Source organism: Streptomyces sp. NPDC002309 (genome assembly GCF_053593375.1).
Genome location: NZ_JBSFCI010000003.1, coordinates 1 through 57671 on the forward strand (window position 1 = coordinate 1; position 57671 = coordinate 57671).

A 57671-nucleotide genomic window follows, 5' to 3' on the forward strand; every position below is an offset into this window, starting at 1 on the left:
ACATATCTGGCGTTGACTTTTGGCACGCTGTTGAGTTCTCAAGGAACGGACGCTTCCTTTGTACTCACCCGAGAATCTCTCTCGCGGCTTTCCTCCGGGCGCTTCCCTTCGGTCTTGCGTTTCCGACTCTATCAGATCTTTTCTCGACCCGATTTCCTCGGTGCTTTCCAGGTCTACGCTTCCGCGTTTCCCTTTCCGGCGGTTCCGACTTTATCAGATCTTTTTCGGCCTGATCCCCAGTCAGCGGGGTTTGTCTTCCGGGCCGTTGGGCCCTTCCGACGTCTCAAACCTTAGCGGACTCTCTCGGTGATTCCCAATCGAGCCGATCGGGGGCCGCCGAGTCCCTTTCGGAATTGAATTCGGGCATACCGAAGTCGTTCCCGTGGGGAGGTCGTGCTGATGGTTTGTTCGCCGCTCGCGCGGCGGGAGATGTTGCTGGAGAACCGTTACGGCTCAGTGGCAACCCGGAGAACTTTACGGATCGGGGCAGGGGCTTGTCAAGCACCGCCCGTCCATCTCTTCGCAAGGAGCGGGGAGCCCCGGTCAGTCGAGGTCGCTGAGCCGGCCGCCCGCGTCCGGCTGGGCGTGCTCCACCCGGCGAAGGAGTCTGGTGAGGACCTCTCCGAGGGCGGTTCGCTCCTCCGGCGACAGGTCCTGGAGGAGGTCCTCCTCGAAGACCGTCGCGAGGCGCATCGCCTCCAGCCACTTCTCACGGCCCTCGGACGTCAGCTCCACGATCACCCGTACGCGGTTGTTCTCGTCGCGCTCGCGGGTGGCGAGACCCTCGGCGACCATGCGGTCGATCCGGTGGGTCATCGCGGCCGGGGTGAGGCCGAGCCGCTTCGCGAGCTCGCTGGGGCCGAGCCGGTAGGGGGCGCCGGAGAGCACGAGAGCCTTGAGGACCTCCCACTCGGCGTTGCTGATGCCGAGCGCGGCGGTCTGGCGGCCGTAGGCGACGTTCATACGGCGGTTCAGCCGCGACAGCGCCGAGACGATCTTCTCGACCTGCGGATCGAGGTCCTGGAACTCGCGCTGGTAGGCCGCGATCTGTTCCTCGAGTGTCGGCTCCGTGTCACGGGGGGTGTCGCCCATGGCCCGAAGTATGGCACGGGGCCGCTGGCGTCTAAGTCCTTCTGTATGTACTCTTTACATTCGAAGTTTAGCTTCGAAGTCTTCAGGGCTAATCTCTGGAGACTTCACCAATCTGAGAGGGGTGAACGTGACCAGGGCGATGGGCGCCGCGATGCGCCGGATCCACGTGGGTAACGCACTCAGCGCCTTCGGACTCGGCTTCACCGTCCCCTACCTGTACGTCTATGTGGCGCAGGTGCGGGGGCTGGGGGCCGTGACAGCGGGGCTCGTCCTCGCCGTCTTCGCCGTGGCCGCGCTGATCGTGCTGCCGTTCGCCGGGCGGGCCATCGTCCGGCGGGGCCCGCTGCCGGTTCTGATCGCCGCCCTGGTCACCGCCGCCGCGGGGGCGGTGAGCCTGGGGCTCGCCGGCAACGCGACCGCCGTCCTGCTGTCCGCCGCGGGTCTCGGCGCCGGGCAGGCCGTGATGCAGCCGGCGCTGGCGACGATGATCGTGGACTGCTCGTCGGCGGACACGCGGTCGCGGGCGTTCGCCACGCAGTTCTTCCTGCAGAATCTCGGACTCGGCGTGGGCGGCCTCATCGGCGGGCACCTCGTCGACGCGACGCGGGTGTCGTCGTTCACCCTGCTGTTCTCGATCGAGGCGGCGATGTTCCTGCTGCTGGTCGCGGTGATGCTGACCGTGCGGATTCCGCGCTCGCCGCGGATCGAGGGCGCTCCCGCGGCGGCCGGGTCGGCCAAGGGCAGCTGGCGGCAGATGCTCCGGAACCGGGCGATGGTGCAGCTGTGCGTGCTCGGGTTCGTGTTGTTCTTCGCCTGCTACGGGCAGTTCGAGTCGGGGCTGAGCGCGTACGGGGTCGAGGCCGCCGGTATCTCCACGTCCGCGCTGGGGACCGCGCTGGCCGCCAACACCGCGATGATCGTCGTGGCGCAGTTCCTGGTGCTGAGGTTCGTCGAGCGGCGCCGCCGGTCGCGGATGATCGCCGTCGTCGGACTGATCTGGGCGGTGGCCTGGATCGCGGCGGGTTACGCCGGTCTCGGGCACGGCAGTCAGGAGATGGCGACGGCCGCCTTCGTCTCGACGTACGCGCTGTTCGGGCTCGGTGAGGCGATGCTGTCGCCGACGGTGGCCCCGCTTGTCGCCGATCTCGCTCCGCGTGGCATGGCGGGACAGTACAACTCGGCCTTCGCCCTGGTGAAGCAGCTGGCGCTGGCCGTCGGGCCTGCGGTGGGCGGTCCCATGGGGGCGTCGCTGCACGCGCCGTACATCGTGACGTTCCTGCTGTTCTCGCTGGGGATCAGCGTCCTCGCGCTGCGGCTGGGGCGGCAGCTGACCGAGGCGCAGGACCAGCCGTGGCGGGCGCGCAGCCGTGTCGTGACGCGGGGCGGGGTCGCGGAGCCGGTGACGGCCGAGGCGTAGCCCCGGAGCGGCTGCCACGCCGCCGGTCCGGCATGGCAGCCCGTCCGCCCGTCGGTCCGGCCTGTCGTCATGCCGAACAGGTCGTCATGCCGAGCAGGTCGTCACGACGGCTTGCCGGGCAGCGTGAACTCGCACCACACCGCCTTCCCGCCGCCGGGGGTTCTGCGGCTGCCCCAGGACGAGGCGATCGTCGCCACGATCGCGATGCCGCGCCCCGACTCGTCGCCCGGTTCGGCACGGCGGCGGCGGGGCAGGTGGTCGTCGCCGTCGGTGACCTCGACGATCAGGCGGCGGTCGGTGCGGCGCAGACGCAGACGCATCGGTGGGGAGCCGTGCTGGAGGGAGTTGGCGACCAGCTCGCTGGCGGCCAGGACGCCCAGGTCGTGCAGTTCGGGCGGGAAGCGCCAGCTGCTGAGGACGCCGGAGGCGAAGGCACGCGCGCGTGGGGCCGCTTCGACGCCTCCGAGGAGTTCCAGGGCTGCGTTGCGGAAGAGGTCTCCGTCGGCTCCGGTGCGGGCCGGGTGCTGGAGGACGAGGACGGCCACGTCGTCGTCGTGGTCGGCGGTGACGCCGGCCGAGCGGAGCAGGCGGTCGCAGATCACCTGGGGCGTGCCCCGGGCGCCGGCCAGCGCGCGCTGGAGAGCCTCGATGCCCTCGTCGAGGTCGGCGTCCCGGCGTTCGACCAGGCCGTCGGTGTAGAGGACGGCCGTGGAGCCGGGGGCGAGCGGCACCGAGCCCGAGGCGTGCATCCAGCCGCCGGTGCCGAGGGGCGGGCCGTTGGGCTCGTCGGCGCGCAGGACCGTGCCGTTCTCGTCGCGGACGAGAATGGGGAGGTGGCCGGCGGAGGCGTACACCAGCCGGCCCTCGTTGGGGTCGTGGACCGCGTACACGCAGGTGGCGATCTGGTTCGGGTCGATCTCCGTGGCGAGGCCGTCGAGGAGCTGGAGCACCTCGTGCGGGGGGAGATCGAGGCGGGCGTAGGCCCGGACGGCCGTGCGGAGCTGGCCCATGACCGCGGCGGCGCGCACGCCTCTGCCCATGACGTCGCCGATCACGAGGGCCGTGCGGCCGCCGCCGAGGGTGATGACGTCGTACCAGTCGCCGCCGACCGCGGCCTCCGTGCCGCCCGGCTGGTAGGCGACGGCGATGCGCAGGTCGTCCGGCTGTTCGAGTTCCTGGGGGAGCAGTGACCTCTGGAGGGTCACCGCCGTCTCACGCTGGCGGCGTTCGCTGGCTCTGACGCGCTCGGCCGCCTCGGCGTGGTCGGTGACGTCGGTGGCGAAGATCAGGACGCCCGCTCCGTCGCGGTCGGCCACCGGGGTGCAGGTGAAGGTGTAGGAACGGCCGTCGGGGGCCTTGCGGGACTTGACCGTGCGGGGCTTGCCGCTGCGCAGGACCTGGTCGAGGAGGGGCAGCAGGCCGAGTTCGCGGAGTTCGGGGAGGGCCTCGCCGGCCGGTTCGCCCAACGGGCGGCCGCCGAAGGCCGTGGCGTAGGCGTCGTTGACGTAGGCGAGGCGGTGTTCGGGGCCGTGGACGAGGGCGACGAGTGCGGGGACGCGCTCCAGGACCTCGCGTACGGGCAGTTCGTCGACGGCCGGCGTCGGCAGTGGGTCGTCGGTCAGCTGTTCGGCGCGGGCCGCCGGGACGGAACCGTCCGCGCGGCGGTCCGGGGTGACGGCCTGGTCGGTCCGCGCTGCGGCGCGGCGCTGCGTTCCGGGGAGCCGGGCGCTCCAGCGCGTGAAGTTCACGAATCCTTGCCTCGTGTAGTCGTCGTCGACCGGCTCCGGACCTGGCCCGGTCCCCCGGGGGCGGCGTGGCGGTGGCCATGCTCTGTCACGACCCCTGGGAAGTGCAGCACTTGGGAAAAGCCTCGTGGGTTCGGTGGCCGGGGTGGGCGGCGGCCCGTCCCGGCGTGGGGACCAGTCTGGCAGTGTGGCCGATCGGGCCGACATCCGTCAGACGCTGTGGTTGCCGTAGGAGTTCCTCGGGAGGGTCAGGTCGACCCCTTCGGGTCGTATGGAGGCTTTCCACCGGCCGCGAGTTCGAACTCCGCTCGGGGGTGTTCGAGTGAACCGAGGGAGACGATCTCCCGTTTGAAGAGTCCGGCGAGGACCCACTCGGCGAGCACGCGTGCCTTGCGGTTGACGGTCGGCACCCTGCTCAGGTGGTAGGCCCGGTGCATGAACCAAGCGGGGTAGCCCTTCACCTTGCGCCCGTAGACGTGGGCGACGCCCTTGTGCAGTCCGAGGGAGGCGACGGAGCCGGCGTGCTTGTGGGCGTACGTCTGGAGGGGCTCGCCGCGCAGGGAGTGGACGACGTTGTCGCCGAGAACCCTCGCCTGGCGGAGCGCGTGCTGGGCGTTGGGGGCGCACTCCGCGCCGGGCGCGCCGGCGGTGACGTCGGGGACGGCGGCGGCGTCACCCGCGGCCCACGCGTGCGCGTGCCCCTCGACCGCCAGTTCCGGGGTGCAGCGGAGTCGGCCCCGGCCGTTGCGCGGCAGGTCGGTGGCGGCGAGCAGGGGGTGGGGTTTGACGCCGGCAGTCCAGACGACCGTACGGGTGGGGAAGCGCTGTCCGTCGCTGAGGACCGCCACCCGGTCGGCGCAGGACTCCAGGCGGGTCTCCAGGAGGACCTGGATGTTGCGGCGGCGCAGTTCGCTGATCGTGTACCGGCCGAGTTCCTCGCCCACCTCGGGAAGGATGCGGCCGGTCGCCTCGACGAGGATCCACTTCAAATCCTCGGGGCGGACGTTGTGGTAGTAGCGCGTGGCGTAGCGGGCCATGTCCTCCAGCTCACCGAGCGCCTCCACGCCGGCGTAGCCGCCGCCGACGAAGACGAAGGTGAGTGCCGCGTCGCGGATGCCGGGGTCGCGGGTGGAGGAGGCGATGTCCATCTGCTCGATGACGTGGTTGCGCAGGCCGATGGCCTCCTCGACGGTCTTGAAGCCGATGCCGTGGTCGGCGAGTCCGGGGAGGGGCAGGGCCCGCGAGACCGAGCCGGGGGCGAGGACCAGTTCGTCGTACGGCAGCGGTTCGAGTCCGGCGCCCTCCTCCTCGGTGGCGAGGGTCGCGAGGGTCGCGAGGCGTTTGGCGTGCTGGACCGAGCGGACCTCTCCGACTATCACCCGGCAGTCGGGCAGGACACGGCGCAGCGGTACGACGACATGGCGGGGGGAGATGGAGCCGGCCGCGGCCTCGGGCAGGAAGGGCTGATAGGTCATATAGGGGTCGGGGGTGACGACCGTGATCTCGACCTCCCCGCGACCGAGCTCGCGCCTCAGCTTCCGCTGCAGGCGCAGGGCCGTGTACATCCCGACGTAGCCGCCGCCGACAACGAGAATGCGCGCACGTTCCTTCACCGTCCCATGACGCACCGGGCGCTTGCGTTTGTCCACAGCCTTGGCAATTTGTGTGACCGGGCCGGGAGCGGACCCATGGTTGGCCGAAACGACCGGTCGTACGGGAGCTGTGCAGGTCAGGGGGTGTGAGCCGGGTGGAGTAAGGGGGCGCAACCGGGACGTATACGACCCGTACTCCGATCGGGGGGCGCTCCGTGCGGAACCTGCCCCTTCTGAATTGACTCTCTCTCAACTATGTTCGTGTGTCGACGGGGTGTAGGGGGATGCGCTCGTCGGTTCTCGGGTCCGCGACGGGCGGTCCGGCGACCCGGCGGGCAGGCTCGCGGTAGGGGCCGGTTCCCGGCGCTCCGGCTGCCGAACGCGGGGAGTGTCTCCGGGGGGAGACATCATTACCGGGGGATTTCATATGCATATTCACGACTCTCGTTGGTCATCCGTGACTGCCGTCGCACCTGGTGGCGCGGTCGCGGCGGCGGGCAACGGACGCGGGGACGGCCCGCGGACCGCGCCGCTGCGGGTGGACGCACAGCGCAACCTCGAACACGTGCTGCGGGCCGCGCGCGAGGTCTTCGGCGAACTGGGCTACGGCGCGCCGATGGAGGACGTGGCACGCCGCGCCCGCGTGGGCGTCGGCACGGTGTACCGCCGCTTCCCGAGCAAGGACGTCCTGGTGCGCCGGATAGCCGAGGAGGAGACCTCGCGGCTGACCGACCAGGCACGGGCCGCGCTCGGCCAGGAGGACGAGCCGTGGTCGGCCCTGTCGCGCTTCCTGCGCACCTCGGTGGCGTCCGGAGCCGGGCGGCTGCTGCCGCCGCACGTGCTGCGGGTCGGCGTCCCGGAGGAGGACGGGCGCGACGGCACGCGCGTGCCGTCGCAGCGGACCCAGTCGGGCGGTGGTGAGCTGCGGCTGGTGCCGGAGCCGCCGACGGCCGGCGACGACGCCGGTGCGGCGGCACTGCTCGACGTGGTGGGCCAGTTGGTGGAGCGGGCGCGTACGGCGGGCGAGCTGCGGCCGGACGTGTCGGTCTCCGACGTCCTGCTGGTGATCGCCACGGCGGCGCCCGCCCTGCCGGACGCGGCCCAGCAGGCGGCGGCCTCGGCACGGCTGCTGGACATCCTCCTGGACGGTCTGCGGTCGCGGCCGGCGTGACGGTGGGCGCGGGCGGGATCGCGCCCACGCCTCGCCCGCGCCCCCTGCCCGACGCCCACCCGCCGTGCCTCGTTGCCGTGCCTCGTTGCCGTGCCTCGTTGCCGTGCCTCGAACGGCTGATTTCTAGCACTGGCTCACGACAGGCCGCCACGGACGGGTGGATGGTTCGCACGACCACCTCCTGAACAAAAGCCAATATGGCAACCTGGCCACTGTTCGGGACGGGTTGGGCAGGCGGCGGGGGCTTTCCGCGATGAGCTTCGACGGGCGGGACGGGTCACTCGGTGACGGGGGCGGTGAGGCCGGCGGCCTGCCCACTCCCCAGGTACCGGCGCAGCGCGACCGGCGGGAGGACGGCGTCCTGCCGCCCGCCGTCGAGCTGCCGCCGTCCGACGCCGAGTTGATCGGCGGGATGCGGGCGGGCGACGACAGCGCCTACGAGGAGCTGTACCGGCGCCACGCCGAGGCCGTACGCCGGTACGCGCGCACATGCTGCCGTGACCCGCACACCGCCGACGACCTCACCGCCGAGGTCTTCGCCCGCGTGCTCCAGGCGGTGCGCGGCGGGCAGGGCCCCGAGCACGCCGTACGCGCGTATCTGCTCACCACCGTGCGGCGTGTCGCCGCGAGCTGGACGAACTCTGCCAGGCGCGAGCAACTCGTCGACGACTTCGCGGCGTTCGCCGCACAGGCCGGGCGTGCCTCCGAGGTGTCCGACACCGACACCCTGGACCTGGGCGCGGACGTGCGGGCCATGCACGCCGCCGAACAGTCCCTGGCCATGCGGGCGTTCCGCTCGCTGCCGGAGCGCTGGCAGGCGGTGCTGTGGCACACCGAGGTCGAGGAGGAGTCGCCGAGCGAGGTCGCCACGCTCTTCGGGCTCGACGCCAACGGCACCCGCGTCCTCGCCAGCCGCGCCCGTGAGGGCCTCAAGCAGGCCTACCTCCAGGCGCACGTCAGCGCCACGCTCACCAGCGACGAGGAATGCGCCCGCTACGCCGACCAGCTCGGCACGTACGCCCGCCGCCGGCTGCGCACCCGTGCCGAGCGGGGGCTGCGCAAGCACCTGGAGGAGTGCGCCAAGTGCCGGCTGGCCGCGAGTCAGATCGAGGACCTGGCGAGCAGCATCCCCGCGGTGGTGCCGATCGCGGTCGTCGGCTGGTTCGGGGCTGCCGGGTACGCCAAGGTGGCCGGGATCGTGGCCGGCGGAGCCGGTGCGGCGGGCGCGGCGGGCGCGGCGGGCGCCGTTTCCGCGGCGGGCGGGGCGGTCGGCACGGGCGGCGCGGGAGCCGGAAGCACGGGCGGCGCGGGAGCCGGAGGCGCGGGCGGGGCGGCGGGTGGCTCGTCCGGCGGGGCGAGCGGCGGCGGGGCGGCGGCGGCCTCGGAGGGGCTGGGAGCGCCCGTCAAGGCCGGGATCGCGGCGGGCGTCGTCGCCACGGCGATCGCGGTCGTGGCCATCGCCCTGGCCGGCGACGACCAGCCGGCCGACGGCAGGCCGACGGCCAAGCCCCCCGCGTCGGCCCCGGCCGCCCAGCCGGAGCCGCCCGCGCCCGCCCCGTCGCCGCCGGCTCCGCAACCGCCTCCGGCGCGTCCCGCTCCCCCGGTCGTCCCGGCAGCCGACGCGCCCCGAAAGCCCACGCCGTCACCGGCCCCGAAGCCGAGCCCCACCCCCACGCCGAGCCCGACGCCCACACCCGCGCCGACGCCGAGCCCCACCCCCACGCCGAGCCCGACGCCGCCCCCCGCACCCGCTCCACCCCCGCCGTCGGTCTCCTACCACCTGGGCGCGCTCTCCTACGACGTCACCGGCGACGGCACGAAGCCCGAACTGCGGCTGAGCGGGAGCAGTTGGGTCTGGCAGCGCCACGGCCTGTGGATCGGCGGGACGCGCTACGCGCGCGGGGTGACCGTCCACGCCCGGTCGTCCGTCACCGTCGACCTCAATCGCGCGTGCACCTCGTACGAGGCCATGGTCGGCGTCGACGACTCGACGCTGGGCCTGGGCAAGGTCTACTTCTCCGTCTACGCCGACGGCACCCGGCTCTGGAAGTCCGGCCTGATCAGGGGCGGGGACACGGCGACCCCGGTGCGGGTGAACCTCACGGGGCACAGCACCGTGCGCCTGGTCGTGGAGCCGCACGGCGCCTTCGACGGGCTGGCCGTGGCGGACTGGGCCGAGTCGAAGTTCCGGTGCGCCTGAGGCTCAGCCGCCGGAGGCCAGCGCTCCCCGGCGTGGTGTGATCCCGGCGGGCACCGCACGCGCGCGTGCGGGTGTCCCGGTCCAGCAGGTGCCCCGCCGGGCCAGCAGCCGTCGTAGCCACAGTTCCAGGGACACGAGATCCGCCAGGCCGTCCAGGGGCAGGGGCTCGCCCTGGGTGGCGGCGCGCAGTGCCTTGCGGACGACGCGGGCCTCGACCAGGCCGGCCTCCGCCAGCAAAGGTGTGTCGAACAGTGTCATCAGGGAGTCGACCGAGACCCGGAGCCCCGACCGGGCGGCAGCCGCCGCGGGTGCGTGGGAGGGGGCGCCCCAGCCGGGCGGGAGGTCGGTGATGCCGGCGCCTTGCAGGACCCTGCGCAGGATCGCGGCGCGCGCCCCGGGCTGGACCCGCAGGGCTTCGGGCAGCGCGCGGCAGGCCCGGACGACCTGGTTGTCGAGGAACGGGGCGTGCAGTCGCTGGAAGCGGATCTCGGCGGCCTGTTCCAGTACCCGGATGTCGGCCGCCGTGCGGGCGAGGGCCGCCCGCGCGCGGAAGTCGCCCGGCCGCTGACCGGGTCCGAGCCCGGCGCCGGAGCGATGGGTGGCCCCCTGCAAGCGAATCGATACTTCAGCCAGTGCCTCGCCCGTCAGCCAGCGGGCCGCCGGCCCCGGTCTGGCCCAGGTCAGCGCGGCGAGTGAGGCGCCGACCGCGCCGTCGGGCTCCTCGAAGCGCTTCTGCAGCAGCCGTTCGGCGAGACTCTCCAGGCCCGCCCCGTAGGGCGTGCGGGCGAGCCGGCGGGCCGCCGCGTACACGCGCGCGGGGACCAGCACCGACCCGTCGGCCTTGGCGAGGGCGGCGACCGGCCGGACCAGGTGACGTCGTCGCCGGTCCATCAGCAGGTCGGCGAGACGGGCCGGATGGGCGTCCAGCACCTGGCGGGCGCCGTAGCCGGTGAGGTGGTCCGCGCTGCCGGAGGCGAGCCGTACGCGATGCCGGCCGGCCGTCACCAGACTGGCGCCCGGTTCGTCGGTCAGGGCGCCTTCCAGCGTGGCGTAGGGCAGGGTCTCCTCGCCGCCCGCCACCACCACATGGTGGAAGCGCGGGTTGGCGGCCAGCGCCCCCGCCCGTTCCAGCTCGGCCTCCCGGCCGCCCACCGTCAGGTCGTTGAAGGTGACCGCCAGCAGCCGCTCACCGGCGCCTGTGCCGTGTCCGAGCACGGTGCCCGGCATCCCTGGCAGCCCGGCCGCCAGCAGCGCCAGCGTCCCCGAGGCGGACCCGCCCGACAGATCCGCCCCGATGCCGGGTACCGGCATCCCGCGCGCGGCACGTCGTTCGGCGGGGCCCATCCCCGGGACGGGCCCGGGGTCGATGTCGGCGCCGGGCACGTGCCGCGGGGCGGCGAGCCGGGCGCGGACGGCCTCGACCAGGGCGTCGCGGACGGCGTCGACCGCGCGGTCGGGATCGGCGGGCGGGGCGGCGACGGCCAGCGAGGTGACCTGCTCGTACCCGGCGACCTCGCGGGCCCCGGCACGCAGGATGAGGGCGTGTCCCGGGGGAATGCGGCGCACGCCGTCGTACGGGGTGGAGTCGTGCAGCGCGGCGGGCACGTCGGGCGCGGCCAGCAGGGCGGCGAGATGGGTGAAGTCGAGGTTGGCCTCGATGAGGTCGGCCAGCGGCAGGGCGGCGGTCGCATAGGCCGTGCCGCCCGCCCAGGGTGTGTGGAAGACGGGTCTCGCGCCCGCCAGATCACCGCAGACCGTGATGCGCCGGCCGGCCTGGACGACCGCCGTGTAGCTGCCCGGCCAGGCCGTCAGATGGCGCAGTGCCCCTCCGCGCGCGGTGAACAGTCCGAGCCGCAGCTCCTCGTCGGAGGCACCGCAGGTGCCGAGGACGGCGATGCGGGTCTGGGCGTCGGCCGAGACCAGCCGGACCTCGTCCGGGCGCCAGTCGCCGACCGCCCACAGCGGATCGGGGTCACCCCAGAGGAGTTGGGAGCCGACCGGGTGCAGGGTCTCACCGTCGAAGCCGGTCGCGCCCGCCGAACCGAGCCGGGCGCCTCCCGCGGCGGTGCTGCTCCACCCCACCAACCACCGCATCGACGCCTCCACAGGCTGTGGACAACCAGTGCACCGTACGAACCGGTTCACCATGCTGCCACGAAGAACGCGCCGCAGAGCGGCGGCGGTGCCGCGCGAGATCCCCCGAATGCGCCCCGCGCACCGCCTCGCGCGACCCCGGAACACCCCGGGGATACCCGGGAATCGACTCACTGACGCATCACGGCGGCCCCAACAGGGGCTTGCCACAGGGAAACTACGACGCGAATGCGCCCCCGACACGCCCCCCGAAAACCCCCAACGCGCCCTCAAACTCCGTGGTGGGCGCGGATATCGCCAGCGGAGAGCGGGGTCGTTTTTCGGCCAAATCGACGCCGCGCACATGCACGTGCATTCGCTTCGCGCACGCTCCGTACAGGCCCTGCGCACCGGTTGGTTCGCGCACGATCCGGGAGGCGGAGTTCGCCTCCCGGACCGGTCCGCCGCCCGCGGGGATTGAGGCGGCGGTATCCCCCAGCCCACTGGTCCAGTACAGCGGGCCGACCCACGCACAGCCATGGAACCGCTCCCCCGATGGCCGGAGAAGAGCGCACGGACGGGCGCACGGCCACACAGCGGGAGCACACCACAACTGTGCGTATCGGGACCGTACTTCCGTACGGACCACAATCCCGCCATCCGGAACAATGCCCCTTAACGCTTGGGATGCGGCGAACTACGCTGGGTTTACGAATGCCGCGTGGTTATGCCAGCGCGGCAGCCGTCTGTGTCGAGGGGTGGCGCATGTCCAGGGAGCAACGCGGGCCGAACGAAAAGCTCGGCGCCGTTCTCGCCCTCGCGGGAATCAGCAACGCGGGACTCGCACGACGCGTCAACGACCTCGGCGCGCAACGCGGGTTGACGCTGCGCTACGACAAGACGTCGGTCGCGCGCTGGGTGTCGAAGGGCATGGTGCCGCAGGGCGCCGCCCCGCACCTCATCGCGGCCGCGATCGGGCAGAAGCTGGGCCGTCCGGTGCCGCTCCACGAGATCGGCCTGGCGGACGCGGACCCCGCTCCGGAGGTGGGCCTCGCCTTCCCCCGGGACGTGGGCCAGGCCGTGCGGTCGGCGACGGACCTGTACCGCCTCGATCTCGCCGGGCGCAGGGCCGGCTCGGGCGGCATCTGGCAGTCGCTGGCCGGGTCGTTCGCGGTGAGCGCCTACGCGACGCCCGCCTCACGGTGGCTGATCACCCCGGCCGACAGCTCGGTGGCACGCGAGGCGAACCCGGCGGAGGGGGCCTCGGCACCGGCCAAGGTCGGCCACAGCGATGTGCAGAAGCTGCGGGAGGCCGCGGAGGACGCCAGGCGCTGGGACTCCAAGTACGGGGGCGGCGACTGGCGTTCGTCGATGGTCCCGGAGTGCCTGCGGGTGGAGGCGGCGCCGCTGCTGCTCGGCTGCTACTCGGACGAAGTGGGGCGGGCGCTGTTCGGGGCGAGCGCCGAACTGACCCGGCTCGCCGGGTGGATGGCCTTCGACACCGGTCAGCAGGAGGCCGCGCAGCGGTACTACATCCAGGCCCTGCGGCTGGCCCGGGCCGCGGCGGACGTGCCGCTCGGGGGCTACGTCCTGGCCTCGATGTCGTTGCAGGCGACCTACCGGGGGTTCGGCGACGAGGGGGTGGACCTCGCCCAGGCCGCGCTGGAACGCAACCGGGGGCTGGCCACCTCCCGCACGATGAGCTTCTTCCGCCTGGTCGAGGCACGCGCCCACGCGCGGGCCGGTGACGCGCAGGCGGCGGGGGCGGCCCTGAAGTCAGCCGAGGGCTGGCTGGAACGCTCCCGTGACGGGGACAACGACCCGTCCTGGCTGGGTTTCTACTCCTACGACCGTTTCGCGGCGGACGCCGCGGAGTGCTACCGCGACCTGAAGGCGCCGCGTCAGGTGCGGCGGTTCACCGAACAGGCGCTGTCGAAGCCGACGGAGGAGTTCGTCCGCTCGCACGGGCTGCGGCTCGTCGTGTCCGCGGTCGCCGAACTGGAGTCCGGGAACCTCGACGCGGCGTGCGAGCAGGGCGTTCGCGCGGTGGAGGTCGCGGGGCGGATATCGTCCGCGCGTACCACGGAGTACGTGAAGGACCTTCTGCATCGGCTGGAGCCGTACGGTGACGAGCCGAGGGTGGTGGAGCTGCGGGAGCGTGCCCGGCCTCTGCTGATGACGACGGCGTAGGGCGGGCGTCCCCTCCCGCGTCCGGCGTCGTCCCGGTCCGTCGCCGCGGGAGGGTTTGAGCGCGTTGTCAGTGGCGCAGTGCACTATCGAGAGCGGGAGGTGGTGCGGGTGCGGGCTGTCACGTACGACTGTGACGTGCTGGTGATCGGCGGCGGGATCGTGGGCCTGTCGGCGGCGTACGCCCTCACGCGCGCCGCGCCGGGGACACGGGTGACGGTTCTGGAGAAGGAGCCCGGACCGGCCCGGCACCAGACGGGGCACAACAGCGGCGTCATCCACAGCGGCATCTACTACCGTCCCGGCTCGCTCAAGGCGCGGTACGCGGTGCGGGGCGCGGCGGAGATGGTGAAGTTCTGCGCGGAGTACGACATCGCGCACGCGGTCACCGGCAAGCTGATCGTCGCGACCGAGCGCGACGAGCTCCCCCGGCTGCACGGCCTCGTGCAGCGCGGCCGTGAGAACGGCATTCCGGTGCGGGAACTGGTGGCCGGGCAGATCACGGAGTACGAACCGGGCGTACGGGGCCTGGCGGCCATACACGTCGGGACGACCGGCGTGTGCGACTACGTCGCGGTCGCGCGGCGGCTGGCCGAGGCATCGGGCGCCGAGATCCGCTACGGCGCTCAGGTCCTGCGCATCGACCGGCGCCCGGAGCTGGGTGTCGCCGTGCAAACGGCGGACGGGGCCGTGGTGCGCGGGCGGGTGCTGGTGAACTGTGCCGGGCTCCATTGCGACGAGGTCGCACGGATGACGGGCGACGACCCCGGTATGCGGATCATCCCGTTCCGGGGGGAGTACTACGAACTGGCGCGGCCCGAGATGGTGCACGGTCTGGTCTATCCGGTCCCCGACCCGGCGTTCCCGTTCCTCGGCGTGCACCTCACACGCGGCATCGACGGCGGCGTCCACGTCGGCCCCAACGCCGTCCCCGCGCTCGCCCGCGAGGGCTACGAGCGGGGTGTGGTCAGGCCCCGTGAGCTGGCCCGGACGCTGGCCTGGCCCGGCGCCTGGCGGATAGCGGGCCGGCACTGGCGCTACGGGGGCGGGGAGCTGTGGCGGTCGCTGTCCAAGGCCGCGTTCACCCGGGCGGTGCGGCGACTGCTGCCCGCGGTGACGGAGGAGGACCTGGTCCCCTCGGAGGCAGGGGTACGGGCCCAGGCGGTGCTCCGGGACGGCACGCTGGTGGACGACTTCCTCATCCGCGAGGGCGCCCGCGCGGTCCACGTCCTGAACGCCCCGTCCCCCGCGGCGACGGCGTCCCTGCCGATCGGCAGGGAGGTGGCCCGCCGCGCACTGGACGCGCTGGGCCGCACGTGACCGCCGCGCCCATCCCCGGCGCCCCCGTCCCCGTCCCCGGCGAGCCCGGCCGGCCCCCGGCGGCTCCCCGCACACCCACACGCCCGTGCCGCGCCCCGCCCCGGGCTCCTGCCGCGCTCAACACCGCCGAGCCCCGTCCCGACCGGCACCCCAGCCACGCACACGCCACCGCGCCCCGCCCTGTCCCTCACCCACGCCCACACGCCACCCCGCCCCGCCCCGCGCCGGGCTCCTGCCGCGCTCGCGTCGCCGCGCCCCGACCCGCGCCCCAGCCACGCACACGCCACCGCGTAGCGCCTCGTCCCACACCCACACCCCAGCCACACCCACACGCCGCCCCGCCCCACACCCCAACCACGCTCACACCGCCGCGCCGCGTCACCCATGGCGCCCCAGCCACGCTCGCACCACAAGCGCAAGGGGTGTCACGCGCGTCACGAGCGTCATGAGCATCACGAACCCACCCACCCCGGACCCCGTAAAATCGACCCCACTGTGTCTGACTCGCCGAACACCCCCGAAGCCCTTCACCCCGCACCCGCCGCCCTCGCCCCGCGGGTGCGGGTCCAGGGTGAGCCGCGTTTTCCCGACGGCCCCCAGGCGGACCCCGCCGGCTCGCACTTCGAGCGGCGGATCCGAAGTTTCCAGCCGCGCCGGAGCCGGGTGACCTCGGGGCAGGCGGACGCGCTGCAGCGGCTGTGGCACCAGTGGGGGCTGGACATCGACGGCTCGAGGGTCCTCCACCTCGCCGACCTGTTCGGCAACGACAACCCCGTCGTGCTGGAGATCGGCTTCGGCATGGGCGAGGCCACCGCCCGGATGGCCGCCGCCGACCCGGACACCAACATCCTCGCCGTGGACGTCCACACCCCCGGCCAGGGCAATCTGCTCAACCTCGCCGACCAGAGCGGCATCGGCAACGTCCGGGTGGCCAACGGCGACGCGATCATCCTGCTGCGCGAGATGATCGCCCCGGACTCCCTCGACGGGCTGCGCGTCTTCTTCCCGGACCCCTGGCCGAAGAAGCGGCACCACAAGCGGCGTCTGATCCAGCCGGACTTCCTCACTCTCGCCGCGACCCGCCTGAAGCCGGGCGCGCTCGTGCACTGCGCGACGGACTGGGAGCCGTACGCCGAGGTGATGCTGGAGGTGCTCACCGCGCACTCCGGCTTCGCGAACACCCGGCCCGGCGGCGGTTTCGCGCCACGCCCCGACTTCCGCCCCCGTACCCGTTTCGAGGGGCAGGGGCTGGAGAAGGGTCATGTCGTGAACGACCTGCTCTTCCGCCGCGCGGCACCCACAGGTCAGCGGTAAATCCCTCCCTCGTTCGCCTCTCCGCTCGTTAGGGTCGATGCCGTGGCGATCAGTTCCCCGTACCCGACGAACCCCGGCATCCCCGCCGGCGGCACCCTGCGGCACGCGCACTGGTGGCACAAGCGGTGGGTGCGGTACGGCGCGCTGATCACCCTGCTCGCCCTGTCGGGCCTGGTGATCCTCGCTCTGGTCCGCGAACAGACCGGCACCCAGGGCTTCCTGGTCGGTCTCGGCCTCGCGGTCCTGCCCGTGCCGCTGCTGATAGCCGCCTTCCGCTGGCTGGACCGGGTCGAGCCCGGCCCCTGGCGGAACCTGCTGTTCGCCTTCTCATGGGGCGCCTGCGCGGCCGCGCTGATAGCCATCATCGCGAACAGCTTCGCGACCCGGTGGATAGCGACCGCCACCGCCGATCCGACCAGCGCGGACACCTGGGGCGCCACGCTCGTGGCCCCGGTCGTCGAGGAGTCCGCGAAGGCGGCCGCGATCCTGCTGCTCTTCCTGTTCCGGCGCAGGCACTTCACCGGAATCCTCGACGGCGTCGTCATAGCCGGCGTCACCGCCACCGGCTTCGCCTTCACCGAGAACATCCTCTACCTGGGCACCGCCTTCGGCACCGACCAGCTGGCCGGCGACAGCGGGATCTCCTCCGTGACGGCCGCGACCTTCTTCGTGCGGGTCATCATGTCCCCGTTCGCACACCCCCTGTTCACCGTGCTCACCGGCATCGGCTTCGGCATCGCCGCGCTCGCCGGGGAGCGCCAGCGGCTGCGCCGCGTCCTGCTGCCCCCGGCCGGGCTGCTGCTCGCGATGGGCATGCACGCCTTCTGGAACGGCTCGGCGACCTTCGGCGACTACGGATTCTTCGCGGTGTACGGCGGCTTCATGGTCCCCGCGTTCGGTTTGCTGACCTGGCTGGTGATCTGGACGCGGCAGCGCGAACTGCGGACCGTGCGCGAGGAACTCCCGGCCTATGTCGTGGCCGGCTGGCTCTCACCGCCGCAGCCGTTCGCCCTCGGCTCGATGCGGGCGCGCCGACTGGCCCGCCAGTACGCCGGGCACCATCTCGGCAAGCCTGCGGCCCGCGCGGTCGCGCGGTACGAGGCCTACGCCACGTCCCTGGCCTTCCTCCGGCGCCGGGGCCGTCTGGGCCGGGCCCGCGCGGACTTCGTCGTACGGGAACGCGAGTTGCTCCAGGAGCTGTGGAACCGCCGGGAGATCGCCGGCCCGGCCCTGGAGTACGCGGCGCGGGCGACCGCGCCGCCGATGCCCGTGCCGATGCCGCCGGTCCACGGCTGGGCGCCGGTGTACGGGCCCGCGGCGCCCTACCCGGCGTACAACCCGTACCGGTCGTAGCACGAGCAGGGCGCGAAACGGGTCCGGACAAGCGAAAACCGGCAGTCCTGACGTCGGGGGGTTGCCGTCAGGACCGCCGGGGTTCGCGAGAGACCCGTGCCGGGATTCTCAGGGGTTGAGGCCCTTGCTCTGCAGCCAGGCCAGCGGGTCGATGCCACCGCCCCCGGTGTGCACCTCCATGTGCAGGTGCGCGCCGGTCACGTTGCCCGTGGCGCCCACGCGGCCGATCACATCGCCGGTGGCGACCTTCTGGCCGACGCTGACGCCGATCGACGACTGGTGGGCGTACCAGATCTCGGTGCCGTCGTCGAGGGTCAGCACGGTCTTGTAGCCGTACGAGCCGTTCCAGCCGGCCTCGGTGATGGTGCCGCTGTGGACGGCCTTGAGCGGGGTGCCGGTCGGCGCGGCGAAGTCGAGTCCGGTGTGGTAGCCGGAGGACCACAGGGCGCCGGCCTGACCGAAGGTGGAGGTGAGGGTGTACGAGGAGGTCGGCAGCGTGAACTGCTTTGCCAGCGCGGCGAGCCGCTCGGCCTCGGCCTTCTGACGGGCCTCCTCCTCGGCCTTCGCCTTGGCGGCGGCGGCCTTCTCCTTGGCCTCCTCCTCCGCCTTGGCGGCGGCATCGGCGGCGGCCTTCTCGGCGGCGGCCACGGCCTCGGCGACGGCCTTGCTCTCGACCTGCTCCTGCTGCTGCTCGGCCTGCGCGATGATGCGGGCGCGCAGCGTCTCACCGGCGTCGGTGGTGCCCTCAGCGGTGTCCACGGTGGCCGTGGCGAGGCTGCTGAGGGGGGCGGTCGCGGTCTTGGTGCCGGCGGAGTCGGCGCTGTCGTCGGAGATCAGCGAGCCGACGTTGGGAAGGTCGGGCATCGAGATCGACACCGGCGGCTTGCCGGTGTTCGCGCTCGCCATGCCGCCCGCGCCGACCGCCGCTATGACACCGACGCCGAGGACGGTGGAGCTGCGGGCGAGCCCGCCGCCGCGCTGCTTGCCGACACGGTGCCGGCCGCGCACGGGACGGAGGGTCTCCGCGCTGGGATTCCACTCCTCCCACGGGCCCTCGTCGGTGCGCGGCGCGCCGTAGACGAATGTGTCGGTGCCGTCGGCGGTGCGCTGTTCCGGCACGAACGGGGCCTGTGGGGCAGGCCGATTGGACGCCACGTGGGCGTACTCCTTTCCTTCCTTCTCGCCTACCGGGTTAGCTGACGGGTTCGGAGCAGGAAGGTCTCCTACGCGCGTATACCAGCCGTACCGCTACGGCGGCATACACCCGATTCACCCCAATGTGATGGTTCCCCGGTTCCCTTGTGCGGCCGGTGAGGGCCTCGCGCGGGATTCGGCGCGTGCGCACGGAGCCGCCTCTTGTGACGGCTGGGACGACCGCGCTGCGTTATCGGACGTTAATAGAACCGGGGCATGATTTCCAAGCTGTTCCACTTGATCATTAACGCTTTCTGTCGGGACGTACGGGTTCATGAGCGGCGAAAATCGGGCGAGTTGACCGCCACCCGGAGCGATCTCCACATCTGACGGTGTATCAGTTGTTATGCGGAGGGCTCCCGCCCGATCACCCCGGGTGACACTCGCCGTCGGGCCGCCGGACCGCGAGCAGCGCCATGTCGTCGGTGGTGCCCCCACCGCAGTGCCGGTGCACCTCTTCGGTCACCGCGCTCAGGAGGCTGCCGGGGCCGCGGAAGGTCCGGCCGGCCAGCCGGGCCACCGGATCGTAGAAGACGCCCCGCGCGTCGCGCGCCTCGGTCAGGCCGTCGGTGTACAGCAGCAGCGTCGCCCCGCCCGGGAACGGGGTCTCCTCCGCACAGGCCGGCCACGAGCCCAACTCACCCATCCCCAGCGGCAGTGCCGGGTCGCGGGCGGGCAGAGGGCGCACGGTGCCGTCGGCGTACAGCATCAGCGGCGGCGGATGGCCCCGGTTGAGGATCCGTACGACGCCGTCGTCGTGCGGGATCTCGGCGAGCACGGCGGTGGTGAACCCCTCGACGGCATCGATCCCGCCCCGGCGGGTGTCCTCGCGGGCCAGCGCCCTCTCCAGCCGCCCCGCGACCGCCTCCAGCGTCGGCTCCTGCTCGGCGGCCTCCCGGAACGCCCCGATGACCACCGCGACCGCCGCGACCGCTCCCATGCCCTTGCCCCGCACGTCCCCCACCACCAGTCGCAGTCCGTACCGGCTGTCCTGCACCGCGTAGAGGTCACCGCCGATGAAGGCGTCCGCCTGAGCGGCCTGGTAGCGCGCGGCGATCTCGAACCCGCCGATCCGCTCCATCGGCTCCGGCACCACCGCCAGTTGGGCGGCCTCGGCGATCTCCCAGGCCGAGTCGAGGCGGGCGTGACTGCGCCGGACGAGCACGTTGACCACCACGGCGAGTCCGGCGACCGTGGCCACGGTGATCAGCTCGGTGAACGGTTCGACCTCCATCAGGGTGCCGTACCAGCTCTGCAGCCCCAGGACCATGGCGACGGCTCCGACGCCGGTCAGGATCGTGGCGCGGCGGGAGAGGAGCGGAGCGGCGACCAGCGGGGCGGCCGTGAAGAGGGGGGCTCCGGTGAAGCCGCGGGGCGTGAAGTAGTCGTAGCAGCCACCGACGACGAGCAGCAGGGCGGGCAGGACGCGGACGAAGGCGCGGGCACGGGAGATCCGCCGTTCCTCCGGGGGCGGGACGGGCGGCTCGGGCGGCACCGGTCGCGCGAAGGTGGGGGCGTCGGTGGGGGTGTCGCGCCGACGGCCACGGGCGGCTTCGGAGGCCGGGTCGCGGGGAGTCCGGTCGCCGGGACCGGGGTTCGGCCGCTCTCCGTCCGCCTCCGCAGGCCGCACTGTCGTCTCCCGTTACTCAGGTCACCGCACCCGTCCAGAGTTCCTGGAGTACGCGGGCGGGACCAGCCGGACGGGCCGACCGGATGACGGACGCGGGCCCGCGGGGGATGCCCGGAAACGACTCGGGGCCGGAATCCACGATCTGGATTCCGGCCCCGGGCCTTCAGTAGCGGGGACAGGATTTGAACCTGCGACCTCTGGGTTATGAGCCCAGCGAGCTACCGAGCTGCTCCACCCCGCGTCGTTAAGACCAGTGTACGCCATGCGCGCGACGTTCCGCGCCAGGGTTTCTCCCGCCTCCGCTCTCGGCGACGCCGAGGCCTTCCGTGACCCGTACCGACGTCGCGGTCACCGGCCTCTCCCCGGTGGACCGCGACCTCGGCCCTCCCCGACCGGTGACCGCGACCCGGCCCTCCCCGACCGGTGACCGCGACCCGGCCCTCCCCGACCGGTGACAGGCGCCGGCCAGGACCGACCCGCCCCCGCCGCCCGGACCTGGCCTTCCCGCGCCGGCCACGCGCGCCTCCTGTGAGGCTCACCCCACCAGATGCCGATTGGGCTGCCTCGCCGCCTCCTCCTGCTCCGGGAGCACGACCACCTCGACGCCGGCCCCCGCCAGCATCCCGCTCCCGTCCGCGCCCGCCACGAACGTGTCCGGCTCCCGCCAGGCCGTCACCACGCGCCCCACCCGGGCGTCGAGGATCAGCCCCGCACAGGGCCGGGGGCGGGAGGCGCGGCGGGTGCAGGGTTCCAGGCTGGTGTAGACGGTGGCGCCGGGCAGCCGGGGATCGGCCGGGTCGATCTTCGCGAGCGCCGCCTCCTCCGCGTGGACGACCGGGTCGCCGGCCTCCCGGGAGTGACCCCGCGCGAGTTCGGTGCCGTCCCGCGCCACGACGACCGCACCGACGCTGAACGCCGTCTCCGAGGGCGGGCACAGCGCCGCCAGCTCGCAGGCGAGGGCCAGCCAACGGCGGTCGGCGGCCACGGCGAGGGTGCCGGTGCCGGGCACGGTGGGCTCGTAGCGCATGAGGACGACGTCCTCGATCCGCCGGGTCTCGACCAGGCGCAGGCGGCCGGACCGGTAGCGGCCGGGACCGAAGAGGCGGGGGGCGGCGGGGTCGCCGACGAAGAGCGGGGCGAGGACGAGCTGGACCTCGTCGGCGAGGCCCTCCAGGAGGAGCTGGGTGTGGACGGTGCCGCCGCCCTCGACCATCAGCCGGCGGACTCCCCGTACGTCGTGCAGGTGCGCCAGTAGCGCACGCCAGTCGAGGGCGTCCCCGAGCGCGACCACGTCCGCGGCCACGGGGTTCTCGTCGAGACGCAGGGCGCCCTTCGCCGTCGTGTACACCACCTTCTCACCGCCGGTGTGCCAGAAGTTGGCGGCCGGGTCGAGGTCACCCGTGCCGCTGACCGTGACCTTGAGGGGGTACTCCGGCTCTCCCGCGGCCGTCCGGGCCGCCCGCCGCTGCGGCGAGTTGACCAGCAGGCGGGGGTTGTCGGCGCGGAGGGTGCCTGCGCCGACGAGGATCGCGTCCACGGAGGCCCGCACCTCGTCGACGCGGTCGAAGTCGGCGGGGCTGGAGAGGAGGAGGCGGTCGGGACCGGCGTCGTCCAGGTAGCCGTCGAGGGAGACGGCGGCGGACAGGAGGACGTAGGGGTAGGGCATGGGGCGCACTCCACCTCGGAGGTCGGGACCGGCGGCTCGCCGACCCCCGGCTACTTGGTTCAAGTTTTAAGCAAAACTACACTGACAGCATGACGACTCCCTGGCTCACCCCACAGGAGCAGCGCGCCTGGCGCGCGTACATGGGGGCCTCCCATCTCCTGGAGGACGCGCTCGACCGGCAGCTCCAGCAGGAGGCCGGCATGCCGCACATGTACTACTCCATCCTCGCCAATCTCTCCGAGACCCCGGAACGCCGACTGCGCATGACCGAACTCGCGGAGCGGCTGAAGATCACGCGCAGTCGGCTGACGTACGCCGTCACCCGACTGGAGAAGGACGGGCTGGTACGCCGTGAAGAGTGCTCCCGGGACAAGCGCGGGAGCGTCGCCGCGCTCACCGAGGAGGGGGTGAGCACGGTGGAACGGCTGGCGCCGGGACATGTGGAGACGGTGCGCGCGACACTCTTCGACCATCTGACCCCTCAGCAGGTGGGGCAGCTGGAGGAGATCTTCACGGGGGTCGCGCGGGCATTGCAGGGCGAGGACGCGGACGGCGCGTCCGGGGACATGCCGTGGCGGCGCCGCTCGTCGGCGTGCTCCTGAGCTTTCCCGAACCGTTTGATTCAACTTTAAAGCATGGGCTAGGGTCACCTTCCATCAGGCTGCTTCAAATCTGAAACAACCCGACCTCGGAGGCCCGCATGCCCGACTTCCCCGCCGCTACGCCGCGCGCCCGCGTCCGGGTGCCGTTGCGCTTCCACGACGGCTACAGCGTCGACGCCGACCTGGTCACCTTCCACGGGCTGACCGACGGCCGGGAACACGTGGCCGTCGTCCTCGGCGAACCCGGCCCCCGCCCCTTGGTGCGCCTGCACTCCGAATGCCTCACCGGAGACGTCTTCGGCTCGGCCCGCTGCGACTGCGGCCCCCAGCTGCGCGAGGCCGTCGAGCGGATCGCGGCCCGCGGCGGCGTGCTGCTGTACCTCCGTCAGGAGGGCCGCGGCATCGGCCTCTACAACAAGCTGGACGCGTACGCCCTCCAGGACCAGGGCCTCGACACGTACGAGGCGAACACCGCGCTCGGCCTCCCGGAGGACGCCCGCGACTACACGGCGGCGGCCCAGATGCTCCGCGCCCTGTCCGTGTCGGACCTCGACCTGCTGTCGAACAACCCCGACAAGGCCGACCAGCTCCGCGCCCTCGGCATCGCCGTCCACGACCGCGTCCCCACCGGCGTCTTCACCACCGCCCACAACGTCCGCTATCTACGCGCCAAGGTCCTCCAGACCCAGCACACGCTGCCGCTCGAAAAGCTGAGCGTGAGCTGAGGGCAGGAGAGCGGAGGTGGGCCGCGGTCCTGGGGCGGCCCACCCGTCGGCAACTGCCCTGCGTCACCGTCCGCTCCGGCATCGTTCCCGCGCGGTGGCACACCCGCTGCCGACGCTCCGCCCCCTCACACCCGCCGGACCAGCCCCCAACTCGATGACGTGGCGCTCGCCGTGGCCGAACCGTTCGCCGACCGCCCGGTGGCGGGCGTACCGCAGCGGCCGTCCCGGTGACACCGTGCCTGCAACGTCAGCTCTGCGGAGCAGATCCTCATCGGCACGGGCAGCGAGTGGACGGCGTCAGGCTGACGAGTTGCCCGTACCGGGGCGGACCCGGCGGTCCGGTCAGCCGCGCCACTCCACCAGGAGCAGCGTCGCGTCGTCCGTGGTCCGGCCGCCCCGCGCCCGCTCGAGTGTGTGCGACAGGGCCCGCGCCACCGCCCGGACTCCGCGGCCGCTCCTCTCCAGCCGGTTCACCCAGTCGATCAACTGCTCCTCCCCGAACTGCTCCTCGCCCGCCCTGTGCTCCTCGATCAGCCCGTCGGTGAAGCACAGGACGCGGTCTCCCCGTTCCAACCTCAGCTGACTGACCTCCGGCTCCGCACCGCCGAGTCCCACGGGGAGAGTCGTCGGTCCGACGAGTCGGCGCGTGACACGGTGGTCGCGGACGAGTATCGGTGCGGGGTGGCCGGCGTTGACCCACTGCAGGTCGCCCGTCCTCGTGTCCAGGCGCATCATCTGCGCGGTGACGAAGTGGTCGGCGCCGAACTGCTTCGCCACGGCATCGTCCATGAAGGCGTAGATCTCCGTCAGGCCGGTGCTCAGGCGGCGGGCGTAACGGTAGGCGCCGATGGCCACGGTGGCCATCGTGGCCGCGCCGAGGCCGTGCCCCATCGCGTCGATCATGGCCAGGTGGAGGATGTCGCCGTTGAGCGCGTAGTCGAAGCTGTCCCCCGCCACGTCGTACGCGGGCTCCAGGACTCCGGCCAGGGCGACGCGCGGCATGATCATGGCCAGGGGCGGCAGCAGCGCCCACTGGATCTCGGCGGCCACACTCATCGCCTCACGGCGTCGGGTACGGAAGAACAGGTCGGAATATCCGTTCTTGGTCACCAGCAGGTCTGCCACCAGAGCGGAGAGACGGCGCAACAGGCGGCGGTCGTCGTCGTCGACCCGATCCAGCGTCACGGCCATGACGCCCACCTGGTCGCCACCGTCCAGCAGCGGCAGGTGGACGCGTACGCCGTCGCCCTCGGGCAGTTCGACGGGCAGCGCACCGAGAAAGCAGCGGCCCGCGGCGGAATCGTCGATCACCAGCGGGTCCTCGTCCATGAGGCCCTCGCCGGGCAACGGTACGAGCAGCAGCTGGCCGTAGTCCTGCAGCAGGATCTGCGGACGGCGGCCTCCCAGCCGTTCCATCACCTCGGCGACCAGGGAGCCGACAAGGTGCGGCGGAAGCTGATGCGCGCGATCGAGAACCGTCCCCAGGAGCGCTTCCCCGAAGCTCTCGGAGCGGTCCGGGCGCGGATCGGCCATCAGCCGCTCACTAGACGTGGTCCACGCCGACACGGGCGGCGGCGGTGGCCGACGAAAAAGCGGTCTGTCCCATCAGTCCATCATGGGGCGTTCCGCTGCCAGGCGCTCTCCTGGCCGTGGCCGTCCTCGACTCGGGCCAGGATGCGCCGAGCCGACTGCGTGTTCCAGGGATCGGCCGCGGCCCTCAGCAGCCGACCTGCCGTCCCCGTCGGCTCGTCGGGCGGGATGACCAGCAGCTCCCAACGCCCCACGGTGCCGCACTCCAGGGTGACGGCATGCGCCTCGTCGGCGGCGTCGCTCAGGACGACCTCGATCACGTGGTCGGGTGCCGACAACATTTCCGGGGCGTCGGGCCACGCAGCGGCATCCACCGTGACGCGGGTGACCGTACCGTGGCCGGGGTCCAGCGAGCCCACGAGCGCGGGCAGTTCCAGGGCCAGGGCGTCACAACGCGGCCACCACGCTCCGTCCAGTGGACCGTGGCTGGCCTCCGGTGTGAGGCTCAGCCGCGACAGCGGCATCGTGTACGTGTGCCCGTCGTCCCGTCGTGGTGGACCGGCGGTGGGTGGTGTGAGGGAGTCCATCGTGCGATCCCGTTCCAGAGAGCCTGGGGCCGTCTCTTGTCCGTCACCCGCCTTTCCGCCACTCGCCGGGAAGGGCGCCGCCCTGGTCGTGCGCCCGACATGTTCTCCGTGTCTCCCAGGCTACGCCCGGCCTGGGTCCAAGGCCGGAGGCGCCGGTACCGGCGCCTTCTCCGGGAAGAGAACCAGCACGCAGGGTGCGCCCAGACCGGGCAGCCCCACCATCTCTCCGCAGTTTCGCCAGCCCCAGGACTCGAAAGCGGCCTGGCCGACCCGGTCCGCCGGACGGATCAGGGCGACTCCGAACGCGGTGTGCCGGTCGGCCAGCAGACGCTGCTGCAGACGCCGGCCGATGTCTCGGCGCTGGGCGTGATGATGCGCCACGACCTGGGTGAGGAGCAGGAACCGGGTACAGCAGGTGAGCCGCTGGACGCTCTCCTGCAACCCCCGCTCCGAGCAGGCACCGGGGCCGATCGGGAATCCGAAGGCGCACCCTACCAACACCGTCGTTTCGGCAACCAGCAACGCGAAGCCGGGCCGTCGGGCGCTGACGGCGAGCCGCCCCAAGAAGTCGCCCCGCTCCCGGTCCGCGTTCGCCGACAAGCCCGCGACGGGTTCCACGGCCAGGTCGGCGATGTCCTCGCGCATGTCCTCCGCCTGCCAGCGGGTCAGGCGGCGGAGACGGATCCCGTCCTTCACGACTGCCGCACGGGCAGGGCCGCCGCCCTGCTGCTCGTCGGCCGACGGAGACGCGCCCGGCAACCCACTGAGCAGGGAGGCGGAGCCGGTGACGGCGAGAAGTCGGCTGATCTGCGCGCAGGGATTGTGCAGCCGCACGGAAGCATGCACCCGGTCCGCGCGCCGCGACGTCGTCAGGAAGACGTCCAGGCCCTTGGAGTCACAGGAGCCGACCGTGGTGAGATCGACGTCGATGCCGGTCACTCCGTCGCGCAGGCACTCCTCCAGCACGGCCCGCAGCAAGGGGACAGTGGCCGGCCCGATCGCGCCGGCGAGCGTGACGAGGGCCCGCTCTCCCCGGTCACGCCGGTGGATGTCCAGGCGCTGCACGACCGTCACGCCGCCCATCGGCCGGGAAGGGTGACAACCGGGAAGCGTCGCGGAGTCGTTGTGATCGCGGTGGCCATGATGCCGACCCGTCTCCGACCGTCGCCTCGGGCGGCCCGGGTTTCGTCTTTCGCCGAGGACGACCCGACAGGAGAGTCGGAGTGCGTGATGCCCTCGGTACTTTCACCGTACGTCGCCGGCAACCGGGAATGTGGCGCCGGGCGGACTCATCCGAGTCGAGCACTCCGCCTGCCGAAGGGTGCCCAGGGAGACCTCCGCGGCGGACAGCCCCCTCGTGGGGCACTCTGCTTGACCCCATGCCTACCGGGTATCCACCGCCGCCGGGCCCGAGCAGGTTCCGCGGACCACGGGCGCATCCGCTCACGCACGAGCCCGAAAACGCATCAGCGCCCGAGTCAGCAGAGGCCGACCCGGACGCTGCGTAGCAGGTCAGAGGTCATATCCCCCGCCTACCGCCGGTAGGCCCTGTGGGACTCGAACCCACAACCAATGGATTAAAAGTCCACTGCTCTGCCAATTGAGCTAAGGGCCCAGGCGATGTTGCCTCCCCGAGCATAGCCGCAGGAAGCGGCGTCGCCGATCGGGTATCCGGGAGACGGGGCCGTGTGCGGGGTGGAAGCGTCCGTGAACGCTGGGGATCGACCGGTTCGCGAGCCCTGACCCGCACCGGACGACCACCGGACAGCCACCTGTCGGGCACCCGCCGGGCGCGTCCACCAACGCGCCGGGCCCCCGCTGGAACAGTCCCGCGTAGGACTGCCGGCCCGTCCCGATCCGCACCCGCACCCGCACCCGCACCCCGAACGAACCCTTGCCGTCACCGCGGATCCAGGCCGAGGACAGTTTCCCCTTGTCGTCGGCACTTCACCGGCCGCAGGAAAGGCCGTGGCCCCCACCGACGATCGGTGGGGGCCACGGCCTCTGTCAGAAGGCCGGCTCTCGGCCGGACTCAGCCGTTGCGCTTCCAGCGCGGCTTGTCCTCGCTGCGCCCGAAGGAGCCACCGCCGCGGTGGTCGTCACGGCGGCCGTACGGGCGCTCGTGTCCGCCGGCGCGGAAGCCGGGGCGGTCGCCCTGGCGGTCCCGGTTGAACGGACGGTCGCTGCCACGGTGGCCACCGCGCTCGTCACGCCGCTCGAAGGAACGGGCCGGACTGTCGTCCCGGCGGAAGCCGCCACGGTCGCCCCGGTCGTCACGGCGCTCGAACGAACGGCCACCACGGTCGTTGTCACGACGGTCGTCACGGCGGAAGCCGCCACGCTCGCCACCGTCCCGACGCTCGAAGGAACGGCCACCACGGTCGTTGTCACGACGGTCGTCACGGCGGAAGCCGCCACGCTCGCCACCGTCACGACGCTCGAAGGAGCGCCCACCGCGATCGCCGTCACGGCGCTCGTCACGGCGGAAGCCGCCACGCTCGCCACCGTCACGACGGTCGTCACGGCGCTCGAACGAACGGCCACCACGGTCGTCACGGCGCTCGAAGGAACGGCCACCCCGGTCGTCACGGTCGTCACGGCGCTCGAACGAACGGCCACCACGGTCGTCACGGCGCTCGAAGGAGCGCCCACCGCGGTCGCCGTCACGGCGCTCGTCACGGCGGAAGCCGCCACGCTCGCCACCGTCACGACGGTCGCGGCGCTCGTAGGAGGAGCCGGAACGCTCGGCGTCCCGCGCCACGGGCTGCTCGGGCACCGAGACCTCGACGACGTCGGGCAGCTCGGTCGTCTCGGCGGCCTCGGCCACCGCGGTCTGCGCCTCGGCGACCGCGGCCTCCGGGTCCTCGCCGCGCTCGCGGGCGACCCGGGCGACCAGCCGGTCGGCCTCGTCGCGCAGCTCGGCCGCGCGCCGCTGCGCACGCTCCAGCTGCTTGGTGAGGTGCGAGACCTCGCGCTCGGCCTGCTGCGCCGCGTTGCCCGCGGACTCGGCCTGCACCTCGGTCATCGACCGGGCACCGGTGATCTCGGCGACCTCGGGGTCGAACGCGCCGGCGCCCTGGATGATGTGGCGCGAGGCGTCGACGCCCGCGTCCTCCATCAGGCGGAAGATCTGGCGGCGCTGGTGCGGCAGGGAGAGCGAGACGACCGTGCCGGTACGCCCGGCACGGGCGGTGCGGCCGGCCCGGTGGAGGTAGTCCTTGTGGTCACCGGCGGGGTCGACGTTCAGCACCAGGTCGATGCCGTCGACGTGGATGCCGCGCGCGGCGACGTCCGTCGCGACGAGGACGTTGACGTAACCGTCCTTGAAGTCCGCCAGCGTCCGGGTGCGGGCGCCCTGCGTCATGCCGCCGTGCAGCGCGTCGGCCTTCGCACCGGCGTCGCGCAGCTGCTCGGCGACGCGGTCGGCGCCCAGCTGGGTGCGGACGAAGATGATGGTGCGGCCCTTGCGGGAGGCGATCGCGGCGGTGACCGGCGCCTTGTCCTTGGGCTTCACGATCAGGATGTGGTGCGACATGGTCGTCACCGCGCCCTGGGCCGCGTCGACCTCGTGGGCGACCGGCTCGTTGAGGTAGCGGTCGACGAGGGTCTGGATCTCGTTCTCCATGGTCGCGGAGAACAGCATGCGCTGGCCGCCCGCGGGAACCTGGTCGAGCAGCTCGGTGACCTCGGGCAGGAAGCCCAGGTCGGACATCTGGTCGGCCTCGTCGAGGACGGTGATCTGCACGTCCTCCAGCGAGCAGGCGCCGCGGCCGATGATGTCGCGGAGCCGCCCCGGCGTGGCGACCAGGACGTCGACACCCCGCTCCAGGGCGTAGATCTGGTTCCCCATCGACGTGCCGCCGCACACCACCTTCATCTTCAGCCCGAGGACGTCCCCGTACGGCTGGAGCGCGTCGGCGACCTGCATCGCCAGTTCGCGGGTGGGGGTGAGGATGACGGCGCGGGGGCGCTTCTTCTCGGTGCGGCCGCCGGCCAGCGTGGCCAGGGTCGGCAGACCGAAGGAGAGGGTCTTGCCGGAGCCGGTGCGGCCACGGCCGAGGATGTCCTTGCCGGTCAGGGCGTCCGGGATGGTCGCGGCCTGGATCGGGAAGGGGGTGGTCACACCGTTCTGCGCGAGCTTGCGCACGACACCCTCGGGCAGACCGAGGTCCGCGAAGGTGATCTCGGGGGCCTGGTCGTTCTCGGCCGCCTGGGTCTCGGCGACCTGGTTCTCGGCGACCTGGTTCTCGGGGGTCTGGTCGTCGCCCGTGGGCATGACGGCGTGATCAGTACTGGCGATGGACATACGTCTGCGAAACCTTCCGGAGTCTCTTCGGCACGCGCCCGTCAACTCCGTGATTCGCACACGACCGCCTCAATGCGGTCCGCCACGGCAAGGGAGAGTACGCGCCACACGGCGCGCTCTGTGGTGGCGCCGGGCAAATGGGATCAAACGATCTACCACCATACGCACCCACCACCCCGGAAGGCAAACCGGTCCGGAAATGCCTGGTCGGCGCCCTACGGGCGCCCGGCGGAACGCCTCACGCCGGCGAACCGGCGCTAGACCGGCGCCCCCGCCTGCGGCGCCGGCTCCCGCATGACCAGTTGCGGGCCCGTGTTCTCGTGCGCCGAGGAGGACGGCTCGGCGGCCGTCGGTTCCGGCGTCGTCGGCTGCTCCGATGTCGGCGGGGGCGGTTCCGGTGCCGTGGTGGTGCGCGTGGGGGTCGGCTCGGGCGGGGGCGGCGGGGGGTCGCCCGGCTTGACGGAGTGCCCCGGGACGGCCGGTGCCGAGCCCGACGCGGTCGCCCCCGGCGTCTTCGCCGAGCCGGACGGGTCGGGCGACCCGCCCGGCGAGGCCGAGCGCCCGTCCTTCCCGTCCTTGCCGCGCACATGATCGGCGCCGCCCGCGCCCCCGCCGCCCGCGACACCACCGCCGGACCAGGCCGTTCCTCCGTCGGGCGCCTCGCCGCCCTGCGATCCGGCCGAGTGCGAGGGCCTGGCGCGGCCGCCGTCGTCACCCACGCTCATACAGCCGGCGGCGGCGGCGACGGCCACGACGGTGGCGGCCAGGCGGACAGGTACGTACAAGCGGCGCACGGGCAGCCACCTCCGAGGGGGTGATGGAGTCAACCTGCCCAACTCCCGCCGCCCACAAGAGGACACGCGCCCCGTTACCCGTATCCCAGCGCGTGCAGTCGCGCGTCGTCGATCCCGAAATGGTGGGCGATCTCGTGCACGACCGTGATCTCGGTCTCGGCGACCACGTCCTCGCGGGACTCGCACATCCGCAGCGTCGGTCCCCGGTAGATCGTGATCCGGTCCGGCAGCACCCCCGCGTACCACTCACCTCGATCGGTCAGCGGCGTCCCCTCGTACAGCCCGAGCAGCTCGGGATCGTCGGCGGCCGGTTCGTCCTCGACGAACACCGCGACGTTGTCCATGAGCCGTGTCAGCTCGGCCGGGATCCGGTCCAGCGCCTCGGCGACCAGTTCCTCGAACTCCTCGCGCGTCATCTCCAGCACAGGCCCATTGTCCGGTACGGCGCCCCGGTGCGAGACCCCGCCACCACGCGCGGACGAACCGCCTACGAACGGGACGGCACGGCGGAGATCGCCGACCCCGCCACCACGCGCGGACGACCCACTCGGCGCCGCATATCCACCGGCCCACACGGGCATACGGGATCAATGGCCCGCGTCCCCGCCGCAGTCCTGACGACGATCAGCCGTCGCCGTGTCCGCCGCCGCTCCCGCCCCACCCCCGAGACCACGCTCGTCCCACGCCCGGCGAACCGCCTGACCAGAGCCCTGGGCCTGACAGCCGTCGTCCTGCTGGGCGCGTGGCTCGGGCTGCTGGTCGTCGGGAACGTCCGGGTCCCGGTCGGCCCGATGGACACGACGATGACCCTGCGCCCGTCCCTCACCGGCGGCACCAAGATCAACGTCTCCCCGCTGGGCGCGCTGCACCTGGACAGCCACCTCGCGCCGGTCCGGCTCGACGTGAACGTCGACCAGCTCGACCCCGAGCGCTCCCAGGCCCTGGTCGACCATCCCGAGCGCATCTCCGGCCTCCAGGCCGAGGTCGCCCGGGACGTCGGCCAGGGCGCCCTCGGGCTGGCCGTGCGCTCCTGCGTGGCCGTCGTCGCCGGCGCGACCGCGCTCGGCCTCGCCGTCTACCGCCGCCCGCGCCGCGCCCTGGCCGCCGGCGGCCTCGCGCTCACCCTGCTGGCGGCGTCGGGAGCGACGGCGTACGCCACCTGGAACCCCAAGTCGGTCCTGGAGCCGAGGTTCTCGGGCCTGCTGTCCTCCGCCCCCTCCCTGGTCGGCGACGCGCGCAGCATCGTCACCGAGTTCGACGTCTACCAGCAGGAGTTGGCGCGCCTGGTGACCAACGTGACCAAGCTCTACGACGCCACCTCCACGCTCCCCGCGTACCGGCCGGACCCGACCACCATCCGCGTCCTGCACGTCTCCGACATCCACCTCAACCCGGCGAGCTGGAAGATCATCGCCTCGCTGGTCGAGCAGTACGAGGTGAACGTGATCGTCGACTCCGGCGACACGATGGACCACGGCAGCTCGGCCGAGAACGGGTTCCTCGACCCGATCGAGGACCTGGGCGCCCCGTACATCTGGGTGCGCGGCAACCACGACTCGCGGACCACCCAGCGCTATCTGGAGGACCTGAGGAACGTGCACGTCCTCGACGACGGCCGCGCGGTGTCGGTGGCGGGGCTGCGGTTCGCGGGGATCGGCGACCCCCAGTTCACCCCCGACCGCAGCGACAGGCCCGGCACCGAGGCGTCGCAGGAACTGGCCGGCGCCCGCCTGGCCAGTTCCCTGCGCGACCAGAGCGCCGCCGGCACCCCGGTGGACGTGGCCGTGGCCCATGAACCCCAGGCCGCCCGGCAGACGGACGGCGAGGTCCCGCTCGTCCTGGCGGGCCATGTGCACCACCAGGAGATGGAGGTGCTGCGCTACGGCACCCGGTTGCGCATCGAGGGCTCGACCGGCGGCAGCGGACTGCGCGCGGTGGAGGGCGCGCGCCCGGACCCGATCGAGGCGTCGATCCTCTACTTCGACCGCGACACCCGCCGCCTCCAGGCGTGGGACGCGATCCGACTCGGAGGCCTGGGCCGGACAACGGCCGAGATCAGCCGCCACCTTCCCGAGGAGAACCACCCCTGAACCGCCTCCCCTGATCTCGTTTGGCCCGCGTCCATGACGCGTAGTACAGTCTGGTCGTGCCCAAGGGCACCGGTCAGGGCTTGACCGTCCGAAGCTTCCGTCGAAGCGAAAGAGAAGCCGATCCCCGTCAGGGGAGAAGCGGAGTCACATGCTTCTCACGTCCCTTCGGGAACGCGAAGACGAAGCAGAGCGGTAAGGCTTTTCGCCCTCATCGTCTAGCGGCCTAGGACGCCGCCCTTTCAAGGCGGTAGCACGGGTTCGAATCCCGTTGGGGGCACGCAGTACGGTGTGCGACACTTAGCTACGTTGGTTCGCACGCCAACCACGCATGGTCCTGTGGAGCAGTTTGGAGTGCTCGCCACCCTGTCAAGGTGGAGGCCGCGGGTTCAAATCCCGTCAGGACCGCTTGCAGATCACTCCGGTGAACTGCGTGGCTGGGTAGCTCAGTTGGTACGAGCGATCGCCTGAAAAGCGATAGGTCGCCGGTTCGATCCCGGCCCCAGCCACCAGAGTGAGAACGTCCCGGACAGTATTCCGTCCGGGACGTTTCTCGTCGTGTGCCCCCTGTCCGCCCCACGTCGGTCCTGCGGATTCTCCGTCGACGGGCCGCACGGGGCCGTCGTATCTTCCCTCTGCACGCGATCTTCCGCGGGCGATTCCGTTTCTGTGCCGGGGGGCCACCGCCATGTCCGCGTCTGCCGACCTTCGTCCGCGTCCCGAACTGCCCGACCAGGTCCCGCGCTTGCCACGCCTCCTCCTGAACGGCCTGTCGGCACTGCTCGTCGCCGTCGCCCTCAGCGACCTGTACGCCGTCTACGCCGGCGTCCGGGTGTACACACTGATCCATCAGGACGGGGGCTTCGCCTTCGCCTCCGAGCAGGAACTGGAAAGCATCGACGCGCTGTACCGGACCGCCGGACAGCTGCAGGGCGTCACGTTCCTCACCTGCGCGATCGTCTTCATCCTCTGGTTCCACCGGATGCGCCAGGACACCGGGGCACTCGGGCCGGACAGGTTCCGCAACGGCCCCGGCTGGGCGATCGGCTCCTGGTTCGTCCCGGTGGCGAACCTCTGGCTGCCCTATCGGGTCGCCGTCGACATGTGGGGGGCAAGCACACGGCTGCCGGCCGACGGCGAGCCGTACAAGGTCTCCTTCTGGCCGGTCAACCTGTGGTGGGGCCTGTTCGTCGCCACGACCCTGTTCCGCCGGTACGCCGACCGGCGCTACCGGGACGCCGAGGCCGTCGGGGAGATCCGGGACGCCGTGCTCCATCTGATGGCGTCCGACCTCCTGGACATCGCGGCCGCGGCGGCCGCGGTGTACTTCGCCGTCCGGCTGACGGCCATGCAGCGGCTGAAGGCGACCGACGGGCCCTACGTCTCCGTCTGAGCCGGGCCGGGGCCACCGCCCCGGGCACCGGAACGGACCGATTCGTCCGGGGCACCGGGCCGCGGTCGCCGCCGGGCCGGACCTCGGAGCGAGCCGCGCCACAGGCAAATCGTTCGCCAGTCGTTCGGGCGGGGTGCGATCCTGGGACCCGTATGTCTACGCAGCCTGCCCTCGCCCCCCGCCTGACGGACCTCTCCCTGCGCGACGCGCACCGGCTCGGCCGCAGGCTCGAAGGCGCACGCAAGATCCGCAAGCCGGAGGCGCGCGCCACCGTACTCGCCGAGATCGAGGCGGAGATCGAGAAGGCCGAGGCCCGGATGGCCGACCGCCGGGCCCAGGCGCCCTCGGTCAGCTACCCGCCGCAGCTTCCCGTCAGCCAGAAGAAGGACGAGATCGCCGAGGCCATCCGCGACCACCAGGTCGTGATCGTCGCCGGTGAGACCGGGTCCGGGAAGACCACGCAGATCCCCAAGATCTGCGTGGAGCTCGGCCGGGGCGTCCGCGGCATGATCGGCCATACCCAGCCCCGCCGTATCGCCGCCCGCACGGTCGCCGAGCGGGTCGCGGAGGAACTGGACACGCCGCTCGGCGAAGCCGTCGGCTGGAAGGTCCGCTTCACCGACCAGGTGAACCCGGACGCCACCTTCATCAAGCTGATGACCGACGGCATCCTGCTCGCCGAGATCCAGACCGACCGCGAGCTGCGCGCCTACGACACGATCATCATCGACGAGGCCCACGAGCGGTCCCTCAACATCGACTTCCTGCTGGGCTACCTCGCGCAGCTGCTGCCGAAGCGGCCGGACCTCAAGGTCGTCATCACCTCGGCGACGATCGACCCGGAGCGCTTCTCACGGCACTTCGGCGACGCCCCGATCATCGAGGTCAGCGGCCGGACGTACCCGGTCGAGCTGCGCTACCGGCCGCTCCTGGAAGAGGACTCCGAGGACGCCGACCGCGACCAGATCACCGCGATCACGGACGCCGTCGAGGAGCTGATGGGCGAGGGCAAGGGCGACATCCTCGTCTTCCTCTCCGGTGAGCGGGAGATCCGCGACACGGCGGACGCGCTGGAGAAGAAGAAGTACGCGTTCACCGAGGTCCTCCCGCTGTACGCACGGCTCTCGCACGCCGAGCAGCACCGCGTGTTCCAGCAGCACACCGGACGCAGGATCGTGCTGGCGACCAACGTCGCCGAGACCTCCCTCACCGTCCCGGGCATCAAGTACGTCATCGACCCGGGCTTCGCCCGTATCTCGCGCTACAGCCACCGCACCAAGGTCCAGCGGCTGCCCATCGAGCCGATCTCCCAGGCCAGCGCCAACCAGCGCAAGGGCCGCTGCGGCCGTACGTCCGACGGCATCTGCATCCGCCTCTACGGCGAGGACGACTTCGAGGCCCGCCCGGAGTTCACGGACGCGGAGATCCTCCGTACGAACCTGGCGAGCGTCATCCTGCAGATGACCGCCGCCGGCCTCGGCGACATCGAGAAGTTCCCCTTCATCGACCCGCCGGACCACCGCAACATCCGCGACGGCGTGCAACTCCTTCAGGAGTTGGGCGCGCTCGACCCGGACCAGAAGGACTCGCGCAAGCGGCTGACGGACACCGGCCGCAAGCTCGCCCAGCTCCCGGTCGACCCCCGGCTGGCCCGGATGGTCCTGGAGGCCGACAAGAACGGCTGCGTCCGCGAGGTCATGGTCATAGCCGCCGCGCTCTCCATCCAGGACCCCCGCGAGCGCCCGGCGGAGAAGCAGGCCCAGGCCGACCAGCAGCACGCCCGCTTCCGTGACGAGACCAGCGACTTCCTCGCCTACCTCAACCTCTGGCGCTACCTGCGCGAGCAGCAGCGGGAGCGCGGGTCGTCGTCCTTCCGCCGCATGTGCAAGCAGGAGTACCTCAACTTCCTGCGCATCCGCGAGTGGCAGGACATCTACAGCCAGCTGCGCACGGTCGCCAAGCAGATGGGCATCCACCTCACCGAGGACGACGCCCCCGCCGACCGCATCCACACCTCGCTCCTCGCCGGCCTCCTCTCCCACATCGGGATGAAGGACGTGAAGGACGGCAACAAGAACGAGTACCTGGGCGCCCGCAGCGCCAAGTTCGCGATCTTCCCCGGCTCGGCGCTGTTCAAGAAGCAGCCGCGCTTCGTGATGTCCGCCGAACTCGTGGAGACCTCCCGCCTCTGGGCCCGCGTCAACGCGAGGATCGAGCCCGAGTGGGTGGAGCCCGTCGCCGGGCACCTGATCAAGCGGACGTACAGCGAACCGCACTGGGAGAAGGACCAGGCGGCCGTGATGGCGTACGAGAAGGTCACGCTGTACGGCGTCCCGATCATCGCCCAGCGCAAGGTGAACTACGGCCGCATCGACCCGGAGGCCAGCCGCGAGCTGTTCATCCGCAACGCGCTCGTCGAGGGCGACTGGCGGACCCACCACAAGTTCTTCGCCGACAACCGGCGGCTGCTCAGCGAGGTCGAGGAGCTGGAGCACCGCGCCCGGCGCCGCGACATCGTCGTCGACGACGAGACCCTGTTCGACTTCTACGAACAGCGGGTTCCCGAACACGTGGTCTCCGGCGCGCACTTCGACTCCTGGTGGAAACACAAGCGGCACGAGCAGCCCGACTTCCTCGACTTCGAGCGCGCGATGCTCATCCGCGAGTCGGCGGAGGCGGTCACCAAGGCGGACTACCCGGACTCCTGGCGCCAGGGTCCGCTCAAGTTCAGGGTCACCTACCAGTTCGAGCCCGGCGCGGACGCGGACGGCGTCACCGTCCACATCCCGCTCCAGGTCCTCAACCAGGTCACCGACGAGGGCTTCGACTGGCAGATCCCGGGCCTGCGGGAGGAAGTGGTCACGGAGCTCATCCGGTCCCTCCCCAAGCCGATCCGCCGCAACTACGTGCCCGCGCCGAACTTCGCCAAGCGCTTCCTGGACGCCGCCGTACCCCTCCAGGAGCCGCTCACCACGACCATGGCCCGCGAGCTGAAGCGGATGGTCGGCGTGCCCTTCACCGCCGACGACTTCGACTGGTCGAGGGTCCCCGACCATCTGCGGATCACTTTCCGGATCGTCGACGAGCGGCGCCGCAAACTGGCCGAGGACAAGGACCTGGAGGCGCTGAGGCTCCAGCTCAAGCCGAAGGCCCGCAAGGCGCTCTCGCAGGCCGCCGCGGCCACCGCGGAGCGCAGCGGCGGCGAGTCCGTCGAGCGCCAGGGCCTGACCGACTGGACCATCGGCCCCCTCAGCCGCGTCTTCGAGACCCGTCGGGCCGGCCAGCCCGTGAAGGCGTATCCGGCGCTCGTCGACGACGGTCCGACGAAGAACACGGTCTCCGTACGCCTCTTCGACACGGAGGCGGAGCAGGCCGAGGCCATGTGGAAGGGCACGCGCCGGCTCATCCTGCGCAACATCCCGGTCAATCCGGCGAAGTTCGCGTCCGAGAAGTTGACCAACGCCCACAAGCTCGCCCTCTCGGCCAACCCGCACGGCTCCGTCCAGGCCCTCTTCGAGGACTGCGCCACGGCCGCCGCGGACAGGCTGATCGCCGACTTCGGGGGGCCGGCGTGGGACGAGGAGTCGTACCGCAAGCTCTACGACAAGGTGCGTGCCGAGATCGTCGACACGACCGTGCGCACGGTGGACCAGGTGCAGCAGGTGCTCGCCGCCTGGCAGGCCTGTGAGCGCCGGCTGAAGGCCGTGCGCAGCCCCGCGCTGCTGCCGAACCTGCAGGATGTCCGGGCGCAGCTGGACGCCCTGGTGAAGCCCGGATTCGTGACGGCGACGGGGCTGGGCCGGCTGCCGCACCTCATGCGCTACCTGGTGGCCGCTGACCGGCGTCTGCAGCAGATGCCGACGAACGTCCAGCGGGACACCACGCGCATGGAGAAGGTCCAGGAGATGCGCGACGAGTACGCGTGGCTCCTGGAGCAGCTGCCGCAGGGCCGGCCGGTCCCCACCCCCGTCCTGGACATCCGCTGGATGATCGAGGAGCTCCGCGTCAGCTACTTCGCGCACGCGCTGGGCACGGCGTACCCCGTGTCGGACAAGCGGATCGTGAAGGCGATCGACGCCGCGGCGCCGTGACGGCCCTCGCACGTTAAGTGAGTTCGACCAGGCGGCCGCGCTCCTGTAGAGTCTCGTTTCGCAGCGCAACGCAGGAATCGCGCCGCAAAATCTGGTCCTGTGGAGCAGTTTGGAGTGCTCGCCACCCTGTCAAGGTGGAGGCCGCGGGTTCAAATCCCGTCAGGACCGCAGAGAAGTCGAGGCCCGCATCCCACCAAGGGAAGCGGGCCTTCGCCATGACAGCACCGCCACACACGACGGCCCGCATCCCCACCGAGGGAAGCGGGCCTTCCTCATGACCGCGCCGGCCGGGTTCCTCGGAGTCCGGGCGCTCATCCTCGGGCAGGGGATTCGGCCCCGCACACGTCGGCCCCTGCACCGCCTTGACGGCGTCACTTTCGGTCGGTACTCAGAAACCAGGGCAACACGCCCGCTGGGCCCGGAGGTGGCGTATGGCGGCATCGGTGAGGCACGAGACCCGGGCATTGCTACGGGCGCACCTCTCGGCCGCGTCGTCGTACCGGCATGTGACCCGGCACTGCCCGATCTGCCATCGCCTGCTGCGACTCGCCCTCGCCATGGACCCCGCCCCGCACGCCCCGGACACCCCGGACACTCCGGAGGAGAGCGTCGAGGACGAGCGCTCCGCCGACGCATGAGCGACCCCGCTCCATGCCTCACATCCCCAACTCCCCTATCGCACATAGGTCAGAGGCAACAAGCACAGTGGCATGTGACGGGAGTCACCGCATGAGTTTTCAAAACAGCGGTACTTACCCATCTCCTACAACTGGTCAATTTAATATGTGCAATGGCACCACCTCGCAGGCCCGTTCCGCGGCAGCCGCGACACCCTTCCCCAGACTCCGACAAGCCCGCCCACGGGCTCGCCACCCCACGCACAAAAAAGATCGCGCTGGACTCGGCGGAGTCCAGCGCGATCGGTGACGCACCCTGTCAGTTGCCTGAAGGTTCTGGGCGAGGGCCCTGTTGGGGCAGAACCCGCGTCGGTGGGAGCGTGGTTGCGGACGCCTCGGAAGGTTGGGGGGCCGACCGATTTGTCCTGTTATTCAGTTGTTCAGGCCTCGCTGCGCTGCTGCGGGATGCCCGCGAGCAGAGCGCGCACCTCAGCCTCGCGGTAGCGGCGGTGCCCGCCGAGCGTGCGGATGGAAGTGAGCTTGCCGGCCTTCGCCCACCGCGTGACCGTCTTCGGGTCGACGCGGAACATCGTGGCGACCTCAGCCGGGGTCAGCAGCGGCTCGGCATCAGGGGTGCGAGCGGTCATGAGCGGCCTCCTCGGGAGAACCGAACCTTCTCGGTTCTTTCCTCTAAATTCTGCACCTTGACCCGCGTTGCCCGAAATGGCGGACGCGAGTCGAGTCGGTTATAGGACGAACGGCTTGTCCTCGGCACTACAACTACACCATCTGTCCAGCCGCGTCGGCCAAACCGATGGAATTGCCCTCCCAGGTGTTCATCAGCGACGGATGCCGATGGACCATGCCATAGCGGACAGTCACGCCACTGTGACGATCAGTCACAGGGCGATCAGGAGTCGTCAGACCCCCCAAAGCACTCAATACGTAGAATCCGCCCATAGTTGAACACACCGGGAGGACAGAGTCCTCCCCGGACTCCTTGTCCTATTTTGGCATGAGGATGGGCAAGGGACGCAAGGGGCGTGTAAGTGCGCTCCATCACGCATGGCGCATGCGTCACAGTCTTGACACATACGGCCATAACGGGCTCTGAACGCGGTCTTGACGCCCAGTAAGCTGCGTCACAGTACGGTACGTCAGTTCGCCGAACGCAGGTCCCGCACCGACCGCCAGCGCTCCACCAGCCGCGCGTACGCCTCGCCCGCCGCGACCCCGTCGCCCAGGCGCAGCGCCTCGATCCCCTCGGCCACGTCGGCCGCCGAGTGGTCGCCTTCCAGGTCCCCGGTCGGCAGGGCGTGCACCAGCCCGCCGTAGTCGAGCTCGACCAGTGAGCGCGGGTGGAACTCCTCCAGCCAGCGTCCGACGTCCACCAGGCCGTCGATCAGCGGGCCCTCGTCCATGGCGTTCCGGAGCGTGCGCAGGCCGCGGGCCACCCGGCGGCGGGCCTGGACCATCGGTGTGCGGTAACGCAGCACGGGCGGGGCCTCGTCGGCGCCGCCGGAGCCCTTGTCGTACTCCCGCTCCTCGTCCGAGACGAGGACGAACCAGTTCAGCGGCACCTGCCAGGTCGCCGTGCGGATCCAGGGCCGGGCGTCGGGGTTGCCGGCCAGCCAGCGCTCGTAGTCCTGGGTCGCCTGGTGGCGCAGGACCGGCGGGAGCACGGCGTCCAGCAGCGGCGGCGGGAGTTCCTCGGCGAGATCGCCGAGCGCCTGCCAGCCGCGCAGCCGGGTCCGCCAGGGGCAGACGTGGATCACCCCGTCGGTCTCCACCACGAAGGCGTCCGCGCTCTCGTGCACGGGCACGGGCACGGGCGGGGTGGGCAGCAAGTCGGCCAGGGAGCGGCGCAGTTCGTCCTGGTACGAGGGGCGGTCGGGCCGGCGGGCGTAGCGTGTCCAGTGCTCACGCTCGGGCGCGGGGAAGGCGGCCAGTGGCTCGTACACACGCAGGTACGCCGCGTACGGGACGATCACCGAGGACACCTTGGGCACGCCTGCTCCCTCCCCCGCCGCCAGCCGGGGAAACCTGCGGAACCCGCCTACGAACGCGCGGGAAATCTATGCAAATCGTCGCACGGACGTACTCCGTGCGGAGGTGATCCTGAGCACTGATCGGTCGGCGGGGCCGAGAGGCTCTAATCTCGTGCTCACAGGCCCCGCCACCCGCACGGGACCCCGTCCGATCGCCGCTTTTTACCTCAGGAGTCACCACCGTGACCGACGTAGCCGGCGCACCTGCTGATGTACTGCACACCCTGTTCCACTCGGACCAGGGCGGACATGAGCAAGTCGTGCTCTGCCAGGACCCCGCGAGCGGCCTGAAGGCCGTGATCGCCCTTCACTCCACCGCCCTCGGCCCCGCCCTCGGCGGTACCCGCTTCTACCCGTACGCGAACGAGGCGGAGGCCGTCGCCGACGCGCTCAACCTCGCGCGCGGGATGTCGTACAAGAACGCCATGGCCGGGCTGGACCACGGCGGCGGCAAGGCCGTGATCATCGGTGACCCCGAGCGCATCAAGAGCGAGGAGCTGCTGCTCGCCTACGGGCGCTTCGTCGCCTCCCTCGGCGGCCGGTACGTCACGGCCTGCGACGTCGGCACATACGTCGCCGACATGGACGTCGTGGCCCGCGAGTGCCGCTGGACGACCGGGCGGTCTCCGGAGAACGGCGGCGCCGGCGACTCCTCGGTCCTCACCGCCTTCGGCGTCTACCAGGGCATGCGCGCCTCCGCGCAGCACCTGTGGGGCGACCCCTCGCTGCGGGGCCGCCGGGTCGGCGTCGCCGGCGTCGGCAAGGTCGGCCACCATCTGGTCGAGCACCTGATGGCGGAGGGCGCCGAGGTGTACGTCACGGACGTGCGCGAGGACGCCGTGCGCCGGGTCACCGAGCGCCACACGAACGTCACGGCGGTCGCCGACACCGAGACGCTGATCCGCGTCGACGGGCTCGACATCTACGCTCCCTGCGCGCTCGGCGGCGCGCTCGACGACCACTCGGTGCCGGTGCTGACCGCACGGGTGGTGTGCGGTGCGGCCAACAACCAGCTGGCCCATCCGGGTGTCGAGAAGGACCTCGCCGACCGCGGGATCCTCTACGCGCCCGACTACGTGGTGAACGCCGGCGGTGTCATCCAGGTCGCCGACGAACTGCACGGCTTCGACTTCGACCGGTGCAAGGCGAAGGCGGCGAAGATCTACGACACCACGCTGGCGATCTTCGCACGTGCGAAGGCCGACGGTGTTCCACCGGCCGCCGCCGCCGACCGGATCGCCGAGCAGCGGATGGCGGAGGCTCGCACGGCCCGCGGGTGGTGACGTTCCACGGGGCTCGTCCGAGGGACTGAGCGGTACCCGCCGGTGGGCTGTTGGAGAGAACTCTCACTTCGACCGGCGGGTCGTCCGCCAATAAAGGGTTAAAATCGCCACTGACCAGCGAGGACGGGGCGCCTCGCGGGTTCTGGGCACAGGCGCGTGCTGCGGGCGACGTACCGTATGGGCGCGGGCTCAGGTACCGTGGAAGCCCTACGGACCGGTCTCTCCACGGAGAGCCCGTGCCGGAACATGAACGCGTGTCAAGACTCTGGGGCCGTCGAGCCCCGTCGTTGAGGGGGTCGAGCCATGGGGCGCGGCCGGGCCAAGGCCAAGCAGACGAAGGTCGCCCGCCAGCTGAAGTACAACAGCGGTGGGACGGATCTCTCACGCCTGGCCGAGGAGCTGGGCGCATCGACTGCGAATACGTCACCGAGCCCGAACGGTGATCAATTCGAGGACGATGAGCAGGACGACGACCTGTACGCACGGTACGCCGACCTCTATGAGGACGACGACGAGGACGAGGAAGGCCAGTCCTCACATCGTCGCGGCGCTTGACCTTGCACTGAACACCCACCCGGTCGGTGACCCCTGGTCACCGACCGGGTTCTGTGCTGCCCGCGCGGGGCTCAGCTGTCGTAGTCACCGACCAGGGCCGCCCCCGTGGTGTGCTCGCCACGGTCCGTGATCTCGCCGGCGACCCATGCCTCGACCCCGCGGTCGGCCAGCGTCGCCAGGGCCACGTCGGCGGACTCCTCCGGGACGACGGCGATCATGCCGACGCCCATGTTGAGGGTCTTCTCCAGCTCCAGGCGCTCGACGTCACCGGTCCTGCCGACGAGTTCGAAGATCGGCGCGGGGGCCCAGGTGGAGCGGTCGACGATCGCGTGCAGCCCGTCCGGGACGACTCGTGCCAGGTTGGCCGCGAGGCCGCCGCCGGTGATGTGGCTGTAGGCGTGCACATCGGTGGTGCGGGTGAGCGCGAGGCAGTCCAGCGAGTAGATCTTCGTCGGCTCCAGCAGCTCCTCCCCGAGGGTGCGGCCGAGGTCGTCGATGTGGGCGTCCAGGGACAGGCCCGCCTGGTTCAGCAGGACATGCCGGACCAGCGAGTACCCGTTCGAGTGAAGACCGGAGGACGCCATGGCGATGACGGCGTCGCCCGATCGGATGCGATCCGCGCCGAGCAGCCGGTCCGCCTCCACCACGCCCGTACCGGCGCCGGCGACGTCGAAGTCGTCCTCGCCCAGCAGCCCGGGGTGCTCGGCCGTCTCGCCGCCGACGAGGGCGCAGCCGGCCAGCACACAGCCTTCGGCGATGCCCTTGACGATGGCGGCGACCCGCTCGGGGTGGACCTTGCCCACGCAGATGTAGTCGGTCATGAACAGCGGCTCGGCGCCGCACACGACGATGTCGTCCATGACCATCGCGACCAGGTCGTGGCCGATCGTGTCGTACACACCCATCTGGCGGGCGACGTCGACCTTGGTGCCCACGCCGTCCGTGGCGGACGCGAGCAGCGGACGCTCGTAGCGCTTGAGGGCGGAGGCGTCGAAGAGGCCGGCGAAGCCGCCGAGGCCGCCGAGGACCTCGGGTCGCTGCGTCTTCTTCACCCACTCCTTCATCAGCTCGACCGCGCGGTCGCCCGCCTCGATGTCGACGCCGGCGGCCGCGTAGGAGGCACCGGTGGTTGTCTCAGACATTGCCTGGGATCTTTCGGGTCGGTTCGGAGGTCCTTCAGGAGGGCGCGGTGGCGCCCTCCACCTCCTGGACGTGCGGGCGCCGCTACGGCCGACGGATCGCGTCGGCCGCGGCCGTGGCCGCCGGACCGGCCGCCAGCTCGTTCTCCAGAAGCTGCTTGCCCAGCAGTTCGGGGTCCGGGAGTTCCATCGGGTACTCGCCGTCGAAGCAGGCGCGGCACAGGTTCGGCTTGGCGATGGTGGTCGCCTCGATCATGCCGTCGATGGAGATGTACGCCAGGGAGTCGGCGCCCAGCGAGGTGCCGATCTCCTCGATCGTCATGCCGTTGGCGATGAGCTCGGCGCGGGTGGCGAAGTCGATGCCGAAGAAGCAGGGCCACTTCACGGGGGGCGAGGAGATCCGGATGTGCACCTCGGCGGCGCCGGCCTCGCGGAGCATGCGGACCAGGGCGCGCTGGGTGTTGCCGCGGACGATCGAGTCGTCGACGACGACCAGCCGCTTGCCCTTGATGACTTCCTTCAGCGGGTTCAGCTTCAGCCGGATACCGAGCTGGCGGATCGTCTGGGAGGGCTGGATGAACGTACGTCCGACGTACGCGTTCTTGACCAGGCCGGCGCCGAAGGGGATACCGGAGGCCTCGGCGTAGCCGATGGCGGCAGGGGTGCCGGACTCCGGGGTCGGTATGACCAGGTCGGCCTCGGCGGGAGCCTCCTTGGCGAGGCGGCGGCCCATCTCGACCCGGCTCAGGTACACGTTCCGGCCGGCGATGTCGGTGTCGGGGCGGGCCAGGTACACGTACTCGAAGACACAGCCCTTGGGCTTCGCGTCCGCGAATCGGGAGGTCCGCAGGCCGTTCTCGTCGATGGCGAGGAACTCGCCCGGCTCCACCTCGCGCACGAAGCTGGCACCGACGATGTCGAGGGCGGCGCCCTCGGACGCCACGACCCAGCCGCGCTCCAGCCGGCCCAGGACCAGCGGGCGGACGCCCTGCGGGTCGCGGGCGGCGTAGAGCGTGTGCTCGTTCATGAAGACGAGGCTGAACGCGCCCCTGACCTGGGGAAGGACGACGGCGGCCGCCTCCTCCACGGTCAGCGGCTTGCCGTCGGCGTCGACCTGCGCGGCCAGCAGGGCCGTCAGCAGGTCGGTGTCGTTGGTCGCGGCGACCCGGGTGGTCCGACCGTCCTGCTTGGGGAGGTCGGCGACCATCTCGGCGAGCTTGGCCGTGTTGACCAGGTTGCCGTTGTGGCCGAGCGCGATGGAGCCGTGCGCGGTCGCGCGGAACGTCGGCTGGGCGTTCTCCCACACCGAGGCACCGGTGGTGGAGTAGCGGGCGTGACCGACCGCGATGTGGCCCTGCAGGGAACTGAGCGAGGTCTCGTCGAAGACCTGGGAGACCAGGCCCATGTCCTTGAAGACGAGGATCTGGGAGCCGTTGCTGACCGCGATACCCGCGGATTCCTGGCCCCGATGCTGGAGGGCGTAGAGCCCGAAGTACGTGAGTTTTGCGACCTCTTCACCCGGAGCCCAGACACCGAAGACGCCGCATGCGTCCTGGGGGCCTTTCTCGCCGGGAAGCAGGTCGTGATTGAGTCGACCGTCACCACGTGGCACGCCACCGAGTGTAGGCGAGGTCGTCCACTGGTCCGAATTGGGGATACCGGGCGGTAAGGGATCACTTTCCGGCGACGGCCGTGACCGTCTCGCCGTTTTCGCTGGTCAGCGTGAGGCCCTGGTGCTCCAGGCGGTAGGTCACCGTGCCGTCGAAGAGGCGCAGGAGGCGCTTTTCGGTCGCCATGAGTGAGGCTTCGCACATCATGCGCGTGGTGGACGCGGGGCCGAGCGTGATGCGGCCGTCGCGGACGGTGGCCTCGGCGGTCACCTTGTTGCAGGTGAGCCGGCCGCTGACGGTGCCGGCCGCTTCGTCGAACGTGAGGTGCGCGGTGCCCTCGGCGCCCTGGGGCAGCGACTCCGCGGTGCCGTCCGGGCCGCCCTTGCCGAGGGCGGTGACCGTCCACCGCGTCCCGTACAGCGGGGCGTCCTGTTCCTCCGTGAGGCGGACGGTGTCGCCGGCGTCCGTGGTGAGGGTCAGACTGTCGCCGCGGACCTCGGTCCTCAGGGCGCCGTCGCCGAGGGTGCGGGCGAGGTTCTGTTCGAAGTTCATGGGCTCCTCGTCACAGGCCATCTCGGTGCTCGTCGCGTCGCCGAGCCGGACGCGGTCGCCGTCGAAGGTGGCCTGCGCGCTGAAGTGGTTGCAGCCGTAGCTGCCCTGGGCCTTGCCGCTGTCGTCGATCGTGACGTGCGCGCCGGCGGGGGCGTCGTGCTTCCTGCCGTCGACGGTGACGCTGTCGACGCTCCAGTGGACGCCCGTGACGGGCTTCGCGGCGGCCGCCGTCGTGCTTCCCGCCTGCTCGGCGCCGCAGGCGACGGCGAGCGGGAGGAGGGCGAGGGCCGAGGTGACGGTGAGGTACTGCTTCTGCCTGGACATGCCGATTCGACGGGGCGGGTGGGGTGATCGGTTCCCTCTCAGACCATCAGGGGGAGGAGTTTCGCCAGATCGGCCCGCTCCCCGCTGGCACTCACCCGGGCCTCGGCGAGGGCGTCCGACCATGCGAGGCGTCCGGTCGCGAGCCGGATCCAGGTCAGCGGGTCCGTCTCGACGACGTTCGGCGGGGTGCCGCGGGTGTGCCTCGGCCCTTCGACGCACTGCACCACCGCGTACGGCGGGATCCGCACCTCGGTCGAACCGCCGGGGGCTTTCGCGGCCAGCGTGTCGGCGAGGAGGCGGGTGGCCGCGGCGAGGGCCTGCCGGTCCTGGGGGACGTCCAGTCCGGGCACGGCGGCGTTCAGGTCGTCGGTGTGGACGACGAGCTCGACGGTGCGGGTGACGACGTAGTCGGCCAGGGGCAGCGCGCCGGCGCTGGTGGGGAGCAGCCGGCTGCCCGGGTGCGCGTCGAGGTCGGCGGTGAATCGCCGCTCGACGTCGGCGAGGTAGGAGTCGAGGTCGGGATGGTGCTCGGCGAGGCGCCGGGCGGTGCCGGCGATGGCCGGCGCGTCGGCGGCGACGGCGGAGGGCCAGTCGGGCAGCCTCGCGTCCTGCCGCGCGGGCTCGGCCTCCTCCAGCAGCAGGCTGACGGCCGCGAGCGCCGTCCCCGTGTGCGCGACCAGGTCCCGCACGGTCCAGTCCCCCAGCCGCGTGGACAGCGCGAGCTGCTCGTCCGTGAGCCCCTGGACCGCCTCCCGGACGGCCCCGAACTGGGCGAGCACGGCGGCACGGGTCCTGACGGGGTCGTAGGTGCGGGCGCGCTTCTTGGCCGGTGACATGACCGTGAGCCTACGACCGGGCGCACCGGGGCGGACACCGGCAGCACGAAGGCCCCGTCCGGAAAACGGACGGGGCCTTCGCCGTCGGACGAGCGACTAGGCGAGCAGGGCCGGGATGGTGGCCTCGTGGCGCTCGCGGAGTTCCTCCAGAGTGAGGGCGAACTCGCCCTGGAGGTCGATCGTGGTGCCGTCGACGACGCCGATGCGGGCCGCCGGAAGGGCGCGCGCACCGCACATGTCGGTGAAGCGGAGTTCCTCGGAACGCGGGACGGCCACGATCGCGCGGCCCGCGGACTCGGAGAAGAGGAACGTGAACGCGTCCAGGCCGTCGGGGACGACCAGGCGGGCGCCCTTGCCGCCGAGCAGCGCCGACTCGACGACCGCCTGGATCAGGCCGCCGTCCGAGAGGTCGTGCGCGGAGTCGATCATGCCGTCGCGGGAGGCGGAGATCAGGATCTCGGCCAGCAGGCGCTCGCGCTCCAGGTCGACCTCCGGCGGCAGTCCGCCGAGGTGCTCGTGGACGACCTGGGACCAGGCCGAGCCTCCGAACTCCTCACGGGTGTCGCCGAGGAGGTAGAGGAGGTGCCCCTCCTCCTGGAAGGCGACCGGGGTGCGGCGGGCCACGTCGTCGATCACGCCGAGGACGGCGACGACCGGCGTCGGGTGGATCGCCGCCTCGCCCGTCTGGTTGTAGAGGGAGACGTTGCCGCCGGTCACCGGCGTGCCCAGCTGCTGACAGGCGTCGGCCAGGCCGCGTACCGCCTCCGCGAACTGCCACATGACGGCCGGGTCCTCGGGGGAGCCGAAGTTCAGGCAGTCGGAGACCGCGAGCGGCTTCGCGCCGGTCGTGGCCACGTTGCGGTAGGCCTCCGCGAGGGCCAGCTGCGCGCCCTTGTAGGGGTCGAGCTTGGCGTAGCGGCCGTTGCCGTCCGTCGCGATGGCGACGCCCAGGCCGGTCTCCTCGTCGATCCGGATCATGCCGGAGTCCTCGGGCTGGGCGAGGACGGTGTTGCCCTGGACGAAGCGGTCGTACTGCGACGTGATCCACTGCTTCGACGCCTGGTTGGGCGACGCCACCAGCTGCAGGACCTGGTCCTTCAGCTCCTTGGCCGACGCCGGCCGCGGCAGCTTGTTCGCGTCGTCCGCCTGGAGCGCGTCCTGCCAGGACGGGCGGGCGTACGGACGCTCGTAGACCGGGCCGTCGTGGGCGACGGTCCGCGGGTCGACATCGACGATCTTCCCGCCGTGCCAGTAGATCTCCAGGCGGTCGCCGTCGGTCACCTCACCGATGACGGTGGCGATGACGTCCCACTTCTCGCAGATCTCCAGGAAGCGGTCGACCTTGCCCGGCTCGACGACCGCGCACATCCGTTCCTGCGACTCGCTCATGAGGATCTCCTCGGGGGAGAGCGTCGAGTCGCGCAGGGGGACGTCGTCGAGGACGACCGTCATACCGCCGGAGCCGTTGGACGCCAGCTCCGACGTGGCGCAGGACAGGCCCGCCGCGCCGAGGTCCTGGATCCCGACGACCAGCTTCTCCTTGAACGCCTCCAGGGTGCACTCGATGAGGAGCTTCTCCTGGAAGGGGTCGCCGACCTGGACGGCGGGGCGCTTCGACGGCTTGGCGTCGTCGAAGGTCTCACTCGCCAGGATCGACGCGCCGCCGATGCCGTCGCCGCCGGTCCGGGCGCCGTACAGGATGACCTTGTTGCCCGCGCCGGACGCCTTGGCGAGGTGGATGTCCTCGTGCCGCATCACGCCGATGGCGCCGGCGTTGACCAGCGGGTTGCCCTGGTAGCAGGCGTCGAAGACGACCTCGCCGCCGATGTTGGGCAGGCCCAGGCAGTTGCCGTAGCCGCCGATGCCGGCGACGACGCCGGGCAGGACGCGCTTGGTGTCGGGGTGGTCGGCGGCGCCGAAGCGCAGCGGGTCGACCACCGCGACCGGGCGGGCGCCCATCGCGATGATGTCGCGGACGATGCCGCCGACACCGGTGGCCGCGCCCTGGTAGGGCTCGACGTACGACGGGTGGTTGTGCGACTCGACCTTGAAGGTGACCGCGTAGCCCAGGCCGACGTCCACGACACCGGCGTTCTCACCGATGCCGACCAGCAGCGCGTCGCTCTGCGGCGCCTTCTCGCCGAACTGGCGGAGGTGGACCTTGGAGGACTTGTAGCTGCAGTGCTCGGACCACATCACGGAGTACATGGCGAGTTCGGCGCCGGTGGGGCGGCGGCCGAGGATCTCCACCACCCGCTCGTACTCGTCCTTCTTCAGGCCGAGTTCGGCCCAGGGCAGCTCGACGTCGGGGGTCGCGGCCGCGTGCTCGACCGTGTCCAGAGGCGTCCGGCTCATGCGTTGACCAGCTTCTTGAGGATCGAGGTGAAGAAGGGCAGACCGTCGGTGCGGCCGGTGCCGATGAGCGACTCGACGGCGTGCTCCGGGTGCGGCATGAGGCCCACGACGTTCCCGGCGGCGTTGGTGACGCCGGCGATGTCGCGCTGCGAACCGTTGGGGTTGACGTCCAGGTAGCGGAAGGCGACCCGGCCCTCGGCCTCCAGCTCGTCGAGCGTGTGCGCGTCGGCGACGTACTGCCCGTCGTTGTTCTTCAGCGGGATGTGGATCTCCTGGCCGGCGCTGTAGTCGCTCGTCCAGGCGGTCCGGTCGTTCTCCACCCGCAGTTTCTGGTCACGGCAGATGAAGTGCAGGTGGTTGTTGCGCAGCATCGTGCCGGGCAGCAGATGGGCCTCGGTGAGGATCTGGAAGCCGTTGCAGATGCCGAGGACCGGGAGTCCGGCCTTCGCCTGCTCGATGAGCGGTTCCATCACCGGCGAGAAACGGGCGATGGCGCCGGCCCGCAGATAGTCGCCGTAGGAGAATCCCCCGCACAGCACCACGGCGTCGACCTGCTTGAGGTCCTTGTCCTTGTGCCAGAGGGCGACGGGCTCGGCGCCGGCGATACGGATCGCGCGCTGCGTGTCCCGGTCGTCGAGGCTGCCGGGGAAAGTGACGACGCCAATACGAGCGGTCACTTGGCGACCTCCGCGACTTCCTCCACCTTGACGGTGAAGTCCTCGATCACGGTGTTGGCGAGGAAGGATTCCGCGAGCTCGTGGATGCGGGCGAGCGCGGCCTCGTCGACCGGTCCGTCCACTTCGAGTTCGAATCGCTTTCCCTGACGTACGTCGGAGATGCCGTCGAAACCGAGGCGCGGCAGTGCGCGCTGGACCGCCTGGCCCTGGGGGTCGAGGATCTCCGGCTTGAGCATGACGTCGACTACGACGCGTGCCACTGGCACTCCCGGTGTGTGGTGCTGAGCAGGTCCCTTCAGACTACCCGCACAAAATTTCTACGCGGGTAGAGTTGTAGGAAGCTACGGACCGATGGTCACGGTCACGCATCGACAGCGCGCGTTCACGAAAAGTTCCGGGAAAGATGCGAGATCCACCCGCGGGAGCTATTGCGCCGGGACACGCGGAGAGATTTAGTCGGGCTTCACAATGCTTTGCCGGGCACTGTACAAATGAATTGGCAAAAGCCGACACTCGGCATGTCGTCGCAGCTGAGCTGGATAGACGTGCCGTACGAAGGGACCGATATTCGTGGCGCAGAAGGTCGTGGTCACTCTCTTTGACGACATCGACGGCTCGGAAGCGGCGGAAACGATCGCCTTCGGACTCGACGGCAAGTCGTACGAGATCGACCTGAATGAAGCCAATGCCAAGAAACTGCGTAAGGCGCTCGCGCCCTACGTGGACGCCGGCCGCAAGCGGTCACGGTCAGGCAAGGCCTACCGGCAGACGGAGGTGGCCCCCGACCCGGCGGCCGTACGGGCCTGGGCACAGGCGAACAAGATGGACGTACCCGCACGGGGCCGTATCCCCAAGAAGGTCTACGAGGCGTTCACCGCGGCACAGTGAGCGGGCCGCCGGACCGACTCCGTGGGCCGGGCTCCGACGGGCGTTCAGCCGCCCCTCGGAGCAACCGACTTGCACAGCACCCCAGGTGATCAGCTAGAGTCTGGAGCACGCCGAGGGGCGGGGGCGGAAAACCCCAGCTCACGGAGTACATGCGGGTGTAGTTCAGTAGTAGAACATCCCCCTTCCAGGGGGAAGGCGCAGTGTGCGATTCCTGTCACCCGCTCTGCATCGCCGTACAGACCACTCTTGTGGATCAGGTAGGCTGGTGCTCGCACCGATCAGTGAAAGCTGATCGGCGGCATATGCGGACGTAGCTCAGTTGGTAGAGCGCAACCTTGCCAAGGTTGAGGTCGCGAGTTCGAGCCTCGTCGTCCGCTCTCTTTTCGAAGGCCCCGGTCATTGACCGGGGCCTTCGATGTATGTGCGCAAGTCCCTCCCTCACCCTGAAGTGGGCGTCTGACATTTGTCATGAGCAGTGATGACACCGCGCACTGCTTTCGGGCACGGCGCGCCGGGATGCTGAGGGCATGAACACGAACGAGCACGAGCATGTGATCGAGGTCACTGATCTGAGCCGTGTCTACGGGGGCGGGTTCGAGGCGGTGCGCGGGGTCACGTTCCACGTGAAACATGCCGAGGTCTTCGCGCTGCTGGGCACCAACGGGGCGGGCAAGACATCGACCGTGGAACTGCTGGAGGGCCTCGCGGCACCGTCCGGGGGCCGGGTACGGGTGCTGGGGCACGATCCCTATACCGAGCGGGCCGTCGTGCGGCCGCGGACCGGGGTGATGTTGCAGGAGGGCGGCTTTCCCTCCGAGCTGACCGTCACGGAGACCGTCCGGATGTGGGCCGGCTGCACGAGCGGGGCGCGGCCCGTGGGCGAGGCACTGGAGATGGTCGGGCTGGGCCGACGGCCCGACGTCCGCGTGAAGCAGCTGTCCGGGGGTGAGAGGCGGCGGCTCGACCTGGCGCTGGCGCTGCTCGGCAAGCCCGAGGTGCTGTTCCTGGACGAGCCGACGACCGGGCTGGACGCCGAAGGACGACAGGACACCTGGGAGTTGGTCCGGGAACTGCGGAACGCCGGGACGACGGTGCTGCTGACCACGCACTATCTGGAGGAGGCCGAGGGCCTCGCCGACCGGCTGGCGATCCTGCACCAGGGGCGGATCGCGCAATCCGGAACCCCCGCCGAGGTGACTGCCGCCCAGCCGGCCCGGATCTCCTTCGAGCTGCCCGAGTCCTACTTCCTCGGGGACCTGCCGGCCCTCGGCGAGCTGGGCGTCGTCGGGCACGAGCTGGACGGGCGGACGGTACGGCTGCGCACGCACGAGGTGCAGCGGACGGCCACCGAGCTGCTGATCTGGGCCCGGGGCGCCGGAGTCGAACTGCACAGGCTGGACGTGCGATCGGCCTCACTGGAGGAGGCTTTCCTGCGGATCGCCGGGCGGGCTTCGGCGGCCGCGGCGGAGAAGGAAGGGGTGACGGCATGAGCGGCACCACGGCCGGGGGCCGGATGACCTCGCTGGCGCGTGCGGAGTTGACGTTGCTGGGGCGCAGCCGTGCCACGCTGGTCACGGCGGTGGCCGTACCGCTGCTGCTGCCGCTCAGCGTGCGCACCGCCATCGACGACATGGACCTCGCGGACGCCGGACTCACCGTCGGCACGGTGCTGCTGCCCGCCGCCGTCGGCTTCTCCCTGCTCTTCGCCGTGTACTCGGCCTTGACCAGCGCCTACGTCGTCCGTCGGGAGGAGCTCGTCCTGAAGCGGCTGCGCACCGGGGAGCTGCGCGACAACGAGATCCTGCTCGCGACCGCGTTGCCCGCGTCGGCGATCGGGCTGGCGCAGTGCGTGCTGATGGCCGTCGGCGGCACGCTGCTGCTCGACCTCGACGCGCCGCCCGCGCCCCATCTGGCGGTCGTGGGTGTGCTGATGGGACTCGTGATGTGCGGGGCGCTGGCCGCGGTCACGGCCACCTTCACCAGGACCGCCGAGAGCGCCCAGGTCACCAGCCTGCCGCTGCTGTTCGTGTCCATGCTCGGCTCGGGTGTGACCCTCCCCCTCGAAGTGCTGCCCGACCGGATCGCCGCGGTGTGCGAGCTGCTGCCGCTGACGCCGGTCATCACGCTGGTGCGCGGCGCGTGGACCGGGGATCTGCCGGCCTCCGAGGCACTGGCCGCGCTGGCCGTCGCACTGGCCTGGACCTGCCTCGCCGTGTTTGCTGTACGGCGGTGGTTCCGGTGGGAGCCGAGGCGCTGACGGACGGGGGTGGCGGTCGGATGTCCAGGCCGGGGAGGTGGTGGCGGAGCAAGAGCACTCCGGCGCAGGTGGAGACGTACACACGATGGTCGTTCCACTTCTTCCCGGTGGTCGAGGTCGGAGTGTGCGGCCTCCCGCTCCTCGGAGGGGTGCGGCAGCCGCTCGGGGCCTGGCTGTTCCTGCTGATCTGCGCGCACGCGGCGTTCTGCGCGCTGGTCAGCGCCTGGGCACTGGACTGGGTGCGCGGCCTGCGCCCCCAGCCGCTGCGGACGATGTGGGCGCTGGGCGTGCTCAGCGCGGCCTCCGTCGTCCTCGTGCTCCTGGTCCTCGACCGCGGTCCGGTCGACGACGACACCGCGGCCGCGCTCGGCACGATGACCGCCGCCCTGCTGGCGTTCGGCATGGGCGCGGTGGCCCTCGGTATCCACGACCGGCGCCGGGTGGTGGGCTTGGTGCTCGGCTACTCGGTGGGGACGGCGCTCACCGCCCTCGCGCTGGGAAATCCCGTGTCCCGGGCGCTGGTCGCGGCGGTGGTGGCGCTGTTCGGCACCGGCTTCCTCGCGTTCACGTCCGTCTTCTCCGTCTGGCTGCTCAACGGCGTCTACGAACTCGACGCCGCCCGCGAGACCCGGGCCCGGCTGGCCGTCGCGGAGGAACGGCTGCGGTTCGGGCGGGACATGCACGACGTCGTGGGGCGCAATCTCGCCGTGATCGCGCTGAAGAGCGAGCTGGCGGTGCAGCTGGCGCGGCGGGGGCGCCCCGAGGCGGTGGAGCAGATGATCGAGGTGCAGCGGATCGCGCAGGAGTCGCAGCGCGAGGCGCGGGAGGTCGTACGGGGCTACCGGGAGGCCGACCTCGGGGTCGAACTCGCCGGTGCGCGGGGTGTGCTGACGGCCGCCGGGATCGCCTGCGAGGTGTCCGGGGAGGACACGGCGGCGAAACTGCCGGACGAGGTGCAGTCGGCGCTGGGGTGGGTGGTGCGGGAGGCGACCACCAATGTGCTGCGGCACGGGAATGCCGAACGATGCGTGGTGGGGCTGCGGATGCTCAAGGGGCGGGTGGTGCTGAACGTGGAGAACGACGGGGTGACGGCGGTCACGGGCACGGGCGGTGGCTCGGGTCTCGCCGGGCTGCGGGAGCGGCTGGCGGCGGTCGACGGGACGTTGGAGGCCGGGCCCGTCGGGCGGGGGCTGTTCCGGCTGGTGGCAGAGGTGCCGTTGACCAACGCCGCGCGAGTGGCGTCGTGACCGTACGCGTGCTGCTCGCCGACGACGAACATCTGATCCGGGGCGCGCTGGCCGCCCTGCTGTCGCTGGAGGACGACCTCGTGGTGGTGGCCGAGGCGGCGACCGGGCCGGAAGCGCTGGCGATGGCAAGGGCCCACGAGCCCGATGTGGCCGTGCTGGATCTCCAGATGCCGGGCGCCGATGGTGTGAGGGTCGCCACATCGCTGCGGGCCGAACTGCCCGGCTGCCAGACGTTGATCGTGACCAGCCACGGCCGGCCCGGCCATCTGAAGCGGGCGCTGGCGGCTGGCGTGCGGGGGTTCGTGCCGAAGACGGTCAGCGCGCGGCGGCTCGCGGAGATCATCCGTACCGTCCACGCCGGGAACCGTTACGTCGACCCCGAGTTGGCCGCGGACGCCATCTCCGCCGGGGACTCCCCGCTCACCGCGCGGGAGGCCGAGGTACTGGAGCTGGCCGCCGACGGGGCGCCCGTCGTGGAGATCGCCGAGCGGGCGGCGCTGTCCCAGGGGACCGTGCGGAACTATCTGTCGTCGGCCGTGTCCAAGCTCGGTGCGGACAACCGGCATGCGGCTGTGCGTCTCGCACGCGAGCGGGGTTGGGTATAGTTACTGACGCGCCACGGCGCACTGCGGACGTAGCTCAGTTGGTAGAGCGCAACCTTGCCAAGGTTGAGGTCGCGAGTTCGAGCCTCGTCGTCCGCTCTGAAAAGGCCCCCCGGTTTCGACCGAGGGGCCTTCTTCGTTCCGCTACGACCAGTTGAGGCCCGTCAGACGCTCGTACGCCTCCACGTACTTGGCGCGGGTCGACTCGACGACGTGGCCCGGAAGCGCCGGCGGGGGCTGCTCGCTCCCGCGGTCCCAGCCGGACTCGGGCGAGGTCAGCCAGTCACGGACGTACTGCTTGTCGTACGACGGCTGCGGGCGGCCCGGCTGCCACTGGTCGGCCGGCCAGAAGCGGGAGGAGTCGGGGGTGAGGACCTCGTCGGCGAGGACGAGGTCCTCACCGTCGAAGCCGAACTCGAACTTGGTGTCCGCGAGGACGATCCCCCGGTCGCGGGCGATGTTCCGGGCACGGCCGAAGACGGCGAGAGTGGCCTGGCGGAGCTGGGCGGCGGTCTCGGCACCGATCTGGCGGGCGACCTCCTCGTAGGAGACGTTCTCGTCGTGCTCGCCGACCTCGGCCTTGGTGGCCGGGGTGAAGATCGGGGCGGGAAGTTCGGAGCCGTCGACGAGGCCCTCGGGGAGGGCGAGGCCGCAGACCGTACGGGACTCCTGGTACTCGGCGAGGCCGGAACCGGTGAGGTAGCCACGGGCCACGCACTCCACGGGGACCATCCGCAGGGACTTGCAGACCAGCGTGCGGCCCGCCCAGTCGGCGGGGGCGCCCGTCGGGAGTTCGGTGCTGAGGACATGGTTGGGAGCCAGATCGGCCAGCTGGTCGAACCACCACAGCGACAACTGGGTGAGGACGCGGCCCTTGTCGGGGATCTCGGTCGGCAGCACCCAGTCGTAGGCCGAGATGCGGTCGCTGGCGACCATCACGAGATCGCCCGCCTCGTTCCGGTACAGCTCGCGCACCTTGCCGGTGTGCAGATGCACCAGACCCGGGACCTCGGTCGGCTCGGGCTTTTCGACGAATCCGGACACGGTGCCTCCCCGTGGTTCTGTCCAAGTGGGTCGATTCTCCCGTATGCCGGGATGACCGCGGACAGCGGGTCGTGGGGACGCGGTGACCGGTCCGGGCAGGCGTCCGGGCCGATCAGTCGCGTTTACAGATGCGGTCGAGGAGGTTGGCGGTGGCGCGCTGGACGCGCGGGTCCACATGGCCGGGGCGGTCCAGGGCCGGGGACCAGGCGAACGTTCCTGCAGCGAAGACCAGGGCGCCTGAGGGGGCGCGGTAGAGGGAGGTCTCCTGGTGGCGGAGGACTCCGTCGCCGTCGGTGTAGGGAGAGTGGGCGAGCAGGACGCGCTCGTCGTGGTCGGGCAGCGGGGTGCGCGGGAAGTAGCGGTCGGCCTCGCCTGCCACCAGGCCGGCGATCTCGTCGCCCTCGTGCGCCCCGGTCGCCTCCCACAGCCAGTGGCCGGCGTTGCGGACGATCAGCGGGTGCGGGTCGGGGACGTGGCCCGCGTACTGGATGCCGATCAGCTGCTGCTCGGGGCGGTCGATCTCCCGCCACAGCGACGGCCTGCCCGGACCCTTACGTTTGCGGCAGGTCAGCAGGCGGTCCGGGGTGCCGGACGGCGACGGCCCCAACTCCACGTGCCAGTACATGGAGTTGGAGGAGAGGAAGACGAGGGAGGTGCCCTGCTCTCGGGCCAGCTCCGCCGTGCGGCGCATGTTCGTCGACCAGTACTCGTCGTGACCCGGGAAGACCAGGCCCCGGTAGCGGGTGGGGTCGACACGGCCGGCGTGCATGTCGCGGGCGTCGGCGTAGGCGAGGTCGTAGCCGTAGCGCTCGGCCCAGCGGATGAAGTCGTAGGCGTGGCCCACGTGCAGGGGCAGGCCCGCTCCGGCGTAGGGCCGGTCGAAGGAGACGGTCGTCGCCGCGTCGGCCTCGCCGAGCAGCCGGCCGTTCTCGTCCCAGGCGTGATAGAGGCTCGCGCCCGTGCGGCCGTCCTCGGGGTAGAGGTTGTACGCCTGCCAGGTCACATCGGGGAGCAGCAGCAAGAGGTCGGCCGGGTGGTCGTCGCGGACCGTGAAGGGCACGTGGGAGCGGTAGCCGTCCGCGGTGGTCAGGACGGCGACGTAGGCGCCCGCGCTCCAGTACGACGGGATCTGCAGCCGCCAGGACAGCCACCAGTGGTGGCAGGAGACCGTGCGGTCGGCGGCGAGCGGCGGGGACTGGACGATGCCGGAGAGGCGAGGACTGGTGGTGATCTTGGCAGCGCCGTCGCCGCCGTAGTGGCCGATGCGGTAGACGTCGACGGCGAATTCCTGGGGCGGGTCGACCGTGACGTGGAAGTCGACGGCCTCGCCGGGGGCGACCGAGCCGGTGGAGACGAAGCCCTTGATCTGGCGGCGCACGTCGTCGGCGGCGCGGGGGCCGCCGGAGCGGGGGGCGGGGACACGAGAGGCGGCGGTGCCCGGGGCCTGCTGGACGCCGGGGGCCGTGTCCACGTACCAGGGGACCACCTGGCCGGTGTCGTCGAAGTAGGTCTCGCTGCCGCGCAGCCAGGGCAGCGGGCCCTGGCCGAAAGGATCCGTCACGGCGTGT

The 57671-nt window shown here is 71.4% G+C and carries 45 protein-coding genes, 9 tRNA genes and 1 riboswitch (1 of these 55 running past the window's edge); of the genes, 28 read left to right on the forward strand and 26 right to left on the reverse strand.

Translation table 11 applies throughout. The annotated features are described in order from the left end of the window. Positions 1-543 precede the first annotated feature (543 nt). Positions 544-1092, reverse strand: a complete 549-nt coding sequence (locus tag ACWCPM_RS03050) for a MarR family winged helix-turn-helix transcriptional regulator (RefSeq protein ID WP_450974390.1) — start codon at positions 1090-1092, stop codon at positions 544-546. A gap of 139 nt (positions 1093-1231) precedes the next feature. Between ACWCPM_RS03050 and ACWCPM_RS03055 the strand changes: the two genes are divergently transcribed. Continuing rightward, on the forward strand, positions 1232-2509 hold the full coding sequence (locus tag ACWCPM_RS03055; RefSeq protein WP_450974648.1) for an MFS transporter: 1278 nt from the start codon (positions 1232-1234) through the stop codon (positions 2507-2509). A 101-nt stretch (positions 2510-2610) separates the two neighbouring features. Here the strand turns inward: ACWCPM_RS03055 and ACWCPM_RS03060 are convergent, their stop codons facing one another. Together ACWCPM_RS03060 and ACWCPM_RS03065 are read right to left on the reverse strand one after the other, a co-directional pair. Next, complete coding sequence (locus tag ACWCPM_RS03060) at positions 2611-4257, reverse strand: ATP-binding SpoIIE family protein phosphatase (protein WP_450974391.1); 1647 nt, start codon at positions 4255-4257, stop codon at positions 2611-2613. Between the two features lie 245 nt (positions 4258-4502). After that, a complete protein-coding gene (locus ACWCPM_RS03065) occupies positions 4503-5867 on the reverse strand; it encodes an NAD(P)/FAD-dependent oxidoreductase (RefSeq protein WP_450974392.1) in 1365 nt (454 codons plus the stop codon). A gap of 406 nt (positions 5868-6273) precedes the next feature. On the opposite strand from ACWCPM_RS03065, the gene ACWCPM_RS03070 reads away from it, so the two are divergent. Both ACWCPM_RS03070 and ACWCPM_RS03075 read left to right on the forward strand, forming a co-directional pair. Then, entirely contained in the window at positions 6274-7017 is a 744-nt protein-coding gene (locus ACWCPM_RS03070; protein ID WP_450974393.1) for a TetR/AcrR family transcriptional regulator, read from the forward strand. Between the two features lie 253 nt (positions 7018-7270). Next, positions 7271-9217: a sigma-70 family RNA polymerase sigma factor gene (locus ACWCPM_RS03075; RefSeq protein WP_450974394.1), complete on the forward strand. Its 1947-nt coding sequence runs from the start codon at positions 7271-7273 to the stop codon at positions 9215-9217. Between the two features lie 3 nt (positions 9218-9220). Here ACWCPM_RS03075 and ACWCPM_RS03080 read toward each other — a convergent pair whose 3' ends face one another. Then, entirely contained in the window at positions 9221-11311 is a 2091-nt protein-coding gene (locus tag ACWCPM_RS03080; RefSeq protein ID WP_450974395.1) for an asparagine synthase-related protein, read from the reverse strand. 744 nt (positions 11312-12055) lie between these two features. On the opposite strand from ACWCPM_RS03080, the gene ACWCPM_RS03085 reads away from it, so the two are divergent. From ACWCPM_RS03085 to ACWCPM_RS03100, 4 genes are all read left to right on the forward strand, one after another. Beyond that, the gene (locus ACWCPM_RS03085; RefSeq protein ID WP_450974396.1) at positions 12056-13480 is read left to right on the forward strand and encodes an MFS transporter; all 1425 of its coding nucleotides are present in this window, start codon (positions 12056-12058) and stop codon (positions 13478-13480) included. 78 nt (positions 13481-13558) lie between these two features. Further along, the gene (lhgO, locus tag ACWCPM_RS03090) at positions 13559-14797 is read left to right on the forward strand and encodes an L-2-hydroxyglutarate oxidase (RefSeq protein ID WP_450974397.1); all 1239 of its coding nucleotides are present in this window, start codon (positions 13559-13561) and stop codon (positions 14795-14797) included. Between the two features lie 495 nt (positions 14798-15292). After that, entirely contained in the window at positions 15293-16111 is an 819-nt protein-coding gene (gene trmB, locus ACWCPM_RS03095) for a tRNA (guanosine(46)-N7)-methyltransferase TrmB (RefSeq protein ID WP_450974398.1), read from the forward strand. Positions 16112-16153: 42 nt separating this feature from the next. Next, positions 16154-17464 (forward strand): PrsW family intramembrane metalloprotease, encoded by a 1311-nt coding sequence (locus ACWCPM_RS03100; RefSeq protein WP_450974399.1) that lies wholly within the window; start codon positions 16154-16156, stop codon positions 17462-17464. A gap of 108 nt (positions 17465-17572) precedes the next feature. Here the strand turns inward: ACWCPM_RS03100 and ACWCPM_RS03105 are convergent, their stop codons facing one another. From ACWCPM_RS03105 to ACWCPM_RS03115, 3 genes are all read right to left on the reverse strand, one after another. Beyond that, positions 17573-18619: a M23 family metallopeptidase gene (locus tag ACWCPM_RS03105; RefSeq protein ID WP_450974400.1), complete on the reverse strand. Its 1047-nt coding sequence runs from the start codon at positions 18617-18619 to the stop codon at positions 17573-17575. Between the two features lie 11 nt (positions 18620-18630). Then, positions 18631-18810, reverse strand: a riboswitch (cyclic di-AMP (ydaO/yuaA leader). Positions 18811-19025: 215 nt separating this feature from the next. Beyond that, positions 19026-20288 carry a PP2C family protein-serine/threonine phosphatase gene (locus ACWCPM_RS03110; RefSeq protein ID WP_450974401.1) on the reverse strand — a complete coding sequence of 421 codons (1263 nt, stop codon included), beginning with the start codon at positions 20286-20288 and terminating at the stop codon, positions 19026-19028. 167 nt (positions 20289-20455) lie between these two features. Beyond that, a tRNA-Met gene (locus tag ACWCPM_RS03115) sits at positions 20456-20529 on the reverse strand. A gap of 85 nt (positions 20530-20614) precedes the next feature. Here ACWCPM_RS03115 and ACWCPM_RS03120 point away from each other — a divergent pair. Continuing rightward, positions 20615-20743, forward strand: a complete 129-nt coding sequence (locus ACWCPM_RS03120) for a hypothetical protein (protein ID WP_450974402.1) — start codon at positions 20615-20617, stop codon at positions 20741-20743. A gap of 80 nt (positions 20744-20823) precedes the next feature. Here the strand turns inward: ACWCPM_RS03120 and ACWCPM_RS03125 are convergent, their stop codons facing one another. After that, complete coding sequence (locus ACWCPM_RS03125; RefSeq protein ID WP_450974403.1) at positions 20824-21954, reverse strand: dihydrofolate reductase family protein; 1131 nt, start codon at positions 21952-21954, stop codon at positions 20824-20826. Positions 21955-22043: 89 nt separating this feature from the next. On the opposite strand from ACWCPM_RS03125, the gene ACWCPM_RS03130 reads away from it, so the two are divergent. Beyond that, on the forward strand, positions 22044-22556 hold the full coding sequence (locus ACWCPM_RS03130) for a MarR family winged helix-turn-helix transcriptional regulator (RefSeq protein WP_450974404.1): 513 nt from the start codon (positions 22044-22046) through the stop codon (positions 22554-22556). A 98-nt stretch (positions 22557-22654) separates the two neighbouring features. After that, the gene (locus ACWCPM_RS03135) at positions 22655-23281 is read left to right on the forward strand and encodes a GTP cyclohydrolase II (RefSeq protein WP_450974405.1); all 627 of its coding nucleotides are present in this window, start codon (positions 22655-22657) and stop codon (positions 23279-23281) included. 342 nt (positions 23282-23623) lie between these two features. Here ACWCPM_RS03135 and ACWCPM_RS03140 read toward each other — a convergent pair whose 3' ends face one another. From ACWCPM_RS03140 to ACWCPM_RS03170, 7 genes are all read right to left on the reverse strand, one after another. Continuing rightward, positions 23624-24814, reverse strand: coding sequence for a PP2C family protein-serine/threonine phosphatase (locus ACWCPM_RS03140; protein ID WP_450974406.1), 1191 nt, complete (start codon positions 24812-24814; stop codon positions 23624-23626). A gap of 80 nt (positions 24815-24894) precedes the next feature. Further along, positions 24895-25398 (reverse strand): DUF5994 family protein, encoded by a 504-nt coding sequence (locus ACWCPM_RS03145; RefSeq protein ID WP_450974407.1) that lies wholly within the window; start codon positions 25396-25398, stop codon positions 24895-24897. 120 nt (positions 25399-25518) lie between these two features. Next, positions 25519-26481 (reverse strand): STAS domain-containing protein, encoded by a 963-nt coding sequence (locus ACWCPM_RS03150; protein WP_450974408.1) that lies wholly within the window; start codon positions 26479-26481, stop codon positions 25519-25521. Between the two features lie 459 nt (positions 26482-26940). Continuing rightward, positions 26941-27013 (reverse strand) — tRNA-Lys (locus ACWCPM_RS03155). A gap of 417 nt (positions 27014-27430) precedes the next feature. Continuing rightward, a complete protein-coding gene (locus tag ACWCPM_RS03160) occupies positions 27431-29704 on the reverse strand; it encodes a DEAD/DEAH box helicase (protein WP_450974409.1) in 2274 nt (757 codons plus the stop codon). A gap of 257 nt (positions 29705-29961) precedes the next feature. Continuing rightward, positions 29962-30498: a hypothetical protein gene (locus tag ACWCPM_RS03165; protein WP_450974410.1), complete on the reverse strand. Its 537-nt coding sequence runs from the start codon at positions 30496-30498 to the stop codon at positions 29962-29964. Positions 30499-30572: 74 nt separating this feature from the next. Further along, positions 30573-30923 carry a metallopeptidase family protein gene (locus tag ACWCPM_RS03170; RefSeq protein WP_450974411.1) on the reverse strand — a complete coding sequence of 117 codons (351 nt, stop codon included), beginning with the start codon at positions 30921-30923 and terminating at the stop codon, positions 30573-30575. Positions 30924-31088: 165 nt separating this feature from the next. Between ACWCPM_RS03170 and ACWCPM_RS03175 the strand changes: the two genes are divergently transcribed. The 8 genes from ACWCPM_RS03175 to ACWCPM_RS03210 all read left to right on the forward strand — a co-directional run bounded on the left by ACWCPM_RS03175 (position 31089) and on the right by ACWCPM_RS03210 (position 38707). Next, the gene (locus tag ACWCPM_RS03175) at positions 31089-32588 is read left to right on the forward strand and encodes a metallophosphoesterase family protein (RefSeq protein WP_450974412.1); all 1500 of its coding nucleotides are present in this window, start codon (positions 31089-31091) and stop codon (positions 32586-32588) included. A gap of 204 nt (positions 32589-32792) precedes the next feature. Beyond that, a tRNA-Glu gene (locus ACWCPM_RS03180) sits at positions 32793-32865 on the forward strand. Positions 32866-32918: 53 nt separating this feature from the next. Beyond that, positions 32919-32993: transfer RNA gene (locus ACWCPM_RS03185), tRNA-Asp, on the forward strand. Between the two features lie 27 nt (positions 32994-33020). Next, positions 33021-33097 (forward strand) — tRNA-Phe (locus ACWCPM_RS03190). Positions 33098-33273: 176 nt separating this feature from the next. After that, positions 33274-33978 (forward strand): DUF4328 domain-containing protein, encoded by a 705-nt coding sequence (locus ACWCPM_RS03195; protein WP_450974413.1) that lies wholly within the window; start codon positions 33274-33276, stop codon positions 33976-33978. A gap of 152 nt (positions 33979-34130) precedes the next feature. After that, positions 34131-38069, forward strand: coding sequence for an ATP-dependent RNA helicase HrpA (gene hrpA / locus ACWCPM_RS03200; RefSeq protein ID WP_450974414.1), 3939 nt, complete (start codon positions 34131-34133; stop codon positions 38067-38069). Positions 38070-38162: 93 nt separating this feature from the next. Next, positions 38163-38237: transfer RNA gene (locus tag ACWCPM_RS03205), tRNA-Asp, on the forward strand. Between the two features lie 263 nt (positions 38238-38500). Then, positions 38501-38707: a DUF6274 family protein gene (locus ACWCPM_RS03210; RefSeq protein WP_450974415.1), complete on the forward strand. Its 207-nt coding sequence runs from the start codon at positions 38501-38503 to the stop codon at positions 38705-38707. Positions 38708-39126: 419 nt separating this feature from the next. On the opposite strand, the gene bldC is transcribed toward ACWCPM_RS03210, so the two are convergent. Together bldC and ACWCPM_RS03220 are read right to left on the reverse strand one after the other, a co-directional pair. Further along, a complete protein-coding gene (gene bldC / locus ACWCPM_RS03215) occupies positions 39127-39333 on the reverse strand; it encodes a developmental transcriptional regulator BldC (RefSeq protein ID WP_003949541.1) in 207 nt (68 codons plus the stop codon). Positions 39334-39843: 510 nt separating this feature from the next. Then, complete coding sequence (locus tag ACWCPM_RS03220) at positions 39844-40695, reverse strand: hypothetical protein (RefSeq protein ID WP_450974416.1); 852 nt, start codon at positions 40693-40695, stop codon at positions 39844-39846. Between the two features lie 221 nt (positions 40696-40916). On the opposite strand from ACWCPM_RS03220, the gene ACWCPM_RS03225 reads away from it, so the two are divergent. Together ACWCPM_RS03225 and ACWCPM_RS03230 are read left to right on the forward strand one after the other, a co-directional pair. After that, a complete protein-coding gene (locus ACWCPM_RS03225) occupies positions 40917-42017 on the forward strand; it encodes a Leu/Phe/Val dehydrogenase (RefSeq protein ID WP_450974417.1) in 1101 nt (366 codons plus the stop codon). A gap of 303 nt (positions 42018-42320) precedes the next feature. Further along, positions 42321-42572: a DUF3073 domain-containing protein gene (locus ACWCPM_RS03230; RefSeq protein ID WP_450974418.1), complete on the forward strand. Its 252-nt coding sequence runs from the start codon at positions 42321-42323 to the stop codon at positions 42570-42572. Between the two features lie 71 nt (positions 42573-42643). Here the strand turns inward: ACWCPM_RS03230 and purM are convergent, their stop codons facing one another. From purM to purS, 7 genes are all read right to left on the reverse strand, one after another. Beyond that, positions 42644-43714, reverse strand: a complete 1071-nt coding sequence (purM, locus tag ACWCPM_RS03235) for a phosphoribosylformylglycinamidine cyclo-ligase (RefSeq protein ID WP_450974419.1) — start codon at positions 43712-43714, stop codon at positions 42644-42646. Positions 43715-43796: 82 nt separating this feature from the next. After that, positions 43797-45323 (reverse strand): amidophosphoribosyltransferase, encoded by a 1527-nt coding sequence (gene purF / locus ACWCPM_RS03240; RefSeq protein ID WP_450974420.1) that lies wholly within the window; start codon positions 45321-45323, stop codon positions 43797-43799. A 61-nt stretch (positions 45324-45384) separates the two neighbouring features. After that, positions 45385-46197 carry an META domain-containing protein gene (locus ACWCPM_RS03245; RefSeq protein WP_450974421.1) on the reverse strand — a complete coding sequence of 271 codons (813 nt, stop codon included), beginning with the start codon at positions 46195-46197 and terminating at the stop codon, positions 45385-45387. A 38-nt stretch (positions 46198-46235) separates the two neighbouring features. Beyond that, positions 46236-47033 carry a sterol carrier family protein gene (locus tag ACWCPM_RS03250; RefSeq protein WP_450974422.1) on the reverse strand — a complete coding sequence of 266 codons (798 nt, stop codon included), beginning with the start codon at positions 47031-47033 and terminating at the stop codon, positions 46236-46238. Positions 47034-47129: 96 nt separating this feature from the next. Then, positions 47130-49388, reverse strand: coding sequence for a phosphoribosylformylglycinamidine synthase subunit PurL (gene purL / locus ACWCPM_RS03255; RefSeq protein ID WP_450974423.1), 2259 nt, complete (start codon positions 49386-49388; stop codon positions 47130-47132). Further along, positions 49385-50065 (reverse strand): phosphoribosylformylglycinamidine synthase subunit PurQ, encoded by a 681-nt coding sequence (gene purQ, locus ACWCPM_RS03260; RefSeq protein ID WP_450974424.1) that lies wholly within the window; start codon positions 50063-50065, stop codon positions 49385-49387. Before purQ ends, purL begins: the two co-directional genes overlap by 4 nt. Next, a complete protein-coding gene (purS, locus tag ACWCPM_RS03265) occupies positions 50062-50325 on the reverse strand; it encodes a phosphoribosylformylglycinamidine synthase subunit PurS (RefSeq protein ID WP_450974425.1) in 264 nt (87 codons plus the stop codon). The genes purQ and purS overlap by 4 nt, the downstream gene beginning before the upstream one ends. Positions 50326-50635: 310 nt before the next feature. On the opposite strand from purS, the gene ACWCPM_RS03270 reads away from it, so the two are divergent. The 8 genes from ACWCPM_RS03270 to ACWCPM_RS03305 all read left to right on the forward strand — a co-directional run bounded on the left by ACWCPM_RS03270 (position 50636) and on the right by ACWCPM_RS03305 (position 55158). Next, positions 50636-50953: a histone-like nucleoid-structuring protein Lsr2 gene (locus ACWCPM_RS03270; protein ID WP_365454801.1), complete on the forward strand. Its 318-nt coding sequence runs from the start codon at positions 50636-50638 to the stop codon at positions 50951-50953. Between the two features lie 151 nt (positions 50954-51104). After that, positions 51105-51176 (forward strand) — tRNA-Gly (locus tag ACWCPM_RS03275). An 81-nt stretch (positions 51177-51257) separates the two neighbouring features. Further along, positions 51258-51330: transfer RNA gene (locus ACWCPM_RS03280), tRNA-Gly, on the forward strand. A 150-nt stretch (positions 51331-51480) separates the two neighbouring features. Continuing rightward, the gene (locus ACWCPM_RS03285; protein ID WP_450974426.1) at positions 51481-52443 is read left to right on the forward strand and encodes an ABC transporter ATP-binding protein; all 963 of its coding nucleotides are present in this window, start codon (positions 51481-51483) and stop codon (positions 52441-52443) included. Continuing rightward, positions 52440-53210, forward strand: coding sequence for an ABC transporter permease (locus ACWCPM_RS03290; protein WP_450974427.1), 771 nt, complete (start codon positions 52440-52442; stop codon positions 53208-53210). The genes ACWCPM_RS03285 and ACWCPM_RS03290 overlap by 4 nt, the downstream gene beginning before the upstream one ends. Before the next feature lie 20 nt (positions 53211-53230). Next, positions 53231-54457: a sensor histidine kinase gene (locus ACWCPM_RS03295; RefSeq protein ID WP_450974428.1), complete on the forward strand. Its 1227-nt coding sequence runs from the start codon at positions 53231-53233 to the stop codon at positions 54455-54457. Further along, positions 54454-55062: a response regulator gene (locus tag ACWCPM_RS03300; RefSeq protein WP_450974429.1), complete on the forward strand. Its 609-nt coding sequence runs from the start codon at positions 54454-54456 to the stop codon at positions 55060-55062. The genes ACWCPM_RS03295 and ACWCPM_RS03300 overlap by 4 nt, the downstream gene beginning before the upstream one ends. 23 nt (positions 55063-55085) lie before the next feature. Then, positions 55086-55158, forward strand: a tRNA-Gly gene (locus ACWCPM_RS03305). Between the two features lie 45 nt (positions 55159-55203). Here the strand turns inward: ACWCPM_RS03305 and ACWCPM_RS03310 are convergent. After that, entirely contained in the window at positions 55204-56103 is a 900-nt protein-coding gene (locus ACWCPM_RS03310) for a phosphoribosylaminoimidazolesuccinocarboxamide synthase (RefSeq protein ID WP_450974430.1), read from the reverse strand. Positions 56104-56215: 112 nt separating this feature from the next. Then, positions 56216-57671, reverse strand: partial view of a N,N-dimethylformamidase beta subunit family domain-containing protein gene (locus ACWCPM_RS03315; RefSeq protein ID WP_450974431.1) — the 3' portion only. The gene runs 44 nt beyond the window's last position; 1456 of the gene's 1500 nt are visible here — the last part of the coding sequence; the start codon falls outside the window, past its right edge — the gene reads right to left on this strand; its stop codon occupies positions 56216-56218.

Excerpts from the sequence above, each read along its gene's own strand:
- ACWCPM_RS03055 (WP_450974648.1), top strand. The coding sequence starts at position 1,232 with ATGGGCGCCGCGATGCGCCGGATCCACGTGGGTAACGCACTCAGCGCC.
- bldC (WP_003949541.1), bottom strand. The coding sequence starts at position 39,333 with ATGACCGCTCGCACCCCTGATGCCGAGCCGCTGCTGACCCCGGCTGAG.
- ACWCPM_RS03150 (WP_450974408.1), bottom strand. The coding sequence starts at position 26,481 with ATGGGCGGCGTGACGGTCGTGCAGCGCCTGGACATCCACCGGCGTGAC.
- ACWCPM_RS03075 (WP_450974394.1), top strand. The coding sequence starts at position 7,271 with ATGAGCTTCGACGGGCGGGACGGGTCACTCGGTGACGGGGGCGGTGAG.
- purL (WP_450974423.1), bottom strand. The coding sequence starts at position 49,388 with ATGAGCCGGACGCCTCTGGACACGGTCGAGCACGCGGCCGCGACCCCC.
- ACWCPM_RS03285 (WP_450974426.1), top strand. The coding sequence starts at position 51,481 with ATGAACACGAACGAGCACGAGCATGTGATCGAGGTCACTGATCTGAGC.
- hrpA (WP_450974414.1), top strand. The coding sequence starts at position 34,131 with ATGTCTACGCAGCCTGCCCTCGCCCCCCGCCTGACGGACCTCTCCCTG.
- ACWCPM_RS03250 (WP_450974422.1), bottom strand. The coding sequence starts at position 47,033 with ATGTCACCGGCCAAGAAGCGCGCCCGCACCTACGACCCCGTCAGGACC.
- ACWCPM_RS03070 (WP_450974393.1), top strand. The coding sequence starts at position 6,274 with ATGCATATTCACGACTCTCGTTGGTCATCCGTGACTGCCGTCGCACCT.
- ACWCPM_RS03290 (WP_450974427.1), top strand. The coding sequence starts at position 52,440 with ATGAGCGGCACCACGGCCGGGGGCCGGATGACCTCGCTGGCGCGTGCG.
- ACWCPM_RS03135 (WP_450974405.1), top strand. The coding sequence starts at position 22,655 with ATGCCCGACTTCCCCGCCGCTACGCCGCGCGCCCGCGTCCGGGTGCCG.
- ACWCPM_RS03160 (WP_450974409.1), bottom strand. The coding sequence starts at position 29,704 with ATGTCCATCGCCAGTACTGATCACGCCGTCATGCCCACGGGCGACGAC.
- ACWCPM_RS03050 (WP_450974390.1), bottom strand. The coding sequence starts at position 1,092 with ATGGGCGACACCCCCCGTGACACGGAGCCGACACTCGAGGAACAGATC.
- ACWCPM_RS03145 (WP_450974407.1), bottom strand. The coding sequence starts at position 25,398 with ATGGACTCCCTCACACCACCCACCGCCGGTCCACCACGACGGGACGAC.
- ACWCPM_RS03085 (WP_450974396.1), top strand. The coding sequence starts at position 12,056 with ATGTCCAGGGAGCAACGCGGGCCGAACGAAAAGCTCGGCGCCGTTCTC.
- purM (WP_450974419.1), bottom strand. The coding sequence starts at position 43,714 with ATGTCTGAGACAACCACCGGTGCCTCCTACGCGGCCGCCGGCGTCGAC.
- ACWCPM_RS03175 (WP_450974412.1), top strand. The coding sequence starts at position 31,089 with ATGGCCCGCGTCCCCGCCGCAGTCCTGACGACGATCAGCCGTCGCCGT.
- ACWCPM_RS03140 (WP_450974406.1), bottom strand. The coding sequence starts at position 24,814 with ATGGCCGATCCGCGCCCGGACCGCTCCGAGAGCTTCGGGGAAGCGCTC.
- ACWCPM_RS03210 (WP_450974415.1), top strand. The coding sequence starts at position 38,501 with ATGGCGGCATCGGTGAGGCACGAGACCCGGGCATTGCTACGGGCGCAC.
- ACWCPM_RS03080 (WP_450974395.1), bottom strand. The coding sequence starts at position 11,311 with ATGCGGTGGTTGGTGGGGTGGAGCAGCACCGCCGCGGGAGGCGCCCGG.
- ACWCPM_RS03125 (WP_450974403.1), bottom strand. The coding sequence starts at position 21,954 with ATGCCCTACCCCTACGTCCTCCTGTCCGCCGCCGTCTCCCTCGACGGC.
- ACWCPM_RS03130 (WP_450974404.1), top strand. The coding sequence starts at position 22,044 with ATGACGACTCCCTGGCTCACCCCACAGGAGCAGCGCGCCTGGCGCGCG.
- ACWCPM_RS03245 (WP_450974421.1), bottom strand. The coding sequence starts at position 46,197 with ATGTCCAGGCAGAAGCAGTACCTCACCGTCACCTCGGCCCTCGCCCTC.
- ACWCPM_RS03295 (WP_450974428.1), top strand. The coding sequence starts at position 53,231 with ATGTCCAGGCCGGGGAGGTGGTGGCGGAGCAAGAGCACTCCGGCGCAG.
- ACWCPM_RS03195 (WP_450974413.1), top strand. The coding sequence starts at position 33,274 with ATGTCCGCGTCTGCCGACCTTCGTCCGCGTCCCGAACTGCCCGACCAG.
- ACWCPM_RS03230 (WP_450974418.1), top strand. The coding sequence starts at position 42,321 with ATGGGGCGCGGCCGGGCCAAGGCCAAGCAGACGAAGGTCGCCCGCCAG.